This window comes from Dialister micraerophilus DSM 19965 (genome assembly GCF_000194985.1).
GTDB classification, from domain to species: Bacteria; Bacillota; Negativicutes; order Veillonellales; family Dialisteraceae; genus Dialister; species Dialister micraerophilus.
The window spans coordinates 23,904-81,574 of the sequence record NZ_GL878519.1 but is presented as its reverse complement, the minus strand read 5'-3'; the positions used below and the strand labels follow the sequence as shown (position 1 = coordinate 81,574).

Genomic DNA, 57,671 nt, shown 5'->3' with positions numbered 1-57,671 from the left:
TATTATTTCACAAAAGGAAATTCCTATTTCTCAAGAATCAACTGCAGAAAATTTATTTGAAATTCTTGCAAAAGAAGGTTCATATGAACTTGTAAAAGTTTTAAATGATTTAGAAAGAAAACTCAGCGAATCTATAGCTCAAAACGAAAGAGAAGCAACATACGCAGAAAAAATAACAAAATCTTCCGGACATATAAATTGGAATTTACCTGCAAACACAATACATAATCTTATACGTGGAATGTATCCGAATCCCGGTACATATACATTTTTCAGGAAAAAACGAATAAAATTGCATAAATCAAATTATAAAAATGTAGATAATAAAAATATTCCTTCAGGAACAATAATATCTTTAAAAGATGATATTATTCATGTATCTACAGGTAAAGGTGTTTTAGAAATTTATGCTTTGCAACCTGAAAATCATAAATGCATGTCATCACGTGATTTTATTAATGGATATCAAATAAAAATAAATGAAAAATTCGAATATTAAACAAATTAATGAAAGATTATTAGCATATCAGTGTATATATGAGATTTTTTATAGAGATGCATATGCTAATTTAAGCCTACAAAAAATTTTTAAATCACATAAGTTACTTAGTAGGGATAAAGCTTTAATAACTGAATTGGTATATGGAATTTGCAGAAAATGCAATTATCTCCAATATATTGTTGAAAAATTAAGTAATCGTTCAATAAATAAAATTCATAAAAGCGTAAGAATTTTATTATATTTAGGTTTGTATCAATTAATATATTTAGATAAAATTCCTGAATCTGCTGCTGTAAACGAAACCGTAAAATTGACAAAAAAAATTACACATCAAGGTAATGTCAGATTTGTAAATGCAATTTTGAGAAATTTTTTAAGAAAAAAAGCTGAAATTAATGATTTTTCCAAGTTAAGTAAATTTGAAAAATTATCATTGATTTACAATCAGCCGATTTGGTTAATACAAAAATGGAACAAAGATTATGGTATAAATAAAACAAAAGAAATTCTGCAAGCTTTTAATTTACCTGAAAATTTATTTGTTCGTTGTAATGAATTAAAAATTACAACAAATGACCTGATTAAAATATTTGATGAAAACAAAATTGAATATTCCGGTGTTGAAAATTTCCCAAATATTTTTCTTATAAAAAATGGTGTAAATCTTTTTAAAACAGATTTATTAGAAAAGGGGTATATTTTTATACAATCAATATCTTCCATAATTCCTGCTTATGCATTAGATCCGAAACCTTATGAAAAAGTTTTGGATATGTGTGCGGCACCGGGAAGTAAGACAACTCAAATAGCACAATTAATGGATAATAAGGGTTCTATAGATGCTTGGGATTTATATCCTCATAAAATTAAATTAATAGAAGAAAATATAAACAGATTGGGTGTAAAAATAGTAACTCCTAAATTGCAAGATGCAACAAAATTATTACCGACATTAACTGGGCAATATGATAAAGTATTGTTAGATGCACCTTGTTCGGGATTAGGTGTTTTAGGACATAAACCTGAATTAAGATGGCGTAGAACTGAAGAAACTATTGAATCATTAATATCAACACAGAAAGATTTACTGAAATGTGCATCTACATATGTAAAAAAAGGTGGTACCTTAGTCTACAGTACATGTACGTTAAATATAAATGAAAATGAAAAAATTGTTGACTGGTTTTTAAATCAAAAGAAAGAATTTTATTTAGATTCTATAGCTGTTAATGATATTATAAATTCTGAAAACGGGATGTTGACTTTATGGCCCGATACTCTGAAAAGTGACGGATTTTTTATCGCTAAATTCAAAAGGAGATAATTTATGGGTTTGGATATATGGGGAAAGTCATTAAAAGAATTGGAAGAATATATAACATTAAACAATTTTCCTAAATTCAGAGCAAAACAAATACATGATTATCTCTATCATAGATGCATATTTACATTTGATGAAATGAAACAGCTACCGAAAAATATGCGTGAATGGTTAAAAGAAAATGCAAGTATATATATACCTGAAGTAATAAACAGTATACAATCCAATGACGGTAATACAACAAAAATTCTTTTTAAATTAAAAGACGGATCATTGGCAGAAACTGTTTGCATGCACCATAAGTACGGAAATTCAATTTGTGTTTCAACACAAATCGGTTGTGCGATGGGGTGTATATTTTGTGCTTCAACTAGAAATGGATTGGAACGTAATTTAACATTTGGAGAAATGTTATCGCAAGTATATGCATTTAAAAAATTAAAAAACATTTCTGTACATTCAATTGTATTAATGGGAGCGGGAGAACCCTTAACAAATTATGAAAATTGTTTGAAATTTATAAAATTGTGTAATGACTCCTCAATTTTAAATATAAGTTATAGAAATATAACTTTATCTACATGTGGAATAGTACCTCAAATATATAGATTGGAAAAAGAAAATTTACCTATAACACTTGCAATATCCCTTCATGCTCCTAATGACAAAATTCGCAATGAAATTTTACCTTCAAGTAAGCATTTCAAAATAGAAGACGTTATACGTGCTTCAAAACATTATTTTGAAAATACAGGTAGACGAATTACATTTGAATATATACTCATAAAAGGAATAAATGCAGCTCCGAAACATGCTGTAGAATTAGCTAAATTAATTGGAAATTTAAATTGTCACATTAATTTGATTCCTGTCAATGGAACGGAACATATTCAACTATTTGCACCTTCGAAAAAAGAAATATTTGAATTTCAGCAAATTCTTGAAAAAATGGGGAAAAGTGCTACAGTACGCAGACAAATGGGAAATGAAATACAAGCTGCATGCGGACAATTAAAGCGAAGATATTTGGAAAACAGATAAAATTGACTATAAATATATCAAATGGTAATATGAAAACAAGTTGAGTTTCTGCATATCGGAGAAATAAAATCATGATAAGAGTTTATGGTGAATGTAGAAAAGGTTTAGTCAGAAAATTAAACGAAGATTATATATATGTTTCAAATAATCCTTATTTTATACTTGCCGACGGAATGGGCGGATATAAAGGCGGACAAATAGCAAGTAGGATTGCGGTAGAATCCGCGAAAGACTTCTTTAAAGAAACTCCTCAGGTATCTGTTTCTGAAGAGGTAATGAAGAAGTCTATTTTATATGCAAATAAGATAATTTTGGAACAAAAAAAAGATTACCCTAATTTAAATCAAATGGGTAGTACTTTAATAACCGTTGCCTTAAATAAAGATAAAATATATTGGGCTCATGTTGGAGACAGTCGCATATATTATTTTAAAAACGGAATATTAAAACAGATTACTGAAGATCACTCTTTTGTAATGAATCTTTTAAAAAAAGGGAAAATTACCATAGATGAAGCAAAAAAACACCCGAGAAGAAACGAAATTACACGTGCGGTCGGTATAAATGAAGATTTAAACGTCGATACAGGAGAAATCAGGCTTGAAAAAAACTCAGTAATTTTAATTTGCAGTGACGGACTCACCGGAATGCTGGAAGATTACACAATAAATAAAGTTTTATCCGAATACAAATTCAATACTGATGAAAATTTAAAAAACTGTGCAGAAAAATTAATGGAATTGGTATATGACGCAGGTGCAAGTGATAATATATCACTAATTCTTATTAGTTATGAAAATGATTGATTGTGGAGAAAATGATGATTGGTAAAATTCTTGATGAAAGATATAAATTAGAGAAAAAAATCGGTTCCGGTGGAATGGCGGATGTCTATCAAGCAAAAGATATTTTACTTGATAGAATTGTTGCTGTAAAAATTCTTCATAGTAATTTCGCTGAAGATAATGATTTTATAGTAAGATTCCGACATGAAGCACAATCTGCCGGTAAATTATCGCATCCTAACATAGTAGGAATTTATGATGTAGGTTGTGATCAATCTATTCATTATATAGTTATGGAATATGTTGAAGGTGAAACATTAAAACAATATATTAATTTACATAAGCATATTCCTATTGACGTTGCTGTAAGAATTACTATAGAAATAGGCAGTGCATTAGAAGAAGCTCATAAAAACGGAATAATACATTGTGACATAAAACCGCATAATATATTGCTTACTGAATCAGGTAAAGTAAAAGTTACAGATTTCGGTATAGCAAGAGCTGTAAATTCATCTACAATAATGAACAAAGAATCCATTTTAGGATCTGTTCATTATTTATCACCTGAACAAGCTGCCGGTGATAAAGTTACTGAAAAAACAGATATCTATTCATTAGGTATCGTTTTCTATGAAATGCTTACACATCATCTTCCATTTGAAGGAGACACTGCAGTAAGTATTGCATTAAAACATATGCAAAATGATATTCCAAAACCAACTAAATTCAATCCGGCAATATCTCCAATGCTGGAAGAATGTTTATTGACTGCACTTGCAAAAAATCCAGATAAAAGATATGACACAATTTCCGATTTTATTTCGGAATTACGCATAGCACAAGGATTTACAATGTCTATATATAAACGTGCAGATCACGACTTAAACTCTATAACTAAACCTATTTTAAAAACAAATTTAAATAACAGAAATAAAATAAAAAAAGAAAATAAAGTTTTAAAATTTTTGAATCAAATGCCTCAAAAATATATTTGGATAAGTATGATAGCGTTATTTGTCATTTGTTTTGCATGGGCATTTTTCAGTTTCGGAAATTTTTGGAGTACGGAAAATATACCTGTTCCAAACGTAGTAGGTAAACCGGTTGAAGTTGCCGAACATATTTTAAAAAATAAACATTTAAGGGTATCCGTTGATGAAATATCCGATAATGAAGTACCTGCCGGAGAAGTTATCTCACAAACACCTCAGGCCGGTACAAATGTCAAAGAACAACGAATCATACATTTAACTGTAAGTAAAGGCGGATCAGTTATTTTAGTTCCCGATTTAAAAGGATTAACTATAGAACAAGCTAAAGAACGATTGGAAAAATTAGGATTATCATTAGGTGCAATAGAAAACGGAAATGACAGTAAAGAAGAACCGGATACGATTTTATCACAAAATCCGGTAGCAAAAACTAAGGTAGATAAGGGAACAACAGTTAACGTTGTAGTAAATATGAAACAAAAACTTGTCGTTCCCAGTGTTGTTGGAATGACTTTAGGAGATGCAAAAGCATCACTTACAAACTCAAAATTAAATTTAGGAAGCATTACATCACAAGACGGTGCATCAGAATCAGATATGAATTCAATAGTAGTATCACAAGATCCGGCTGTAGGTTTTACAGATAAAAATATAGTAAATCTTGTAATTGGTAGATCAAAATCCACACGAAAGAGCGGAAATGTAAGTGTTTCAATGCCTAAAACAGGTTCTGATCGACACGTTGTAATTTATGCTATTGATGATAATGGAAAACACTCTGTATATGACAATATGGTTCCACCCGGAGAAGTCGTATCCATAAACGTATCAGGTGTAGGAGATGTAAGAATTCAAGTTTATATAAATGATGATTTAGTACAAGAACGGAATTTGTAATGAAAGGTATAATTATAAAAAACGAGAACGGATATTTCTCAATTCTTGGAAAAACCGATAAATTAGAGCTTTGTCGTTCACGCGGCAATTTAAAAATGAAAACAAATTTATTGGTAGGAGATATTGTAGAATATGACTTGGAAATAGGCTCAAATCCGGTCATAACTAAAATATATCCCAGAAAAAATACTCTCCAAAGACCACCTGTGGCAAATATAGATCAATTAGTTTTAGTTGTTGCTATAAAAAATCCTGATATAAATTTAATTCTATTAGATAAAATGATAGCAATAGCTGAAAATAACAACAGTATACCTATCATATGTATAAATAAGTTTGATTTATCACACGATTATGCAAAAAAAATAGAAAATTTATACAAAAAAATAGGATACACTTCAATATTGATATCAAAATTTGTACCGGAAAGCATTGAAAACTTAAAATACAATCTTTCAGATAAAATTAATGCATTCACAGGACCGTCAGGTGCAGGCAAATCAACTATACTCAATCAATTAATAGGTAAAGATTATTTTAAATCTCAAGAAGTAAGTGCATATACCGGTAGAGGAAAAACTACTACGAGACATGTAGAACTTGTAAAATTAAATTCTGAAACTTATATTATAGATACTCCCGGATTTACTTGCTTAGATACAACATCTCTTATAGATGCCAAAATTGATACATTATTTAAAGAATTTAATAATTATATCGGACTCTGTAAATTTTCAGACTGTAAACATTTATCAGAACCTAAATGTGCCGTCTTAGATGCATTGGAAAATAATTTAATTTCTAAATTAAGATATAACTCTTATAAAAAAATATTACTTGAAATAGAAGAAAATAAGAGGAGGCTTTATAAATGAAAATTGCACCATCTTTATTATCAGCAGATTTTGCTAATTTAGAAAAAGAAGTAAGAGAAATAGAAAAAAGCGGTGCTGATTTATTGCATTTAGATATGATGGATGGGCATTTTGTTCCAAATTTAACATTTGGAGTACCTATTATAAATGCTATAAGAAAACATACAAAATTACCATTTGATATACACATGATGGTTTTTAATCCTGAAAAATATTTAAGTGAACTAGAAAAAGTCGGAGTACAAATGATTTCATTTCATCAAGAAGCAAGTATTCACCAAGATCGCATAATTCAGGAAATCAAAGAAAGAAAAATAAAAGCAGGAATAGCTATTAATCCCGCAACATCAATTAATAACATAGAACCGATTTTACCTATTTTGGATTATGTTTTAATAATGAGTGTAAATCCGGGATTCGGTGGCCAAAAATTCATATATTATACACTCGAAAAAGTAAAAAAACTCAAAAAAATAATACAAAATAACGGATATAATACTTTGATTGAAGTTGACGGAGGAATCAAAGCAGAAAATATTCAATTGCTAAAAGATGCCGGGGCTGATATTTGTGTTGCAGGATCGGCAGTGTTCGGTAAGCCTGATAGAAAAAAAGCTATAGACATACTCAAAATATAAAGATCCGTTTAGGGTCTTTTTTATTATAAAAGAGGAAAAACATGGGATATATTAAACACTATATAAACTCTTACAATTTACGTATTATATCAACAGATCTTACGGAAATTACACAAAGTGTACAAAAATTACATAAATTATCTGCATTTTCGGCAACAATTTTATCCAAAGTGTTTTTAAGTACAGTACTATTGGCAAAAGACTTTAAAAATAAAGAATCTATTTCATTACAATGGCAAACAAACAGCCCGTTAGGAATAATATTTGCAGATGCATATAATGTAAATTATTTAAGAGGATATATTAAAACTTCTCAAGAAAATTTAATAAAAGAAAAAAACGAAAAAGAATTCCTTGCGAAATATAAAGGTATTTTATCAATAAATAAATACTCTCTACTTAAACATCCTTTTAAAAGTATTATAAAAACTACAGAAAATTCAATTGATAAAATATTTACAGATTTTACAATTAAATCAGAACAAATAAAATCCGAATTTCATACAAATGTCGACACGGATATAAATGGACAAATAACAAAAGCAAGCGGTTTTTTAATTCAATTATTACCCCAAGGAAATATGAAAAAATTTAAAGAAATAAATGAATTATATAAAAATCAAACGTTAGATGAACTAATAAAAAAAGAAAATTTTGGATTGATATATGAAACAAAAATAAAATATAAATGCACCTGCTCAAGAGAAAAAGTTTTTTCTTCTTTAAAACTTCTTTCACACTCGGAACAAAATGAATTGTTAAAAAGAGGAGCAATTGAAATTACATGTAATGGCTGTGGTAAAAATTATAGTTTTACAAAAAATGATATATTAAATCTCATAAAAACGGAGAATAACAATGAATAAATTAGCGTTTATAGGCGGAAGCGGTATTTATGACCCTAAAATTTTAGAAAAAACAAAACAAAAAAAAATTGAAACTCCTTACGGAATTTCATACTATACTTCTGGTATATATAAAAATAAAGAAATAATTTTCATGGCACGTCATGGAAATAAACATACTGTTCCTCCTCATAAAATTAATTATAGAGCAAATATATATGCATTAAAAATATTAGGTGTAACGACAATTATTTCCACATCTGCAGTAGGTAGTTTGACTTTAAAATATAAGTTGGGAGATTTTATATTGATAAATCAATTTATAGATATGACGAAAATGAGAGAAAATACTTTTTTTGATGGTATTTTACATGGAGTAGCTCATGTAGATATGACAGAACCATATTCTCCTGAAATAAGAAAATTAATATTAAAAGAAGCAAATAAACTTAATATTACAATACATAACGGAGGAACTTATATTTGTACAGAAGGTCCAAGATTTGAAACACCTGCAGAAATAAAAATGTTTAAAAAATTTGGTGGAACCGTTGTCGGCATGACAAATGTACCTGAATGCCAACTTGCAAGAGAAGCAGGTATTGCTTATGTAACCATATGTATGATTACAAATTTTGCTGCAGGAATTTCAAAAAACATAATAACACAAGACGAAGTATTTGAATGTATGAAAAAAAACTCTATAAAATTTCAAAACATCTTGAAAAATATAGCTGATATATATATAGAAAATCCTGAAAAATTTACAAATAAAAATATTCCACGTGCAGAGGTTATTAAAGTATGAATGCAATAAAATGGAACAATAATGAACTTATTATTTTAGACCAGCGTAAATTACCATTAACAACATCTTATATAAAATGTAAATCATATAAAACTGTAATTGATGCAATATATACATTATCAGTACGAGGTGCACCTTTAATAGGTATAGCTGCCGCTTATGGAATGGTATTAGCTGCAATAGAATCACAAAAACTTCCTAAAAGCAGACAAAAAGATTTTATAATAAATGCAGGTAACAAATTGAAAAATACCAGACCTACCGCAGTTAATTTATCCTTAGTTATAAATAAAATACTTAAACTAACAGAAAAAAGCGATTTTAAAAATATTATAAATATCTTATTAAAAGAAGCCACCGATATAGATAAAGAAGATCAAATATTATGCGATAAAATTGCAAATAACGGTATTGAACTATTTAAAAATAAAAAAATTTAAAAATTTTAACACATTGTAATACAGGTTCACTAGCAACCCAGGGTATAGGAACTGCATTGGGGATTATAAAAAAACTCAATCTGAATAAACAAATAAAGTGTATTTATATAGATGAAACACGACCGTTATTACAAGGATCACGTTTAACAGCATATGAATTGAATAATGAAAAAGTACCTTGTAAACTTATAACAGACAGTACAGCTGCATTTATATTAAAAAAAGAAAAAATAGATGCCGTAATAGTTGGAGCCGATAGAATTGCATCTAACGGTGATACCGCAAATAAAATAGGTACATACGGATTGGCTATAGCAGCAAAATTTCATAACATACCTTTTTATATAGCGGCACCTTCGTCTACATTTGATTTTAATCTAAAAAACGGAAATCAAATTATAATTGAAGAGCGCGACTCAAAAGAAATAAAAGAGTATAATAATAAGGAAATATCACCAACAGAAATTGATGTATATAATCCGGCGTTTGATGTAACAGATAATACGCTGATAACCGGTTTTATTACTGAAAAAGAAATATTGTACCCTCCATACGATATATCTTTTTTAAAACTTAAATAAAAATATATAAAGGGAGATAATATGTCAATATTAATAAAAAATGTAGATATATATGTAAATAATAAAATTAAGACTAAACAAAATATTGCAATAAAAAATAATAGAATAAAGAATTTCCCAATTAGTCCTGATGAAACTGAATACGATGAAATAATAAATGGTAATGGTATGTTGGCAATCCCGGGATTTGTAAATACACATACACATGTTGCAATGACTCTATTTAGAAGTTATGCAGATGATATGGCGCTGATGGATTGGTTACAAACAAAAATATGGCCTGCTGAAGATCATTTAGATAATGATATTGTTTATTGGGGAAGTATGCTGGCATTTGCCGAAATGATAAGAGGCGGCACAACTGCATTTTGCGATATGTATATGTTTATGGATTCTTGCGCAAAAGCTGCTGAGAAAGCCGGAATAAGAGGTAATATTGCACGTGGACTATCCGGAATAAGCCCAAATGCAGACCAAGCCTTACAAGAAAATATAGAATTATATAAAAATTGGAATAATGCAGATAATGGACGTTTTAGAGTAATGTTAGGACCACATGCACCGTATACATGCCCTCCGGACTACTTAAAAAAAGTTTGTAAAGTAGCAAAAAAAGAAAATATGCCTATACATATACATTTGGCAGAAACTTTAAATGAAGTAAATGACTGTATAAAACAATATAGTATAACACCGATAGAATTAATGAACAATATAGGTTTATTTGATTATCCTACACTGGCAGCACATTGCGTATATGTAAACGATAATGATATAAACATATTATCTAAAAAAAATGTAAAAGTTGCACATAATCCCGGCAGTAATTTAAAATTAGCATCGGGAATATCACCTATAACTAAAATAATAAAAAAAGGAATAACAGTAGGACTTGGAACTGATGGAGCATCCAGCAATAATAAATTAGATATGTATTCCGAAATGAGATTGGCAGCTTTGATTCATAAAGCAAATACATTGGATCCGTATGCAATTACATCAAAAGAAGCTATCAATCTTGCAACAAAAAATGGTGCAAAATGTTTAGGATATTCAGATTTAGGTGAACTTAAAGAAGGCTATTTAGCAGATATACAATTAATAGATCGAACAGGATTTCATTGGAAGCCTCGTTTAAATGATATTTCACTATTAGTTTATGCCGGAAATTCTTTTGATGTAAATACAGTTATAATTCATGGAAAAACTGTTATGAAAAATAAAGAACTTTTAACTATAGATACAGAAAAGTTAGATTATGAAATTTCACGTGTAATAAAAAAATTATATTCATTTAAACATTAATGTCAAAATATTTGCTTTCTAAGCACAATTAGTTCCGATAATCTTAAATTATCGGAACTAATTGTGCAATAACTTGGTAAAAATATGAATAACAAACATTTCTATTTAAAAAAAATAATAAACAGTACATTACTTTCAAATAAATCCTTATCTACACTTTCAGAAACAAAATCTGAAAATACTATTAATGCTTACGAATCAGATTGGGATGACTTTTGCAATTGGTGTATTTATAATAAATTTTCTGCTTTTCCTGCAACTTCGGAAACTGTTGTTAATTATATAAATGATTTAGCTGATTATGCTAAATCATCAACAATAAAAAGACGTGTAAGTGCAATCTCCGAAAATTACAATGCTGCTATAGCTTCAGGAATAAACGTAAATAATCCCTGTAAAAATTGGATTATAAAGGAAGCTTTAATAGGACTCAATCGAAAAAAAGGTACACGGCAAAAAGGTAAAACTCCTCTTTATTGGGAAGACTTGAAAAAAATAATAGTTACAATGAATTTATCATGCTTAACCGATATAAGAGATAAAGCGATATTACTTTTAGGTTTTATGGGTGCATTCAGAAGAAGTGAATTAACATCTTTAGAATTAAATGATATTACATTTGTTCCTCAAGGTATTATAATTATAGTTAAAGAATCTAAAACCGATCAAGAAAAATCCGGACAAACTATAGGCATACCCTATCTTGAAGATAAAAATATGTGTGCCGTTTCTGCTCTTAAATTATGGATAAAAGAAGCACATATCACTAAAGGACCCTTGTTTCGTCGTTTACTGAAAAATGGAAAAACATCTGATAATGCATTAAGTGATAAAAGTGTAAATTTAATTGTAAAAAAATATGTAAATAAAATAGGATTACAAAAAGAATTATATGGTGCTCACAGTTTACGACATGGTTTTGCAACATTTGCGGCAATGAACGGCATTGAAGAACGAATAATAATGAAACAAACACGTCATCATTCTGTTGAAATGGTACGTCATTATATAAATGAAGCTGATTTATTTATTAACAATCCTATTTCCATTATTTTTAACAAAACATAAAAAGAACACTTGTTTGTTTAGCACTACCGGCAATCAAACAAACAAGTGTTCTTTTTACTATTCAGGAAGTTTTATAATTTTACCAGGAATTATCTTTCCCGGATCTTCTATTTTATTTATTTTCTGTATTTCATATATATACTTTCTTATATCCTTATCAGTTCCCACATTACGTTTTGCTACATCCCATAAAGTTTCGTTTTTTTCAATCATTACTTCTTTGTATTTCTTTTCTTGCAATGTAGATGCATTAACTATAAATCCATAAAAACATATACTTATTAATAAAAAAACTATTATTTTTTTCATGAAATTCACCACTTCCAAGTAGAACATATTTTCTCAGAACAAATATTCTGTAGTTATTATATACCAGAATATTTGTTTGGTCAAGAGCTTTGAAATATTTGTTCGGGAACATGTGTTTGAATTATTTTTTTTACTATAGTATAATTATTAATATACGTAAATTATATAGGAGGTCGTTGTGAATACAAAAACTATGCGCAAACTTACTTCTCGTGAGCAAAGTATACTTGACTTTATTCGAAAAAAAATTGAAGACTCAAATTTTCCTCCTACTGTAAGAGAAATTTGTCAAGCTGTAGGTTTAAAATCTACATCTACAGTACATGGATATTTAACACGCTTGGAAGAACTTGGTGTTATAAAAAGAAACCCCTCAAGTTCACGTGCTATTGAACTGATAGATCATAACGAATCATGGAAATCAAAAAAAATGTTGCCGATGCCGGTTGTGGGTTCAGTACGAGCCGGAGAACCTGTTTTTGCAGATGAACATATTGAAACAGTTTTTCCATTACCCGCTGAAATGATTGGAAGTAACGGAAACTGTTTTATACTTGTTGTTCGTGGAGATAGTATGATTAATGCAGGCATTAATGAAGGTGATTATCTTATTGTTTCTGAACAAAATACCGCAAATGATGGAGATATCGTTGTTGCTTTAGTAGATAATGAAGATGCTACAGTAAAACGTTTTTATAAAAAAACGGATTATGTCTTACTTAAACCTGAAAATGATAATTATGAACCGATTATTTCAAGAAATGTAATTATAAGAGGTAAAGTAATCGGACTTTATAGAAATATATAATAAAAAGCTTTTAATAGTATAAACGAGATATAAATTCAATCTCATTACTATTAAAAGCTTTTTTACATATCCGATTTTACATATCCGACAAAATAATTTTATCTTCTTTTAATATAATTTTTCTATCTTTCAGCAAATTCCCTATAGCACGCTTAAATGCACTTTTACTTATTCCTAAAGTTGATTTAATAATCACAGGATTGCTTTTATCGGTTAATTTCATTTCTCCGTTATTTTTTTTCATAAATTCATAAATGTTTTCCGCATCTAAGCTCATAGCTTTTTCTTTTACCGGTCTTATTGAAATATTTAATCTTCCATCATCTCTTATATATGTTACTCGACCGATTATTTTTTGTCCCATTTTTAAATCATTAGGCATATTTTCCTTATATAAAAATGCAATCCACTTTTCCCTTGTAATTATAAATGCACCGGATTCGGTAATATTATAAACAGTACCTTCAACTTTACCTCCAACTTTAATACCATAACATTTTGAGGCAATTTTTAAAATTTCTTTATCTACATGCATAGTTGTTGCCAATCTGCCTGTTTTATCTAAATATAATTTTACCCAAATTTTCTGTCCTACTTCAATCTTACCTTCAGTTTCTGTAAACGGAAGAAAAATTCCTCTTTCAGTACCCACATCTACAAAAGCACCGAATCTGGTTTTTAAAATAACTTCTACATATCCTATTCCATTAATTTCAATCTGTGGCAAATGCATACTTGCAGTTAATCTATGATGTTTATCATTATAAATAAAAACTTTTATTTTTTCTCCTATTTCAACATCACGAGTTTGTTGACCTTTATGCAATAAAATATCATCCGATGTATTTCCTGTTCCGGCTGATAAAAAAGCACCAAAATCACTTTTTCTTACAACCTCAAGACACGCTATAGAATTTTCCTTAATAGAGTCTTGTTTATTCAAATCATTTATATCATTCATTTTACACCGTCATTATCTTCAAAAACTTCAACAGGCGCATCTTGCCATAATTGATCCAATTGTACTCTTTGTCTCTCTTCATATGAAAAAATATGTAAAATCACATTACTGAAATCCATCAAAATCCAATCACCCTCTTTATACCCTTCTTTATGAAGTGCATGTATTCCGTCATTTTGCAATTTTATTTCTACATTATCTGCCAAAGATTGTCCGTGTTTTTTATTCATACTTGTACAAACAATAAAATAATCAGCAATTGATGTTACATCGGTAACATGAAAAATTTTAATATCCAAGCCCTTTTTTTCAGAAAGTGCTTTACATATAGTTTCTACAATTTGATTCATAAAATCTCCCTCATTTGTTTAAAGTCAATGCAATAGTTTTTTGCAATTCATTTTGATTTACAATCCAAACTTTATTTTTATTAATTAATTGTTCTTCACCGGGAAGAATTACAAAATTTGAATTTTCTTCTTTACTATTAATTAATTTCAATATCAAATCAGATGCTTCTTTCGAAGAAATATTACTTTCTTTAGGTTTCCAAAAATAATATGCTCCTATTTTATTTATAAATGAAAAATTATTACCACATTTTCTTATTAAAGATTTTGCCAATCTTTCTTGGTGCTGAATTCTCTCAATTTCATTTTGTTCATCAATATATCTTATATAAGCCAACATTTCGGAGTTACTTAATTGTTGATAACCTTGTTTAAGTTGAATATCATAATTTCCTTCTGAATTTGTATGCTCCATCTGTTTCTCGACATAAAAATCAAAATTTTTTGAAAATTTCGTACTTTCAATAAAAGAATTATAATCAAAAACAGCATATTTATCTATTTTAATATGCAACAGATTTTCAATCGCAGATTTAACTCCATCTGCCCCATTTTCAACTAATGTTTCTTTTAATAAAACATCTTTATCTTCTTTGGTATTGTTTATTTTTGTGTTTGGAGGAAATGAAATAATTGTAAATCCATCCGAGTTATCTATAAGTGATACAACGGCTATGGCATCAGCATTTTTATTTTCATCTTCACCTATTAACAAATAATAAACCGGCTTTTCTTCAGTTTGTTTTTCCCAAAAAAATAATTTATCTTTTACTTTCCAAACACCGAAAGAAATTCCTGAAATTAATATTATAAAGCATAACAAAAAAATAAATATTTTTTTATATTTAATTTTACTTTTATTTTTTCTTTCTTTTAAACGTCTATTTTTTATATTTATCATCTTGTTCACAAATTAAATAATTTCTCCCAAAAAATGTTAATTCATAAATATATTCATTTTTATCCAGTAAAAATTTTATTGTTGAATTATATGCTGCAATTACTGCTTTATTTAAATCTTGATCGGCTGTTTTTCTTAATTCATCTACTCCGGGAAAATCTCTTGAAGGTTCAATATAATCAGCTAAAAATATAATTTTTTCTAAAACACTCATATCGGGTTTTCCTGTTGTATGATAAAATATTGCATTTTGTATTTCTTCATCAAAAATATTATATTCCTCTTCGATTAAAATACTTCCTGCCGGTCCATGAAGTATCGCTTTGCTCTTTCTTGCCAAATCGTTAAAAACAATGCCTTTAGAATCAATTAACTGATTCATTTTCTCCAATGAAATTTCTTTCGCACTGTCATGTAATAAACCGGCCAAATAAGCTTTTTCTGAATCTGCATTGTATTTTATTGCTAATTTTTTTGCAACTTCAGCCGTCCCTACTGAATGAATATAACGTTTATGAGATAAATTAGTTTTCAATTTTTCTTGTATTTTTTGAATATCTATATTCAACGAAAAAATCCCCTTTTTACTTATATAAATTAAATTTATGTATAATCTCAATTACTTTATCAGGTATAAAATATTTTACTGAACGATTATCTTTTATCATATTTCTTAAAATTGTTGATGAAATATCAACTTTAGGTATTTTTAATCTATGTATTTTGGTTTTTCCCAATTCATCAAAAGACATTATAGATTTTAAAAGCAATTTTTCATCGCCTGAACGTTCTACGCAAATAAAATCACATAACGTCAATAATTCCATATTATGTTTCCAATTAGGCAAATCTGCTATCGCATCGGAACCCGCAATAAAAAATATTCTATATTTTTCTTTCATAATATCTTTTAATTCGTGTATTGTATTAACGGTATATGACGGCCCATTACGATTAATTTCAATAGGTGAAATATCAAACTTATAATTATCTTCAATTGCAATCTTCACCATTTCATATCTCACAAATTTATTTATATTATGCATACTTTTGTTTGGCGTATCGCCTGACGGAATAAAAATCACTTTTTCAAGATTAAATTTTTGACATGCGGCTTCTGCAATAATTAAATGTCCTATATGTATCGGATTAAATGAGCCTCCAAATATACCTATTCGCTTTTCCATAATTAAATAATCATTTCTATAAAAATTACAACTATACTACCGTAAATAAACAGCTGAAAATAATGAAATAATTCAAATTTTCCTTTTTCCGTATTAATATAGTAATAAATTAAACTTTTTATTTTTGTAAAAATACTGATTTTCATTCTCGTATTTGTCCGTTGCCGAATACTTTATATTTATACGTTACTAAATCTTCTAGTCCTACAGGACCTCTTACATGTAGCTTTTGAGTACTTATACCTATTTCAGATCCGAATCCAAATTGAAATCCATCTGTAAATCTAGTTGAAGCATTCATATATATAACGGCAGCATCAATATTATTCATAAACTTTGCTGCATTATCTAAATTTTCAGTAACAATACATTCTGAATGATGAGTTGTATATTTTTGTATATGTTCAATGGCTTCATTCATAGATTTTACAACTTTTACCGATAAAATTAAATCGTTATATTCCGTTTCCCAATCTTTTTCAGTAGCAACGGAAATTGAAGAATATAACTTTTTACAAGTTTCATCTCCCCTTATTTCTACATTATTTTTAATTAATTCAGGAAATACTTTATTAATAAATTTTTCAGCAATGTCTTTATGTATTAAAAGAGTTTCCATTGCATTACAGACCGAAGGTCTCTGAACTTTAGCATTAATAATAATTTTTACCGCTTTTTCCAAATCAGCTTCGCTATCTACATAGGTATGACATACACCGCTACCTGTTTCTATAACCGGTACAATACTGTTTTCCGTAATAAATTTAATTAAATTACTACTTCCACGCGGAATAACTAAATCAATATATTTTTTAGCTTTTAAAATAATCGGTACAAGTTTACGATTTGAATCAGTCAAACTATACACAATATTTTTTGAAAGATTTTGATTTACTAATGCATCATGTAAAATTTCAGTTAAAGCTATATTCGTATAATGAGCTTCTTTACCTCCACGTAGTACACATGCATTTCCGCTTTTTATACAAAGTGCTGCCGAATCTATTGTTACATTCGGACGTGATTCATAAATTATAGAAATAACTCCAAAAGGAACGGTAGTTTTTATAAGTTCTATACCGTTTTTCAAAATACTATGTGCACGAATTTTTTTACACGGATCGGGTAATTTAATCAATGCTTTCACGCTCATAGATATATCTAAAAGTTTTGCATCATCTAATGCCAATCTTTCTATCATAGCATTCGATAATCCATTTATTTTTGCATTTTCTATATCTTTTGCATTTTCTCTTAATATAGTTTCTTTTTTCAATAATAATAATTTCGCTATGTCTTGAAGTATTTTATTTTTCTTTACTTCACTAAGATTTATTAATTGTAAAGACGCTTGCTTAACTGATTGTAAATTTAAAAATAATTCATTTTCAGTCATACGGCTTCTCCTTAATACATAATCAACAAATTATCACGATGTATAACTGTATTATATGGTGCAGGTTCACCAAGTATTTTATCCAATTCTTCCGTATGAAAACCTTTCATTCGTTGTATATCATGACTTGTATAATGAGATATTCCTCTGGCTATTTCCTTTTCTCCAAAATAAACCGATACAGTATCTCCGTCTTCAAAAGTTCCGATTACATCTATAATTCCTACAGGAAGTAAACTTGAACCTTTATTTATAAGTGCATTATAACATCCTTGATCTATAAGTATTTTGCCTTTAATTTCTGAACCTATTATAATTTTCCTACGCTTTAATTGTGGATGAACATTATCTGCTATAAAATACGTTCCAAGTCTTTCACCATTCATCAATTTATAAATTATATTCTTTGTATGACTGTTTGCTATTACCGTATCTATACCGGAATGTGCACAAATTTCAACAGCCTGCATTTTTGTATACATACCTCCGGTTCCCCTTGCGGTACCTGCACTTCCTGCTATTTTAAACAATTCACGTGTAAATTGCGGTACTTCATGAATCAGTTCGGCTTTAGGGTTGTTTTTAGGATCTTCTGAATACATACCTTCTATATCCGAAAGAATAATTAATAAATCCGCCTCACATATACTCGCAACAATTGCAGATAAGGTATCATTATCTCCTATTTTTATTTCATCAACACTTACTGCATCATTTTCATTAATTATCGGTACAATACCAAGTTCAAGAAGAGAACTTAATGTTCCCTTCATATGAAGATATCTTTTACTACTTAAAGAATCTCCTTTTGTCATTAATACTTGACCTATAATTTGTCCATACCTATGAAAATAGTTTTCATACAATCCCATTAATGCACATTGTCCAACTGCAGCAACAGCTTGTTTATAGGGTAAGAAATCAGGTTTTTTCTCAAATCTGAGTATCGGCAAACCTATTCCTATTGCTCCTGAAGATACAAGAATAACTTGATTACCCCTATTTTTTAAATCTACAATTTGAGAAACTAAATGATCAATAAATTGTAAATTTGCTTTACCGTTTTTATAAGTTAAAGAACTTGTTCCAACTTTAATGACAATTTTTTTTTGGTTTTTATTCGCTGCCTTGATAATTCATCATGGTAGTTCATAATGACTTTTTTCCTTTTTTTGATTAAATAAAATACAATTTCTTCCTATAACTTGCACTAATTCGCAGGATAATTTTTCAGATAAAAACTTTGCAGTATTATTTATATCTTCTACAGAATTTTGATTAATTTTTACCTTAATCAACTCTCTTGCTTTAAGTGCATTAAAAATACTTTCAATCACAGATTCTTCAATACCGTTTTTACCTATTTGTACTACCGCCGGAAATTTAGAGGCAATACCCTTTAAATACTGTTTTTGTTTTCCAGTAAGCATTTTATTCTCCTTCTTTATCTTCATTAGTATTTTCTGAAAATGTAAATTCAAATCCATACAAATCTACAGTATCGCCTTCTTTTACGCCTTCTTTTATAAGCAATTTGTCAAGTCCCATAAAATGCCAACTGCGTTCAAAATGACGTAATGATACAGGATTATCAAAATTTGTCATAGAAACTAATTTTTCTAAACGTTTTCCTTTTACTTTATATACATTATCTATACATTCCACTGTAAATTCAATTTTAGGAATTTCATAAACTATTGTTCTGTTTAGAGCTGGTATTTCTTGTTCAGGTATTTCTTGCAACATCTTCCAAACAGCTTCCATCAATTCGGATATACCTTCTCCGGTCAATGTACAAATAGGAAAAATATCATATCCTTCAGCTTTTATTTTTGAACATAAATCATCCAATTTTTTATTATCTTGAATTAAATCTGTTTTATTAGCAGCAACAATTTGTTTCTTTTTTGTTAATACTGAACTGTACATTGCCAATTCTTTATTAATTATGTGAAAATCATCAAAAGGATCTCTACCTTCACTTCCGGCAGCATCCAATACATGAATAAGCAGTTTTGTGCGTTCTATATGTTTAAGAAACTGATCTCCCAATCCGCTTCCGTTACTTGCACCTTCAATTAAACCCGGTATATCCGCCATAACAAAATTACGAGATTCATCCAAACTTACCAAACCTAAAACAGGAGTTAAAGTAGTAAAATGATATGCTGCAACTTCAGGACGCGCGGCTGAAACTTTACGGATTAAACTTGATTTACCAACACTTGGAAATCCTAATAATCCTACATCTGCAAGAACTTTTAACTCAAGTTTAAGTTCCTTTTCTTCTCCCGGTTCACCTTTTTCTGCAAACATAGGTGCACGTACGGCACTTGTTGCGAAGTGGGAATTGCCTCTTCCTCCGCGACCGCCTTTAGCTAAAATTGCTTCTTGCCCTTCGTTAGTCATATCTGCAAGCAATTCATTTGTTTTTACATCATAAACAACAGTTCCTAATGGAACTTCAATTATACAATCTTTACCCATTTTGCCGAACATATCTTTCGGTCCGCCTCTTTCGCCACGTTCGGCAACAAATTTTTTACGACGTCTGAATGCCATCAAAGTATTTATGTTTGAGGTAGCTCTTAAAATTACAGAACCTCCTTTACCTCCATCTCCACCGCTGGGACCTCCACGTGGAACATATTTTTCTCTACGAAATGAAACCATTCCGTCTCCACCGGCTCCTGATACAACAAAAATTCGTGCTCTATCTATAAACATTATTAACTCCTTCATATTTATTATTGTAATTATGTATTATTATCACTTCTTATAATTATATTTTATCACAAATCTTCTATACTTCCGCTATCAATATAAAAAAACTGAAGATATTCATTGAATACCTTCAGAAAAATATTTATTTATATTTTTAAGGCTCATTATTTAAAATTTCAACAGCTCTTTTATAAACCGAATCAGTTTCAAAATTAAAAATTTCTCCCTTTTGTTCAACCTTTTCATCCGGTTCAATTCCTATTTTATCAATTTTCCTACCTTTTGCAGTTTTATATTCTGCTATAGAAACCTTAAGTGCTGTTCCGTCAGAATTGGTTATTATAGATTGTACGGTTCCTTTTCCGAAACTTTTTTCTCCTATTACAATACCTTCTTTTTTATCTTGAACTGCACCTGCAAAAATTTCAGAAGCACTTGCACTATATTTATCAATTAAAACGACAATAGGATAAAAAGTTTTTACACCATCTATTTTATAAATTTTTTCATTTCCATTTTTAGGACAATAACTTACAACAGTCCCTTCATGAAGAAATTGATTTGAAACATCTACAACGGAATCTATTATTCCTCCAGGATTCATGCGTAAATCAATTATAAATTTTTTAGCACCTTTACTTTTTAAATCTGATAGTGCTGATTTAACTTCATCCGATGTTCTTGTTCCAAAAGAATAAATATGTATATATCCTATAGTATCAGTTGCCATATTGCTTTTTACTGTAGGTAAATTTATATCTTTTCGTTCTAATTTAATCTCTTTTTCAATACCGTTTCTTTTTACAGTCAAAAAAACTTCAGTTCCTGCTTTACCTCTTATCTTAGATGCAACTTGTGACAAATCGTTTTTATCTATACTTTTCCGATTTACTTCTAAAATAATATCTCCGTTTAATATACCATTTTGCTTTGCCGAGCTATTCTCAAGAACTCCCATAACAACAATATCTTCATTTTTATTTTTTCCTAAAATTATTCCAACTCCGGAATATTCTCCATTTGTTTCTTGTAATAAAGCTGAATATTCATCTTTATTTAAAAATATTGAATACGGATCATTTAAAGATTTTGTCATACCTTTTAATGCGCCTTCAAATAATTCTTTATCTGAAACATCTCGGTAATAGTATCTTTTTATAATATTATAATTTTTCAGAAATTCAACTAGTTCTTTCGGATTACCTACACTGATAAAAATAATACATAATGAAATTAGTATTCCGCCTAAAATTCCTAAAATAAAATTAAATAAAGAATTATATTTTTTTGAAAATTTAATCATTATAGGTATCCCATAGGATCTACTGCCGATCCTCCTACTTGTACCTCAAAATGACAATGCGGTCCTGTAGAATTACCTGTGGAACCTGCATATGCTATTACAGTACCTTTAGATACACTTTGACCGTCACTAACTGCAAGTGAACTATTGTGCCCGTATAACGTAGTAATATTATTTCCATGATCGATAATTACTGTGTTTCCGTATCCATCTATCCAACCCGCATAAATAACGGTTCCGCTATCTGCAGCATGTATAGGAGTTCCATAATCTACACCTATATCTATTCCGGAGTGATAAATTGTCGTACCGAATATAGGATGTACACGATATCCGAACGGAGATGTAATCGGACCGTTACAAGGCCAACTCAAAGCACCTGTCCCTTGAGTATAACTACCGCCTGATTGTTGCGACTGAGTTTGTCTTTGACGAACTCTTTCATTAATCATCTCTCTAACTTGTTCACTACGTGCCAAAAGATCGTTTTCTAATTGTTGTGCAGCATCTTTATGAGTCTTCGCTTCATTTAATACGTCTTGCTGTTCACTCTTTTTCTTTGCTATCTCATCTGTAGTCTTTTTCGCTTCTTGTGCTAATTTTTCAAGCTCATTATGTTTAAGTTCAAGTTCAAATTTTTTAGCTTCAATTCCTGATTTTTGTTGTTGTATATCTTTTATAAGATTAAAATCTGCACGTATTATTCGTTTTAACAATTCAACACGATTGGCAAAATCACTGAAATTTTTCGATCCTACAATTACTTCCAAATAACTCAATTGTCCGTTCATATAAATTGCACGTACACGCTTATTTAAAATATTTTGACGTTTTACCAATTCATTTTGTGCTTTTTGTATTTCATTTTCAGTTTGTTTTATTTGTTCATTAATTTGATTTTTTTGTTTTTCTATATCTTTAAGCTTTTGTGTTGCACTATCCAATTCAACTTGTATTGCACGTAATTTTGTACTTACTTCCTCAATAATAGATTGCCAAGAAGCTTGAGTCGATCTTGATTCATCAATTTGACTTTGTATTGTTGATAATTCGTTTTCTAAATCATCAGCAAATACACTATACATTGAAGATGAAAATGTAAGTGAACCTATTAATACTGCAATTAATATTTTCTTTCTTTTATTCATATTATACCTTCATATATTTTCTTAAAGAAATAGCACTGCCCAATACACCTATAATTATTCCAAATAAAATAATTATACCTGCAACATAAAACATAAAAGGAAAAACATTAATTGTCGGAACAAACACAAGTCCGGCGTTAAAAATAGCATTTACTACATACTGATACCCTTGCCATAAAATAATTGATGCTATAACTGAACCTATAAATCCTATTACTATTCCTTCGAAAATAAAAGGCCATCTTATAAATCCGTTAGTTGCACCTACATATTTCATTATTTGTATTTCTCTACGTCTTGCAAATACTGTCAGTCTTATAGTATTTGAAATAATAAATAATTCGGCTGCCGCCAAAAATCCCATTAAAATAATTCCGCTAATACGAATAATCTGCGCAATTTTATATAATTGCTCAATAATATCCTGTCCATACTGTACTCCGTCTACTCCAGGATATTTTTTTACAATGTCTACAGATTTTTTAAGTGCTTCAGGATTTGAAAAAGATATTCTATATGATGCAGGCAGGGGGTTTCCATTTATTGAGTCAAGTAATCCTGACTGTTCTCCCATACGTTCTCTAAATTCTGCCATTGCTTGATCTTTATTTGTAAATTTTATTTCTTTCAATTCAGGTAGAGCTTTTAACTTTTTACCAATATCCATAACTTGTGAGGTGGTAAGACCATCTTTCATATATACACTCATTTCAACCTGATCTTCCAAATAAGATGCCATATGATTAATATTTAAAACTACACACAAAAAAGTTCCTAATATAAACATGGATAAAGTTACGGTTAAAATCGACGCCATCGTCATAAATCTATTTCGAAACAACGACTTTGTTGTTTCTGCTAAAAAGTAAGCTAAAGAACTAAACATGAATGTCATAGCCACCTTTCTTTACATCATTTACAATTAATCCATCTTCAATACTCACAACTCTTTTATGCATGGAATTAACTAATTCTTTATTGTGTGTAACCATAATTATAGTGGTACCCATATGGTTTATATGATTAAAAAGTTCCATGATTTCTTCAGATATAACAGGATCTAGATTTCCTGTAGGTTCATCTGCTATCAGAAGCAACGGCTGATTTACCAATGCTCTTGCTATAGCTATACGCTGTTGTTCTCCGCCGGATAATTTAGAAGGATAATCATTAGCTTTATTTTTCAATCCTACTAGACTCAAAACTTTCGCTACACGTTCTTTTATTTCTTTACTTTTTGTTCCTGTTACACGGAGAACAAATGCAATATTTTCAAAAACGGTTTTTCTTGTAAAAGTCTGAAATCTTGAAAAACTATACCTAATTTTCTGCGATAATACGGTACTTCACTTCTGTTAAGATTTGTAATATCCACACCATCTACAATAACTTTTCCGCTTGCAGGTGTAAGTTCATGTGTCAACATTTTAACAAAAGTTGATTTTCCAGCACCGCTAGGTCCTACAATAAATACAAATTCACCTTTATCTATTTTTATATTAATATTCCTTAGTGCAGTATGCTTGCTATCATATTGCATAGATACATTATCAAAAGTAATCATAAGTGCCTCATTTTTTTTGAATTAACAATTTTATTTTTTCAACTATATTTGAAGATGTTAATCCATATTTTTCCAGTAAATCATTTGCTTTACCTGATTCACCGAATGTATCATTAATACCTATCATATCCATTATAGTGGGTTTTTCAAGAGATAGTACTTCGGAAACCGCACTACCCAATCCACCGATGACTGAATGTTCTTCACAAGTCAATATTGCTCCGGTTTCGACTGCAGCTTTTAAAATAGCATCTTTATCAATAGGTTTTATTGAACTCATGTTTATAACCCTTACCGAAATATTTTCTTTTTCAAGAATTTCAGCAGCTTGAACAGCTTTTTCAACCATTATACCGCAAGCTATAACCGTAATATCTTTACCTTCATGTAAAACGGTACTTTTCCCCGGAACAAACACTGTGTTTGACGGCATAATTTCACCAACTTTTGAGCGTCCCATTCTTATATAAACAGGTCCTTTATGTTCAACTGCCCAAGATACAATTGCCTTTGTTTCACAAGCATCTGCAGGTACAGTTACATACATATTTGGAAGTACACGCATTAATGCTATATCTTCAAGCATTTGATGTGTTGCACCGTCTTCACCTACAGTAAGACCTGAATGAGTTACTGCAACTTTAACATTTAAATTGGGATAACAAACAGAATTACGAATTTGCTCATAAGCTCGTCCGGCTCCAAAAACTGCAAATGTAGATGCAAACGGAATTTTTCCTGTAGTTGCCAATCCTGCAGCAACACCAATCATATTCTGTTCAGCAATTCCGGTATTAAAAAATCGATTGGGAAATTCTTTTGCAAAAACTATTGTCTTAGTTGATGATGATAAATCAGCATCTAAAACTATAATATCTTTATTTCGATGCCCTAATTCTTTTAAAATTTCACCATATGCATCTCTAGTAGCCTTTGCCATCATTTCCCCTCCAATATTTTAATAAATCTTTCACATTGTTCTTCTGACGGAGCCTTTCCATGCCAACTTGCCAATCCTTCGATTTCCGGTATTCCTTTACCTTTTACGGTTTTCATAATAATCATAGTTGGTTTATTTTTAATTTTTTTTGCTTCCACAATAGCAGAATGCAATTCAACAAAACTATGTCCGTTAACACAAATTGTATTCCAACCGAAAGATTCAAATTTTTCTTTAATCGGCAAAGATGACATTACATCTGTAATTTTTCCATCTATTTGTAATCCGTTATTATCTACAAATCCAATTAAATTATCTAATTTATAATGGCTTGCATACATTGCGGCTTCCCAAATTTGTCCTTCTTCAAGCTCACCGTCACCTAATATAGAAAATACTTTCCATGAGCCATTATCAATTTTACCTGATAATGCTATTCCGCATGCAGCACTAAATCCTTGTCCCAACGATCCGGTTGTCATATCAATGCCCGGTGTATGTTTCATATCAGGGTGACCTTGCAACATGCAGTTTACCTGCCTTAAATGATTTAATTCTTCTTTGTCAAAAAAACCTTTTTCTGCCAAAGCGGCATATACCGCCGGAGCTGCATGTCCCTTAGATAACACAAGTCTGTCACGATATTTATTATGGATGTCATTTGGAAAAATATTCATCTCTTTGAAATACAAAAGTGTTACTAAATCTGCAATAGAAAGAGATCCTCCGGTGTGTCCGGATTTTGCTTTAGTTATCATTTTTAAAATGCTTATTCGTATTTCTTTTGCTTTTTCCTCTAAATATAAAATTTCCTCAGAGGTTAGTGTGTTCATTAGGAAGTCCCCTTTCACTTGTAACAAGTTTTAATAAATTAACAGTTAAATTCGCTTTTTGATTAAGAGAATTTAGGATTTCGATATTATAATCATTTTTGTTTCTTAGTTTTTTTATAATTTTACTATAAATTTCTTCGGCATTAAAATTACTAAGTTTAATTATAGAATTTTCTTTAATTGATTTTAAAAAATTATCTATCTTAGGATCATACGAAATCCCTATCACAGGAACTTTCATAATCGTTGCAAAAATCAGTGCATGTAACCTTACACCTATTAATAAATCCATATTACCTATAATAGACATTAATTCTTCAGACGTATAATTCCTATCTAAATGAAAAATATTTTTGCAATCAAGATTATCTATTTTATGCCCTATATTAAAATCTTCAGGATATTGCATAGGTATAAATATAATTTGATAATCTTTTAGTTTTTTTAATAAAATATTGAATTGTTTTATCCAATTATCCGAGTTATTCCAATTTCTCACACATATACCGATTTTTTTTGCTTTTAAATCAACTTTTTTAGCAGATAAAATAGCGCTCCCCTTATCTAAAAGTACGGGTTCAAGAGATAACACGGCATCTGCAGTAAGAAACAATTTCTTTTTAATTCCTAAATTTTTTAAAAATTTATACGATTCAGGATCACGCACAGTAATACCGTCTACATGTAATAAACACCATTTCAAAAAAAATTTAGTAAATCTATTCTTTACAGGACCTATTCCTTGAGCATATAAAAAAACTTTACACTTACATAAAATTCCAATCAAAATAATTGAAAGATAATACAGTATACTCTTTGAACTTGTTACATCTTGAAGTAAACTTCCGCCTCCACTTATTAATAATTGTGATTTCATTAATTCTTTAAAAATGCTTACCATTTTAAATCTGAAAATTGATTTAACATTAAAAGAATCAGTTGTATTTTTCGGATTTCCGGATATAACGGTAATTCCGGCTTCAGGATATTCTTTTTTTAAAGAACGAAGTATTGAAAAAAGCATAGCTTCATCCCCGGCATTATTAAACCCGTAATAACCGGAAATAACAATATTACTTATTTGCATATTTTTCTCCGAAAAATTTTGTAATTTGAATTAAAAAAATTAATAAAATTGAAATGATAAAAATAGACAAAGACCCGAATAATAATCCATTCAATCCACGTATAAGGCTCAATATATAGGGACTCCTCATATGTGCAAATGTTTCAACTATAGACCCCTGTCCTATAGTAACTGCAACTATGAACAAGTAATGTAAAACTTGTGGCCATTTTCTATAAACAGCTGCTAATGCCAATAACACTGCAGGATGTCCGAACATAAACTCTTTTTGTCGAGGCCTTGCATATAATAAATTTTCCAACAGTCTTCTAAATTGAATTTCTATATTAGATACTGGTGCGCCGTTATTTCCGCTTCTACCTATAAACATATATGCTGCAAGTGCAAGTAGCATTAAAACTCCTAATATTCCTAGTTTTATGGGTACATTACAGAATTTTTTCAAAAATTCTGTAAATTCATCTGTATTCGTAATTGTTTTACCGAAAAACGGAAATTTTTGTATATAAATTATTGAAATTAATATAATTGGTAAAATAAATGTTAATTTTACACCTCTGAATATTTGCATTTCTACCAAAAAACGAACATCACCTAATAATCCGCTTACAAATAAAGCACCCAAAAGAGATAATATCCCTGATATCCAAAGTATAATCAAACTTTCAGTAAATAATTTAAACCAATTTTTTTCTTTTTTCTCTTTTATATTTAAGCAATATTGAATAAACAAAGTTACTATTACTACAGGCACCGAACAAGCTGAGCCTAGTGCGGCAATTTGCAAGGGAATTACACTACCTTTTATAACATACAATGCTTCGAATATTATAAAAATAAGCAATTCAAGAATAAACCAAAATTTACGAATTTTAGGTAATACAAAAATAGATGTAATAACACATAATGAAATAGCCCCTAAAAGTGCTATACTACGCAAAACAATATTTGGAAAATAAAAATCAAAAACAGATGCTTTACCTATATTGAATCCATGTTCTAAAAGTCTATCTCTTACTCCGCTGATATAATATGCATTAGTTTCGGATAAAGTTTTTTCTTTATTTGGAAACTTATAAGACGGAAACAAATTCATTCTTATATTTCGTTCTATATCACTGATATAAAATCTTGATTCCGCTTCATCAGGTGTAATTTTTATAAGTTCATCCTTCGGCATTGCATAAACACGAATAATATTATAATTCGTATCTTTAGCCATATTAAGTATTCCGTCTTGACGTTCAAATCCCAATTGATTTTGAGCCTCTATTAAAGCAACCGGAATATTTCTTTTCTTCAATTCATTTGTAAAATAAGATAATTGATCTTTATATCCAAATGCTTGCTTTCCTTGAAACAATACAGCACTGATATTTTGAGAATAATCAATAGTTTCAATAAGTTGTTCCGCTATTTCTTTACTCATATGAGGAACATTAAGAGGACGTATTACAGCCATAAATCCGGCTTTTTTTACCGAATCCAAATCAGTTTTAAATATTCCTAACGGCAAATGAATGAATTGACTGTAATTTGCCTTTACGTCAATTGTTATTTTATTATTCAAATTTATAATTTTAATATTTTCAGAAGGTATTCTGAGTTTAAGTGATTTTTTTAAATCTTCAAATACACTTTGGCTATCTTCAGAAGTACCTTGTTGAAGATAAATATGATTGGATTCAATTACATTATCATTATCTGGATTTATTAATTGACTCCCTTTATAAACAAAAATTTTACCGTTGTTTTGTAAATTTTCTACTGTTTCTTCATAAACTGCCAATGATGTGATTCCGCTATTTTTATATAATCTAAACAAATCATCAGTAGATGTATTTTCTACTGATGCTCGTTCAATAATATTTTTATAGTCATAAACCATCTCGACAGTTTTTGCATTATTTTCAACGGTATATCGTTGAAATGATATTAAAGCTGCAGCCAAAATTCCTATTATCACAAAAAAACTTAAAATTTTAAATGCAGATTTTTCTACAAAATTCATTATTCTTTCACCTTTATGAATTATTTATTAATTTTACTCTTTAAAAATCCCTCTATAAATGGATTCAAATCGCCGTCCATCACTGCCTGTACATTTCCTGTTTCCACTCCGGTCCTGTTATCCTTGACAAGAGTATATGGTTGAAATACATATGAACGAATTTGACTTCCCCATTCAATAGCTTGTTGCTCTCCTTGTATATTCCTTTTTAATTGTTCATGTTTTTTCATTTCCAATTCAAACAACTTGGCTCTTAAAATACGTAAACATTGCTCTTTATTTTGAGTTTGAGAGCGTTCATTTTGACATGCAGCTACTATACCTGTAGGTAAATGAGTCATTCGAACGGCAGAACTTGTTTTATTAACGTGCTGTCCACCGGCACCGCTGGCTCTATAATAATCCACACGAACATCGTTCATATTCAAATCTACTTCTATATCATCGCTGATTTCAGGCATTACATCAACCGCAGAAAATGAAGTATGACGACGCTTAGCGGCATCAAAAGGAGAAATTCTTACCAATCTATGAACTCCTTTTTCAGATTTCAAAAGACCGTATGCAAATTCACCTTTTATAATATATTCTGCACTTTTAATACCTGCTTCATCACCGGGAAGCATATTAAGTTCTTCAATTCCGTACCCTTCAGATTCTGCCCACTTTATATACATACGTATAAGCATTTCTGTCCAATCTTGAGCTTCAGTTCCTCCGGCACCTGCATGAAAGGTAATAATGGCATTATTCGTATCATATTCTTCATTTAAAAGAAGTTCTATTTCTTTTTTATTTAAAATAGCTGAAAGTTCTTCAATCTCTTGTTTTAAATCACCTTCCATGCCTTGATCATCTTCTTCAATCGCCATGTCTAATAACTCTTGTAAGGATTCTGCTCGTTCAAACAGTTTTGTATACGTTTCATATGCATCCTTTGCTTGCGTGGCTTTTTGCGATATTGCTCTGGCTTTTTCGGAGTCATCCCAAAAAGACGGGTCACTCATCTGAATATCATAACTTCTAATTGTCTCTTTTAATCTAGGCAAGTCAAAGTGAATCCCTGATTTCTTTTTCGTGATTAAGAAGTTCGGTAAGGTTTTTTTTCAAATCTTCCAACATATTTATCATCTCTCTTTCGAGTTTTATTTTTATTAATTTTCATCAACATAATGTTCTGTGGCATCTTTTAAATGATCTTCCGTTTTAGGCACATTAGTTGTGTTATTTTGATCATTTTCCACACGAACTTGAATATGATAGAGATACATTATTATCATCTCAACCATCGCATGTTGCATTTCTTCAAACATATCAAAAGCTTCCACTTTATATTCGATAATTGGATTTCTCTGACCATATGAACGCAATCCGATACCTTCTTTAAGCATATCCATATCGTCAAGATGTTCCATCCATTTTGAATCGATAACCTTAAGCATTACAGCTTTTTCAAGTTCTCTCATCAAAGGAGCACCTATAGAATTTTCTCTATTTTCATATGTTTTATGTGCAAATTCAATCAACGTTTTTTCTACATCTTCACGTGATAAATTTTCTGCTTGTTCAACAGTAATTTCTCCAGGGATTAAAAAGTATTTTTCACAATATTTTATTAATTCTTCAAAATCCCATTCTTCAGGATAAACTTTAGGATCAACGTAAATATTCATAGCATCTGATATTAATCCATCAATCATTGCTAATATTTGTTCTTTGAGATTTTCCCCTATAAGAACCTTGTGACGTTGTTCATAAATTACTTTACGTTGTTGATTCATAACATCATCATATTCCAACACATATTTACGTATATCAAAATTACGGTTTTCTACACGTTTTTGTGCTTTTCTGATTGCATTGGAAACCATTTTACTTTTAATTTCTTCATCGTCTTCCAATCCCATCTTGTCCATAAAATTCTTTATGTTATCTCCGCCAAAAATTCTCATTAAGTCATCTTCCAAAGACAAGAAAAATTGACTGCTTCCGGGATCACCTTGACGTCCGGCACGACCACGCAACTGATTATCTATACGTCTGCTCTCATGTCTTTCCGTACCTATTATAGCCAATCCACCTAATTCAGGTACGCCTTCTCCCAATGTAATATCTGTCCCTCTACCTGCCATATTTGTTGCAATAGTTACTTGTCCTTTTTGACCGGCTTGAGCTACAATCATTGCTTCTTTTTCATGATATTTTGCATTCAAAACATTATGAACAACTCCGGCATTTTTCAACATATGACTTAATTGTTCAGACTGTTCTATTGATGTAGTACCTATAAGCATTGGTTGACCTGTTGCATGTCTTCTTTGTATTTCTCTTACAACAGCTTTATATTTACCTTTTTGAGTTTTATAAACAACATCCGGCAAATCTTTTCTTTGAATCGGTTTATTTGTGGGGATCTGAAGAACCGGTAAACCGTAAATTTTTATAAATTCTTGTTCTTCTGTTTTTGCAGTACCGGTCATACCCGCCAATTTACTATACATTCTAAAGTAATTTTGGAATGTTATTGTTGCCAAAGTTTGACTCTCTCTTGCAACCTGTAAACCTTCTTTCGCTTCTATAGCTTGATGTAATCCGTCAGAATAACGTCTTCCATACATAAGACGACCTGTAAATTCATCGACTATTATAACTTCATTATCTTTAACTACATAATCACGATCTTTAATCATCATAGTTTGTGCACGTAATGCTTGTACAAACAAATGATTCAATTCAATATTTTCAGGATCATACAAATTTTCAACATTTAATAATTTTTCCATTTTTGCAACACCTTTTTCTGTAGGTGCAACAGTTTTTTGTTTTTCATCAATTGTATAATCTTCTTCAGCTTTAAGTTTCGGTACCAATTTAGCTAAAACATAATAATTATCCGTTGATTTTTGTCCCGGTCCTGAAATAATAAGCGGAGTACGAGCTTCATCTATTAAAATACTGTCTACTTCATCTATTAAACAAAAATGCAAAGGTCTCTGAACCATTTGATTCAAACTGACAACCATATTATCTCTTAAATAATCAAAACCAAATTCATTATTTGTTCCATATGTAATATCGGAGTTATAAGCAATCTTACGTTGATTAAAATCCAAATCATGAATAATAAGTCCGACTGATAATCCTAAAAACTTATAAACCTGCCCCATCCATTCACTGTCACGTTTAGCTAGGTAATCGTTTACAGTAATTACATGAACACCTTTACCTGCAAGTGCATTAAGATATACAGGTGCAGTCGCTACTAAAGTTTTTCCTTCACCTGTACTCATTTCAGCAATATTTCCACGATGTAAAACTATACCGCCGATAAGCTGAGTGTCAAAATGACGCATACCTAAAACACGTCTTGAAGCTTCTCTTACAACGGCAAAAGCTTCCGGTAAAATATCATCCAAAGTTTCGCCTTTTTGTAATCTGTTTTTAAACTCAACCGTTTTCGACGACAAAGAAGAATCACTTAATTTCATTAATGATTCTTCCAATGGGTTTATTTCTCTCTCTACAATTTTACGAATTTTTTTTATTTCTTTTTCATTTGATCCATTAAATAATCTGTCAAAAAATTTATCAAACATCGAATTCTCCTCGTTGAATCAATCTTATATTTTTGTTGATAATATATCTGTTTTATTTTATCAAAAGCTATTCTTATAGTCAAAAAGGTTCATGTTAAATAGAATTAAAACAAGTTTTTATTAAACAGCTCAAAATTAACATTTTTATATAGCTCCGCTTGATACAACAAACCCCATAACCGATTTTGCACCGGCTTTTTTTAATGCTTTTGCTGCATACAACATTGTTGCTCCACTGGTATATATATCATCCAACAACAAAATATTTTTATCCTTTATATTAAATCTTTTATTTACTATAAATACATTTTTCATGTTTTCTTTTCTATCTTTCTTACGTAGTTTTGATTGAACTTTTGTATTTCTTTTTTTTATCAATAAATTTGACTTATAGAAAAAATTTTTGCGTTTGAAAACATCTTTAAAAATTAAATCCACTTGATTATAACCCCTTTCTTCTAATCTTTGTTTTGAAAGAGGAATAGGAACGACTAATTTATATTTTTTAAATCTATCCCAATAATTGAATGACTCTACCATATATTCAATAGATTTTTTTCTGCTTTTTTGGTTATTATATTTCAGTTGTATCAAAGCTCTTCGTATACCTTTATCATAATTCGACAACGTATAACAGCCATCAAGATATTCGTTAAAAGAACTATTAATTAAATGAATGTTTAAATTTTTCCTTAAACAAATATCACACCAAAAATCCCCTTCTTTTAATGCTTTACCACACTCTGGACATGTGAAAGGAAACAACAAAGAAATTAATGAACTTAAAAAATTCATAATTCTACATCTCCTTTGCATAATGGTAAAAACAAACTATATCTTATATTTGATTTATATGTTTCAATTGCTTTTTTCATTGCAAATTTTGTTGTTATTAAAATAGTTTTATTTGTAGCTCTTGTAATACCGGTATACAATAAATTTCTTTGTAGCATATTGTATTGTGACGGTAATAATATCATAATTACAGTATTATATTCGCTACCTTGACTTTTATGAACAGTTATAGCATAAGCAAGTTTAAGTTGACTAATTTCATCTGAATCATAAACAATTTCTTTTTCAAAAAATTTAACAAATATTTTATTTTCACTTATTGCCCAAACTGTACCTATATCACCATTATATACATCTTTTTCATAGTTATTTTTACTTTGCATAACTTTATCTCCGACTTTAAAAATTTTTTTATCGGAATTAAAAGTTTCTACAATTGATTGTCTGATTAATTTATTTAATGAATCAACTCCACAAATTCCTTTATATACCGGAGATAAAACTTGCATTGTTAACAAATTATCTGAATTTATATAATTAAGTTTTTTACAATATTCACTTATTTTATTAAATGCTTCATTTTCGTTATTTACAAAAACAATTTCAAAATCTTCATCTTTATTATCAATACACAGTTTCCCCTTTTTAATTAAATTAGCATTTTTTATGATTCCGCTGCCTTCTTTTTGTCTGAAAACATGTTCCAATTTAATAACTGGAACTTTACCCCACATAATTAAATCTTTTAAAGGCATTCCCGGTCCTACCGGCGGTAATTGTTCCACATCTCCAACAAGAATTAATCTACATGACGGTTTTAGTGCACATAATAAATGATAAAACATTGATATATCCACCATTGAGGCTTCATCGATAATAACTAAATCTGAATTCAAAGTATTCATTTCATTTTTATTAAAAAAAATTCTATTATTATCTCTAAGTTCAGCTTCCAGTGCTTTATGTATAGTTTCAGCATTTTTACCACTCAAAATAGACATTCGTTTGGCTGCTCTTCCTGTAGGCGCCATAAGTTTAATTCTAAGTCCTTCTTGTTCCGCCGCTTTTATAAATGCACGAATCAATGTGGTTTTACCGGTTCCAGGTCCACCGGTTACTATTAAAAATCCGGAATTTGATAATTCTTTAATTGCTTGTTTTTGCAATAAATCTAAATTAATTTTATTTTCTTTTTCAAATTGTTCTATAGATAAAGTCAAGTTATTTAATTTAGGTAATTTTAAAAGTTCTTTTACATGATGAACAGTTTCAGTTTCAGATTCATAAAGTCTTATATTATATAAATATTTTTCTCCATTAAATGTAATTGATGGTATTTCTCCGGATTCTATAGAACTTTCAATCTTGTTTTTTACCGTATTTAGATCTACGCCCAATAAACAAGAAGTTTCGCTATACGCAACAGATTCAGGTAAACAAGTATGTCCTTGTATGCCCGCCCTGAATAAAATTTCAAATAGTCCGTTGATTATACGTTCTTCCCCGTTTTTATCAAAACCTTTTTCTAAAGCTATTTTATCTATTTTTTCAAAACTTAATCCTGTAATCTCATGTATCATACGATAAGGATCGTGTTCTATGACTTCTATAACATTATCCCCGTAAACCTTATGCATTTGTGTGGCAATTTTATGTGATATACCTATAGATTGAAGGTAAATAATAATTTCTTGCAAACTTTTTACTTCTTCATATGAATTACGAATTTTTTCTAAAGTTTTATTTCCTATGCCGTGTATTGTCAATAACATATCTATATTGTCATTAAATATTTCCAGAGTTTTTTTACCGAAATGATTAACAATTCGTCGTGCAACGGTAGGACCAATCCCCTTAATTAGCCCTGAAGATAAAAAATTATAAATTTCTTCACTTTTTTGAGGCTTTATCCTCTCCAAACTTTCTGCTTTAAATTGCATACCAAAACGAGGATGCCGATTCCAGCATCCTCTGATTTTAACATGTTCACCAATATAAGGTTTACCTGTTTTTCCGGCAACGGTTATTACATCATTGTTGATATCATTTTCAATTTTAAATACCGAAAATGTTTCATCATTTGACGAAAATATTACCACCTTTACTATTCCTTTAATATAATCATCCATAAATTTTTCTCCGGTATAAATTCAATTTAATAATAATCTTAATGCAATAACTGTTTTTATTAAATTTATCATTTTACAAATTTTTACTACGTAAATCGTCAAGTATAGATTCAACCTTTGCTTTGCAATCTTTGTAATCAATTTCAATTACTTCTCCGGTTCTACGTATTTTTATTTCCACTTTTCCGTTTTCTTCCCATTTCTTACCAATTGTTACGCGAATCGGATATCCGATTAAATCAGCATCTTTAAATTTTATTCCTGCTCTTTCATTTCTATCATCAAATACAATTTCATTATTTTCTTTTGACATATTTCTATATAATTCTTCTGCGACTTTCATTATTTCGGAATTTTTGTTATTTGCAGGAATTATAACAACTTCATATGGCGCTATTGATACCGCCCAAATAATACCGTCTTTATCATGATTTTGTTCAATTGAAGCTGCCATTGTTCTTGTTACACCTATACCATAACATCCCATTACCATTGGTTTGGATTTTCCGTTTTTATCTAAATATGTGCAATTTAAACTTTCACTGTATTTAGTTCCCAATTTGAATACTTGACCAACTTCAATTCCCTTTTTAAATTCAATTTCTTTCCCCGTCCATGGAGACACATCATTTTTATCAATTAATCTTATAGTTTCTATACGAACTGAATCAAAGTCACGTTTCGGATTTACATGTATATAATGTTTGTCTTTAATATTTGCACCGCAACATGCATCTTTCATTTCCATAACAGTCTTATCTACTATAATATCAAAATCTTTGTTTTTCTTTAATCCTATCGGACTTATGTATCCGGCAACCAGTCCTGCTTTTTTCAAATCCTTTTCTGTTGCCATACTTACATTTATGGCATTATAAATGTTTTGTAATCTAACTTCATTTACTTCGTGATCACCGCGTACTAATGCAAGCACAATTTTATCATCTAATTTATAAATAACGGCCTTTATTGATTGTGTAACAGGAAGTCCTAAAAATTTACATACATCTTCTATTGTTTCTTGACCTGGCGTTGCAACTATTTCCTTTTCCAAATCGTTTTTTAAATTACAAGATATAGTATCAGGTATTACGGCTTCTACATTTGCTGCAAATTCACCGTCAACTTCGTAAACAATATCTGCTTCTCCGGCTTCTGCAAGAACTTCAAATTCATGAGATGAACTTCCACCTATTGCACCTGAATCTGCAATTACCGTACGGAAATTCAAACCGCATTTTGTAAATATATTTGTATATGCATCATACATATCATGATATTGTTTATCTAAACCTTCTTCATCAACGTCAAAAGTATATGCATCTTTCATAATAAATTCACGACTTCTCATAAGTCCGAAACGAGGTCTTTTTTCATCACGATATTTATTTTGAATCTGATATAAACTTACAGGCAATTGTTTATAAGAAAAAGTATCTATATGAACCAAGGTAGTTACTAATTCTTCATGTGTAGGAGCAAGGCAATAATCTCTTTCGTGGCGATCTTTGAGTCTAAACATTTCTTCCCCATATACATCCCAACGTCCTGTTTGCTGCCATATTTCAGCAGGTTGTGCTATTGACATCAATATTTCTTGTGATTCTATTTTAGCCATTTCTTCATGAATAATATTTTCAATCTTCTTTATACTTCTCCATGCTAATGGCAAATATGAATAAAACCCGCTTGAAATTTTACGAATCATACCGGCTTTCAACATATATTTATGACTTATTACTACAGCTTCAGACGGTATTTCTCTTAATGTTGGTGCATATAATTTTGATGCTTTCATTTATATATCTCCTTCTTTTTCAAATTTTTCAATTTCTTCCATTAATGCATCTATCAATTGCTCTTCAGGTACACTTCTTATAACTTTTCCTTTTTTAAAAAGTAATCCACACCCTTTTCCTCCTGCTATACCGAAATCGGCTTCACGCGCTTCTCCCGGGCCATTAACAGGACAACCCATAACGGCTACTTTTATAGGTTTTTTAAATTGCTGCAATTTTTCCTCAACTATTTGTGCCATTTTAATTAAATTTACTTGTGTTCGTCCACAAGTTGGGCAGGAAATCATAACCGGCCCATATAATTGTTTACCTATAGAACTTAAAATTTCTTTTGCAGCTTTAACTTCTTTCAGAGGATCATCAGTTAATGATACTCTAATTGTATCACCAATTCCGTCTAAAAGTAATGTTCCTATACCTATAGCAGATTTTATAGTACCTCTATACAAAGTACCCGCTTCTGTTACACCTAAATGCAGTGGATATATAGTTTTTTCGGAAAGCATTCTATTAGCCTTAACCATCATAGGCACATCAGTAGCTTTTACAGAGATAACTATATCAAAGAAATTTTCTTCTTCTAAAATTTTAACATGTTCTAATGCACCGGCTACCATACCTTCCGCTGTAGGATGTCCACCATGTTCCTTTAAAATATGCATAGGCAATGATCCTGCATTTATACCTATACGTATAGGTATTTGCTTTTCCTTCGCCATACTTACCACTTTTATTACATTCTCACGTTTACCTATATTCCCGGGATTTATACGCAATGCATCTATCCCTGATTCCATAGCGGTAAGTGCCAATCTGTAATCAAAATGTATATCTGCAACCAGAGGAACTTTTGTTACTTTTTTTAAATCGGCTAATGCTTCCGCAGCTTGTTTGTTCGGCACTGCCATTCTAACTATATCTGCACCGGCTTCCCCAAGTGCATTAATTTGTGCCGCAGCATATGAAACATCAACAGGATTGAATGTACTCATAGACTGAATAGCGATAGGAGCTCCTCCTCCTACAAGTACTTTTCCGACCCTTACCTGTCTTGTAATTTTCATCTATTTTTCACCATATTGTTTTATTATAAATAAATTAACAATTATTCCTAAAATAATATAAGCAAAATAAATTAATAAAGCTTTATATATAGATAACATTATCATAATATTGTTATCTATAAATTTATCTTGCTTATTTCCTTTTTGGCATTTATTCTGGCATTCTTATCAGAAATTAAAACATCTTCAAAAGAATTCATTATTTTTGTATCCCATTTATTTAAAACAGATTCAACAACATCAAATATTTGTAAAAAGTTAATCTTTCCGTCAATAAATGCTTTTATAGCTTCTTCATTGGCAGCATTATATGCAGTTGTCATATTTCCACCGGATTTTCCGGCATAATAAGCCATTTTTAATGATTTAAACAATTCAACATCCGGTTTTTCAAGAATTATATTTCCATATTTTGTCCAATCAACATATTGTCTTGAAGGTGAATTTTTTCTATCCGGATATGTTAATGCAAATTGAATAGGAATTCTCATGTCAGGATTACCGATTTGTGCAATAACAGAACCATCATTAAATTCTACCATTGAATGTATTAAGCTTTGAGGTTGAATCAATATATCTATATTTTCATAGTCCACGTTAAAAAGCCAATGAGCTTCTATTAACTCCAAACCTTTGTTAAACATTGTTGCTGAATCTAAAGTAACCTTTAACCCCATATTCCATGTAGGATGTTTCAAAGCATCATTTACAGTTACAAATTTTAATTCCTCTTTTGTTTTACCTCTAAAAGGTCCTCCGGAAGCTGTAAGTAATATTTTATGAATACTGCTTTTATCTTGTCCCATTAAACATTGAAAAATAGCACTATGCTCACTATCTACCGGTTTAATAACAATTTTTTTGTTTTTTGCAGCATTCATAACAATGCTACCGCCTGCAACCAAAGTTTCTTTATTTGCTAAAGCTATTTCTTTACCACTATCAATGGCATTCAACGTGGGTTTTAATCCTGAAATTCCAACTACAGAAATTAAAACCAAATCAATACTGCTTGCTTTCACTATTTCAGAAATTGAATCTTTGCCTATGATAACTTCAGCATTACCTTTATACATGGTCAAAAATTTATTTCCTGCAAATTCATCGGTTATAGCTATAATAGACGGATTAAATTCTTTTGCTTGTTTTAAAAGTAATTCAACGTTTCTGTTTGCAGATATTGCTTCCACAGAAAAATCATCGGGATACATTCTTACAACTTCTAAAGTTTGTCTGCCTATTGATCCCGTACTTCCTAAAATCGCTATTCTTTTCACTAATTTCACTATCCTATTGTATTAAATATAAAACTATCAACATCGCAGGTGATACAAATAAAATACTGTCAAAACGATCCAACATACCTCCATGTCCGGGAAGTAACTTACCGGAATCCTTAACATCACATGCACGTTTCAAATAAGATTCAAATAAATCACCTATCGGTGCAACTACAGATATTATTGCTCCGCAAAGCACACCTTTCCACAATACAAGTCCGAAATATATCGAAAAAATACTGCAAAGTACAATAGTACCTACTATTCCACCAAATAAACCCTCTAACGTTTTACTTGGACTTATATGAGGTGCCATTTTGTGCTTTCCAAATCGTTTTCCAACAAGATAAGCAAAAGAATCACTTGCCCATGTTCCGATTAAAGCAAATAAAATTGTGAAAACTCCATTATTTATACTAAATAACCCTATATCGAAAAATTCATTATTCTGTCGCAAAAAGAGAAGAGAACCGAAACCTATACCCAAATATAATACACCGAAAACGGTATACATTAAATCGTTAATTGATTTTTTTGAAATTTTAAGAATTGAAAAGCATAAAATTAAAAACGACCCGAATAATCCCGCTACAAAAAATTTCAAAATTCCGGTATAGGCGGATAAAATAATTAAAGCTAAAAAAATACACGAGATTTTAAATCGTATTTTTATCCCTAAACGTTCCAACATACATCCATATTCAGTTAATGCTATTCCTGCAATTGCCAATACTGCAAAAGTTAATATCCAATTTCCTAAAATTATTAATCCTAATACAAGTATAATACCGATAATTGCAGTAATAATACGAGTCTTCATTTATTCACCATCAATCCGCCAAATCTTCTGTTTCTATTAACAAACCATTTAATTGCATTTTCAAGTTCTCTTTCATCAAAATCAGGCCATAAAACAGAAGTAAAATACAATTCACTATAAGAAATTTGCCATAAAAGAAAATTCGATATCCGTTGTTCTCCACCGGTACGTATAAGCAAATCGACATCATCCGCATCTGATGCATATAATGCATCTTTTATATTCTCTTCATCGATTTCACTAGGATTCAAAATACCTGCTTTTACATCAGATGCAATTTTTCTAAAAGCATGTATAAGTTCTTGCCGTCCCCCATAATTTATAGCAATATTCAAAATTAATCCATCATTGTTTTTAGTATCATTTTCACAAGATTTAATTTCTTCTTGTAATGACTTTGACAGTTTTGAAACATCTCCCACAACATGAACCTGAACATTATCTTCTGTTAATTCACGTAATTGCTCTATAAGATATTCTTTAAAAAGTGTCATTAAAAATTTAACTTCCAACTTAGGACGTTTCCAGTTTTCTGTAGAAAATGCATATAATGTTAATTTTTTAATACCCGAAGAAGCTGCAGAACGAACAATTTTTTTTACATTTGCTGCACCGAATTTATGCCCATATGTACGCTCTCTACCATGCTTTTTCCCCCATCTGCCGTTACCATCCAATATAATCGCAACATGTTGAGGCATTATTTTTTTGTCATACATAATTTACTCCTCACCATATAAATGCAGAAAGGCCTCATGGGCCTCTTTGCTATATACCATTCGTGGCATAATTACAGATTTTTTTCCTAAACGCACTAAATAAAAATTATTTTCATCTAATGCATAATGATTACCTTTAGTTTTTATTATTTGTGCAAACGGATATTGTAACTTAAATTTATGTTCTGTTGATTTATCCCAAAACAAACCCGGATATAAGTTATCATTTATCATACGGACATAATCTCTTTAATTTTCTTTTCAGTTACAGCATCAATTTCTTTAATTTTAATATCTGTAAGATCTTGAACTTCATCTTCCGCTTCAGAAATAATATCTTTAGATATATCGCCTTTTTTCTCTTCTTTCTTCAAAAAAGTATTGCCGTCTCTTCGAATATTTCTTATTGCAACTTTAGCCTCTTCCGCTTTTTTATTCGCAATTTTAACTAAATCTTTACGACGTTCTTCTGTAAGTTGAGGTATAGCCATTCTAATTAAATTACCGTCATTCATGGGTACCAATCCTAAGTCGGATTGAAGAATAGCTTTTTCAATTTCTTTCAAAACACTTTTATCCCATGGTTGTACTACCAACATACGCGCTTCAGGAACACTTATGCTTCCAACTTGAGAAATTGGAGTTTGTGTACCATAATAATCTACAAAAATACGATCTAAAAGGCTTGGACTTGCTTGCCCTGTTCTTATAGAAGAAAATTCAGTTTTTAATGCCTGAATCGATTTATCCATTCTTTCTCTAAGTTCATTTATTTTTTCTGTATACATATTTATTTCCCTTCAATAATAGTACCTAAGTTTTCACCTAGACACGCTTTAACAATGTTACCGGGTTTATCTATATTGAATACAACTATCGGAATATTATTATTCATGCATAAAGCTATAGCGGTATTATCCATAACTGCTAATTCCTTTTGCAAAACTTCTCCATAAGTTAAATGCGTAAAGAATTTAGCATCAGGGTTTATTTTAGGATCCGAATCATACACACCGTTTACTTGTTTTTTTGCCATTAACATTACATCTACTTCCACCTCAGCGGATCTGAGCGCTGCTGTAGTATCTGTAGTAAAATAAGGATTTCCTGTTCCTCCGGCAAAAATAACAACTCGTGATTTTTCAAGATGCCTTATAGCTCGACGTCTGATATACGGTTCTGCAACTTGCATCATTTCGATTGATGTCTGTACACGTGTAGTTACTCCAAGTTTTTCCAGTGAATCTTGAAGTGCCACAGCATTTATTACAGTTGCAAGCATTCCCATGTAATCAGCTGATACACGATCCATACCACCTTGACTACCTTTTAAACCTCTCCAAATATTTCCGCCACCTACAACTATACATACTTGTATATTCTTTTCACAAACCTCTTTTATTTCTCTTGCTAATCTTGACACAACTTCAGGATCTATTCCAAATCCGTTTTTATTAGCCATAGCTTCTCCGCTTAATTTAAGCATTACACGTTTATACTTCCGTTCCACTTATTCCCTCCGCTATATAATTATACTATATATTTACAAAATAAGAGAACACAAATGTGTTCTCTTATTTTATTATTTGTTAATTTGACTCATAACTTCATCAGCAAAATTTTCCTGTTTCTTTTCAATACCTTCACCTAATTGATAACGGGTAAAACGTCTGATTGAAATTTTTTCTCCCATTGAAGCAACCGCTTCTGTAATAACTCTTTCAATAGTTTTATCACCATCTTTAATAAACGGTTGTTCTTCCAAACAAATTTCTTTATACATTTTTTCTAAACGACCTTCGGTCATTCTATCAACAATCTTTTCAGGTTTACCTTCATTTAAAGCTTCCTGACGGAATATCGCTCTTTCGTGTTCGATTACATCTGCAGGAACTTCATCACGACGCACGTACTGAGGATTTGTAGCAGCAACCTGCATTGCAATATCCTTTACCAATGCATGGAAAGCATCTGTCTTTGCGACAAAATCAGTTTCACAGTTTACTTCAATCAATACGCCTATACGACCATTTCCATGAATATAGGATCCTACAATACCTTCAGCTGCAATACGTCCTGCTTTTTTCGCAGCTTTTGCCAATCCTCTTTCACGGAGAATATCTACTGCTTTTTCAATATCACCGTCTGCTTCAACGAGTGCTTTTTTACAATCCATCATTCCTGCGCCGGAGCGTGTACGAAGCTCTTTTACCAAACTAGCCGTAATCATTATATAACCTCCATAAAAACAAAGACTTATTCAGCGGATTCTTCTATTACTTCCTGTTCATCAGCAACATCTTCTGCCACTTCTTGTTCACCTTGTTCTTCCTGCTGTCCTTGACGTCCTTCCAATACTGCATCAGCCATCTTTGATGCTAAAAGTTTTACAGCACGAATTGCATCATCGTTTGCCGGAATCGGGAAATCAATTACATCCGGATCACAATTGGTATCCACTGTAGCAATTACAGGTATATTAAGCTTGCGTGCTTCTTTAACTGCAATTTCTTCCTTCTTTGAATCTATAACAACTATACATCCCGGAAGTTTCTTCATATCCTTAATTCCGCCAAGATTCTTTTCAAGCTTATCCAATTCACGCTTCATAAGAATAACTTCTTTCTTAGGATATTGTTCAACGGTTCCGTCTTCAAACATCTTTTCCAATTCTTTAAGTCTTGCAACACGATTCTGAATTGTGCGGAAATTTGTCAACATACCGCCCAACCAACGCTGATTTACATAAAACATATTGCATCTTAAAGCTTCATCTTTAATTGCATTTTGAGCTTGTTTTTTTGTTCCTACAAACAAAATTGTTTGTCCATTTGCAGCAACTTCACGAATAAAATTGTATGCTTCTTCAACTTTTTTTACAGTTTTTTGTAAATCGATAATGTAAATACCGTTACGTTCTGTAAAAATAAATCTGGACATTTTCGGATTCCAACGACGTGTTTGGTGACCGAAATGAACACCTGCTTCTAATAATTGTTTCATTGATACTACTGACATTTTAAAATCCTCCTGTTTTAACCTCTGTGCACTTCTACTTTTATAACCACCATAAGGCACAAATATAAAATCCATGCACATGTGTATTCATACTTTTTAATTCTACCAAAAACATTCGATGTTATCAAGCACAAAAATATATTATTTTTAATTTAAATATAAATAATATGTAAATATAAAATTCACTTTATTATTGAATCCATGTTATTATATTAAAGTAAAATAACACAGAGGTAATAATAAATGAACTTATCAATAAAAACTAAAACCAGATTATTGCACATAGACTTCCTAAGAATATTGTGCATATTTTTAGTAATGTTTACACATACATCAACTTCCGGATTTTCTTTGTATTTAAATAAAATAAATTCAAATTGGTTCCCGCTATACATAATTATTCCGTTTTGGATAAAAACTGCAGTACCCATATTTTTTATGATTTCAGGTGCTCTTTTACTAAAAAAAGAAGAACCGCTATCTGTTATTTTTAAAAAACGTATTTGGCGTTTTGCTCAAGTTCTTATAATATTTTCTTTTATAAACTATTTATATAATTATAGAAATTTTAATATAAGCCTTTTTAGTTCACTTTTATACTCACAAACACTTGCAACCGCTTACTATTTTCTATATATATATATGTCATTTTTACTTATGCTTCCAATATGGAGAGCTTTAGTAAAAAACTTAACTAATAAAATTTTTATTTATCTTATATCTCTTAATTTATTTTTTGTAGGATTTATTCCTGTTTTTTCATTTTTAATTTTCAAAGGAACAGCTGAAATAAATTGGTTTATAAATCCTTTACTCGCTGTAAGTGAACCGTCTTTTTATTTTATTATTGGATATTGGATTGAAAATGTTCTACCTGATCATTGGCTGACAAAAAAGAATTTACTTTATCTTTTTATCGCAGCTATGTGTGGAACAATAATATCTGCTCTGATGACATATTATCATGGTATTGTTGCAAATGGATTAACAGAAGCAATTTCAGAACGCTTTTATGATTCTTTTCTATTTTTAAACACCGCATTTATATATTGTTTTTTTAAATGGTTTTTTATACATCATAAAATTCCTCAATTTTATAAAAAAGCAATATTTTCCTTAAGCACTTTGGCATTTGGAATAATGCTCTTCGACGATATTGCACGACGACTAACCGGTATTATATTCGAAAAATATTTAATAAAATTTTTACCTAACTGGCCTCTTACTGCAGCATTTATATGGATTATATCAGGATTTTGTCTTGGAGCGGTTATAACATATTTTATAAAAAAAATTCCGTATTTTAAAAAATTAATATAAAAATACCCTCCTTACTGACTATCCAGTAAAGAGGGTATTTTATTTACTATCTTTTCATTTCTATCAATCCGTATTTTCCGTCATTTCTTTTATAAACTACCGCTATATCTGAAGTTTCAGAGTTAAAGAACATAAAGAAATCATGCCCTACCAAATTCATTTGTAGAATTGCTTCCTCCGGCGACATCGGATTTATGTTAAACTTTTTTGTTTTTACAATTTCAAATTCTTCTTCACCGAAAGTTTCTTTTTCTTCTCTGAATTTCTTACTGAAAACATTTTCTTCTCTATAGCGTCTTGCCAATCTGGTTTTATATTTATGTATTTGTCTTTCAACTTTATCAAAAACTAAATCAATTGATTTATACATATCATCAGATTTTTCTACACCACGTAAAATCACGCCTTCAACAAAAACTGTAACTTCACATGTGTTAGTTTTATTGGAAATACGCATCAATACATTCATTTTTATAGGTTTATCAAAATATCTTTGAATTTTACCTGTATGTTTTTCAACGTAACTATGTAATGCTTTTGTGACTTCAAGATTCTTTCCTCTTATTTTTAATTCCATGATAGTCCTCCTTATTACACTACAAAGAATGTATCTACTATATATATTATATAATAAACTATTAAACAATTCAAAATAAAAAAGACCCGGATAAATTACAAATACAAAATTTGAACTTTAAATCCAAGTCTTTTTTCAGTAATTCCTGATTCAAAAACCTACGCTGTATCGCTCAGTAAGTGATCAAAGAATGACTACATTAGCAGCCTGCGGTCCTCTAGCACCTTCGATAATATCGAATTCAACCTTCTGACCTTCAGTCAGCGTCTTGAAGCCTTCAGTCTGAATAGCAGAAAAATGTACGAAAACATCGCCGCCTTCTTCTCTTTCAATAAAACCATAGCCTTTTTCTGCGCTGAACCACTTAACTGTACCTTTCATGGAAATTCCTCCTACAAATAACTAATAGCCCTATTTGGGCATAGCTTTATGCTAGCATAATTTTTTTATAACGTCAACTAAATTTATTATATATATTTCCCGATAATTTAAATCTATGCATTATTCTAAAGCTGAACTTATTTTATTTATTAAGATTTCTCCCAATTCAATTTTAGACATCTTTGGATAAGAATCTATTTTTCCGTCTTTATAAATTACGGAAACAATATTAGTTTTAGATTCAAATCCGGCTCCTGATTGAGTTACATCATTTGCAATAAGCATATCTAAATTTTTATTTTTCAATTTTTTTAATCCGTTTTCTATAAGATTATTTGTTTCCGCTGCAAATCCTACTAAAAACTGTGTTTTCTTATTTTTCCCCAACTCCATTAAAATATCGGGGTTTTTAACAAGATTTATACACAAATTCTCAATGTTTTCTTTTTTTACTTTTTTTGTAAACTTTTTCTCAGGCCGATAATCCGCAACTGCCGCTGCCATAATAAATACATCCGCTTCATCATATAACGTTAATGAAGCACTCCGCATTTCATTTGCAGTTTTAACTTTTTTTATTTTCAGATTCTCATAAATTTCTTCAAAATTTTCGGTAGAAATAAGTATAACTTCAGCATCTTCTTTCGCTGCAGCTTTTGCTATAGAATAGCCCATAAGTCCTGAAGAATAGTTTCCTATATATCTTACAGGATCGAATTCTTCTTTAGTACCACCTGCAGTCACAACCACCTTCTTGCCTGAAAGTAATTTTTTCCCGCTAAGTATTTTATCTATGTTCTCAATAATTTTTTCCGTCTTGGGAAAACGTCCCTTACCTATCACATTACAAGCCAAGTGACCAATATCAGGTTCAAGCATGTAATAACCGTAACTTTTTAATTTTGCTATATTCTCCTGAACTATTTGATTTTCAAACATATTGCTATTCATTGAAGGTACAAATAAAACAGGCTTCTTAGTCGCAATCAATGTAGTAGAAAGCATATCATCGGCAATTCCATTGGAACATTTTCCTAAAATATTCGCTGTAGCAGGTGCAATAACAAAAATATCTGCCCACATTGCCAAAGATATATGCTCAACATCCCATTCTTTTATTTCTCCGAACATATCGGTAAAAACTTGATTTCCACTTAATTCACCGAACACTACAGGTTTAACAAATTCTTGTGCATGAGATGTCATAATACATTTAACATTTGCACCTTTTTGGCGCAACTTACTTACTAAATCGGCAGTTTTATAAGATGCTATACCTCCACATATACCTACAATTATATTTTTATTCTTAAAATTCATATTTAAATATTTCCGATTTTCTTTGGTTCAACTTTATTTTCATAAATTTCTTCAAGTGCTATAGTAACTGCTTTTTTATTTTTTTCTCTTATTAACTGAGCCTCATTATCTGTCAACTCTCTTGCACGCATAGCCACCAAAGTAACTAATGTATATTTAGTATCAACAATTTTAACTAATTCATCAATTGAAGGAAATGACATCATTTTAAAGATACCTCCTTAGTAATATATTGTTTAAAAATAGTCTCTACTCTGCATTCATTTCTCGAAAGCTTACATTTTTCAGCGTCCAATATCGCTTGAGTTTTATAAACAGCATCTTTCAATACTTCATTAACAACTATGTAATCATACTTGTGAGCTAGCGATAACTCTTTAGTTATCTGAGACAAGCGCTTTCGAATTGACTCTTCACTATCTGTTCCTCGTTTATGTATTCTTTCAGATAAAATTTCCAATGACGGAGGCACTATATATATAAAAACCCCCTTCGGATATCTTTCTTTAACTTGCATAGCACCTTGAATATCTATTTCTAAAAGTATAGACTTTCCTTGTTTGAGTAAATCAAAAGTATTTTGTTTCAAAGTTCCATAATAATTATCATAAACTCTTGCATATTCAAGAAAAGCATCTTCTTTTATTAATTTTTCAAACTCTTCAACACTTCTGAAATAGTAATTTATTCCATCTTTTTCATTTTTTCTCGGACTTCTTGTGGTCATCGAAACAGAATAAAACAAATCAGGATTCATTTTACGAATTTCATCACAAATAGTTCCCTTACCTGCTCCTGACGGTCCGGAAACTACAAGAAGTATTCCCTCATCTTTTTTATTATTCATAAAATTAATCCTCATCCGCCAAATCTGCAGAAATAACCTCTTTATTTATTGCTCTATGAGAAATCGTTTCCGGTTGAACTGCAGATAAAATAATTTGGTTGCTGTCCATAACCAAAACAGCTCTCGTTTTACGTCCATATGTTGCATCTATGAGAGAGCCTTTATCTCTGGCTTCCTGTATCATACGCTTTACGGGTGCGGACTCAGGACTTATTATTGCTATTATCCTAGATGTAGATGCCATATTTCCAAATCCTATATTTATTAATGAAAAATCCATAAAAATCTCCTTATTCTATATTTTGGATTTGCTCTCTTATTTTCTCCAATTCCGTTTTGATTATTATAACACAATTCGTTACATCAATTTGATCCGTCTTAGATGCAATAGTATTAATCTCTCTATTTATTTCTTGAATTAAAAAATCCAATTGTCTTCCTAAAGGCCCTTTATTATCTAAAGATTCTAAAAGTTGAATAATATGACTTTCAAACCTAGTAACTTCCTCAGTGTAATCAGTTTTATCCGAATATATTACTACTTCTTGCAATATACGGTTTTCGTCTGCTTTAAAAGAATTTTCTTCTATAAATTCATTTATTTTCGTTCGCAACTTTTCCCTATATTGATCATTTAATGAATATTGACGTTCCTTTATGTAAGATAATTTCTTCTTTATAAATTCAACTCTTTTTAATAAATCATTTTTCAAATTACAACCTTCAACTTTACGCATCTCCAAAAGTAAAGGTATTGCTTGACTCAGTGCATCTTTTACCATAATTTGCAATTTTTCTTCATCAGTTTTATCGAAAGTTACCTCAATCCACGGTTCCGGAACTTTCAACAATTCTGAAATATTTACAAATTCATTCGATTTAAGCTTATTCCTTTTTATATCGTTAAAAATTTCTATGTAAGAATTCAACAAAGCTTCATTAACAGACAATTTTATATTTTTTGAATTGTCAGAAATGAATTTTATTCTGACTGAAACTTTCCCTCTATATAAAACTTTTTTCAATTCTCTTTTTATTAATTCTTCTAAAAGAGGAGATATACCGTCGGATTTAAAATTAAACTCCAAGTAACGACTATTTACAGTCTTAATTTCAATTAACAATTCTCCTAAATCGGAATTTACCTGCCCTTTACCGTATCCCGTCATGCTGTTCATAATCAACCTCTATATTTCCATCAAAAACTTTTTCAGCCGGACCCGTCATAAACACATGATTAGTCTTATCTTTATCCCAAAAAATATTTAATTTACCGCCATCTAAAATAACATCAGCTTTATTGTTTACTAAATTATTTAATGTTGCAGCAACTACAGCGGCACAACTACCTGTTCCACAAGCCAAAGTAATACCGGCACCTCTTTCCCAAACCTTCATTCTTAAAATTGAATCTGAGATTTTCTGTACAAATTCAACATTAGTTTTTTTGGGAAACTGTTTATGATTTTCAATAATACTTCCATCAGCTTCAATATTAATACTGTCAATTTTATCAGTAAAAATAACACAATGAGGATTTCCCATAGACACGCAATTAATTCTATATGCCGTATTTTCATGAGAAATATTTAACAATTCATCAATTACTACCTTTTTAGAAAATCCTTTTACAGGAATATCATCAGAATTCAAATTCGGAATTCCCATATCTACACAAACATTCCCGTTTTTTAAAATTTCAGGAAATAAAATTCCGGCTCCTGTTTCAACTGAAAATGAAGATTTATTTATCAATTTTTGATTAACTACGAACTTGGCAAAACAACGAATTCCATTACCGCACATCTCGGCTTCACTTCCATCGCTATTAAAAATACGCATTTTAAAATCAGCATCTAACGAAGGAAGAACATAAATAATACCATCCGCTCCTATACCGAAATTTCTGTTACATAATTTTTTTACAAATTCAGAAGAAAAAATAAATTTATTCTTAAATGAATTGAAAATAATAAAATCATTACCGCAAGCTTGCCATTTTGAAAAATACATTAAAATCACCATATTTCGTGCAAATATTTAAATTAACAATACAAATATTATAAACGATTTTTGTAAAAACTGTCGAGTATATATTGTATTAAATAACTTTCACATATTTCAAATTTGTCTGCTATACTATAAAACAAATGATAAAAATGAAAGAGGAATCTATATGCAACTGGACAGTTCAATTATATACATTCTTACAAAAGAACTAAAAAAAGAACTTATATATGGCCAAGTACGAAAAATTCATCAAATAAATAACCGTACAATGGTTTTGGAAATTTTTAAACCTTCTTCATCTCCCGCAAAATTAATAATTTCAAGTTATAATCCACCGCTTATATATATTAACGATGAAAATAAAAACTTAAATTATACGCCTGCACAAAACTTTTGCATGTCACTTAGAAAACACTTGGAAGGAAGTAAAATTACAGATATAAAACAAATTAACTTGGACAGAGTCATACAAATTAATTTTTCAAGAATTGAAACTGCCGGAGAAATCAAGGTAAAAAACTTATATATTGAACTTATCCCCTCTGCACCGAATATAATCTTAACTGAAAACAATTTAATTTTAGATGCGTGCTTAAAAGGAAACAAAAAAGATCGCATTATTTCGCCTAAAGAAAAATATATTCTCCCCGGAAGTCAAAACAGAATGGATTTTACTCAATTTTCAAAATCCGAATTACTTGACATATTAACTTACAACAAAAACACATCTAATGCCTTAAAAGAACTTATTTTTACTCTTTTTAACGGATTCAGTGAGTTATTATTGCAAGAAATATTTAAAAATCATAGTTTTATGCTTACTAAAGAATCAAGTACGTTAAATATCAAAGATATAGAATTCATAGTCGATGTAATATGTAATTTTAAAAATACTATAAAACAAGTATCTGCAATCAATTTATATAATACATCCAATCAATACTTACTTTCACCTTTAGAGTTAAATAATAGTGATAAAACACCTTTAAAATTATCTGTAAATGATGCTATATTATATTACTTACAAAATCATAAAAATAATAGCAACAATATTTCTTTGTCTTTACAAAAAGAAATCCATTCACTGATAAAAAAAGAAAAAAGAAAATTATTAAAAATAGAAGATGAGCTGAAAGAAACATCCAAGATGAATACTTACAAATTATGGGGAAATTTACTGGCAATTCATGCATATAAGAAAACACCATATGAAGATTTTATAATTTTAGACAATATTTTTGACGCAAAACAAAACAAAATCAAAATCCCAATTAACAAAGAAAAATCTTTGTCATCAAATAGCCAATTATATTTTAAAAAATACAATAAAATGAAAACACGTATACAAATAGGAAAAGAAAAAGTTGAAAACTGCAAAGAAAATATTGATGCTTTAAATCACATATATTATTATTCAACACTCATAACTTCAAATGAAGAATTATATGCTTTAAGTAAGGAACTTGAAACATTAGGTATAAAAGCTAAGAAAAACATAGAAAAAAAATTATTTAAAAATAAAACTTTGAATCACAATTTTTTACAATTTTGTATTGATGGATTTAAAATTTTTATTGGAAAAAACAGTAAAGAAAACGAAATTTTAACATTTAAAAAATCATCAAGCGAAGACATTTGGCTACATGTTAAACAAATACCCGGTTCTCATGTAATTATTAAAACCGAAAAGCAAATTGTACCGATTGAAACATTGGAAAAAGTGGCCTCTGTTGCAGCATTTTACAGCAGCGGAAAAGATTCCGGAAAAATTACGGTAGATTACACATTCATAAAAAATGTAAAAAGAATACCAAATACAAAAGCAGGTAGAGTATCTTATACAAACGAAAAATCAATTTTAGTTATCCCCCACTCCCCGGACTTCTTCATCGGTAAAAAAACTTGATTTTTTAAAGTTTTTATTACATGTTACTTGATTTATTAAACTCTAAACTCCTACATATTTACCACAAAAAAATTCAATGCTAGAATGCATTTAGAATTTACTATGTAGGAGTTTTATTTTATGAAAATCAATAAAAATTTACATCATCATATAAAAGATAATAATTTAAAAATTGAAATTTACCACGTACTTGAAAATGAAGCTGAAATTTCTAAAGATGAAAGAAGAGCTTTCGGCCATATAATAGACAAAAATCTTCATGTCCTGACAGGACATCAACAAAACTGCCATTGTGATCATTGTATTGAGGAAGATTGCGAATATTGCGGCAAAGAAATCGAAAGCTGCAAATGTGATTTCTTAGGTAAAGAATATAAGCGCGGATTATATCATATAGAAAACCTTGATTGCGTACAATGTGCAGCATTGATGGAAGGTAAAATAAGAAAAATCCCTTCTGTATTTTTTGCATCTGTAAGTTTTAATAAAAAGGAATTACGACTTATATCTAAAAATAATCCTGATTTATTAATTCCCGAGATAACAAAAATATCAAGAACATTTAATGAAAATATTAATATTCTCCCACCTAAACAAAACACTAAACTTAATACTGAATTATATGTAATACCTACACTGAATTGTCCTTCATGTGCAGTAAAATTAGAAAAAAATATAAATCAACAGCAAGGTGTATTTTCTGCTACTGTAACATTTTCCACAAAACAATTAAAAATTACAGCAGAAAACCCTGATAAATTATTACCGGAAATTATAAATGTTTGCAATAAAATAGAACCCGGCACAAAAATAGTAAAAAAAATTAATTACAATAAAAATGAGCAAAATAAATCAAAATCCGACAAATATTCAAAATTTATAAATTCAACAGGTTTTTTCTTATACGTTATCGGATTATCAGGATTTTATGATTTAATTAAATTTTCGGATTTACTTACAAGTTCATTATTAATAATTTCTTACTTTTTATTAGGGCATGATATTTTGATGAAAGCAATAAAAAATATCATTAATAAAAATGTTTTCAACGAGTACCTCTTAATGTCCATTGCAACACTAGGTGCATTAGCAATTTCAGAATATCCGGAGGCAACGGGTGTTATACTTTTTTATAAAATCGGAGAATATCTTGAACATTTTGCGATTGAAAAAAGTAGAAAACAAATAACCGAAACTATAGATTTACGCCCTGAAACAGTTCATAAACTAAAAAATGGAATTATTGAAACAATAACCCCTGAAGATGTTGATATCGGTGACATAATAAGAATTTTACCGGGAGAAAGAGTCCCTCTTGACGGAATTATTTCAAAAGGTAAAACACAAATAGATACATCGCTATTAACCGGAGAATCCATTCCAAGAAGCGTTACTATAGGTGACTCTATTTACTCCGGAACAATAAACTTATCCTCCACCATTGAACTTCAAGTTGAAAAAACATTATCCGAATCTATGGTTTCACGTATTTTGGATTCTATCGAAAATGCATTGGCCGGCAAACCTTCAATCGATAAATTTATAACTAAATTTTCAAGAATTTACACTCCAATAGTAGTATTTGCTGCAATTTTTTTAATTATATTTTTACCTTTTTTCACAACAAATTCCTACAAAGATGCGCTTTATATAGCTTTAACATTCTTAGTTATAAGCTGCCCATGTGCATTAGTTATTTCCGTACCGTTATCATTTTTTTCAGGACTTGGAGTAGCATCCAAACACGGAATTCTTTTTAAAAGTGGAAATATTATTGAAATACTAAATAAAACAAATGTTATACTTTTGGATAAAACCGGAACATTAACGGAAGGAAGTTTTAAAATAAGAGAAATTGAAACATACCAAAATATAAACGAAGATAAACTTTTGGCACTTGTTGCGGGTGCAGAGGCTCACTCAACACACCCTATTGCAAAATCAATAATTCAAGCTGCTGAAGATAAAAAATTATATATTCCAAAATTTTCTGCTATAAATGAAATATCAGGAAAAGGTATAATTACAAAATTAGGTAATAAAGATATAATTATAGGAAATAAGAAACTTTTAAATGAAAACGGTATAACAATAGATAATAATAATTATTCAAATGATTTTGAAACTATAATATATGTTGCAATAAACAAGAAGCTTTTAGGTAAAATTAAAATTTCTGATGCATTGAAAAAAGATTCATTTAATGGATTACAAAAATTAACTAAAAAAAATATAGATATAATTATGCTTACCGGTGATAATAATGCTGTCGCTAAAAATATTGCAAAAAAATTAAATATTAAAAAATTTTATTCCGAATTATTACCTTTAGACAAAATAAAAATCTTAAAAAAATACACTACAAACAATTCAAAAACATTATTCGTAGGTGATGGAATAAATGATGCGCCTGTACTGGCAACCGCTGATATAGGTGCTGCAATGGGCAGCGGTTCCGATGCTGCAATTGAAGCCTCAGATATAGTATTTTTAAATAATAATGTTTCCGCAATTTCAACCTCAATATCAATAGCTGAAAAAACAATAACTACTACCAAAATAAATATTTTCATAGCAATTTTTATAAAAATTGCAGTCATGATTTTGGGTTTGATTGGTATGGCTGATATGTGGATTGCAGTATTTGCAGATACAGGTGTAACTTTGTTATGTATACTTCTTTCAATGAATCTTTTTTTACGTAAATTCGAATAATAAAAAAGTGAGATTTTCAAAATCTCACTTTTTATTATTTTTAAATTTACTTCTTAAATTTACATAAATATTGTAATATAAAATTAAATTTATTTCGATTAATTAACCTCAATATTTATAAACAGAAATCTAACTATTTCATGATATAATACTTAATAACTAAACAATTTTATCAGGAGGTTTATTTTGAAATTATCTAAAATTATTTTCGGATTTTTTCTGACATTTACAATTAGCATAGGTTTTAGCTCATATGCTGAAAAAATATTACTTATACCACAAGATGATCGGCCTGTAAGTCTTGCGTATACAGTTTCTACTGCAGAAAAAGCAGGATATACTATAATAACTCCACCTACATCTTATTTATCAGGAAGAAATCGCAAGGGCTCTCCGGATAAAATATGGAATTGGTTAAAAAACAATATTTCATCAGCAGATGCATGTGTATTATCTACAGATACACTAATTTATGGCGGATTGGTAGACTCTCGTAAGCATAATGATTCGATGCAAGAATTATATTTACGTGCCGACCGTATCAATGAACTACATAATGAATATCCTAATATCCCTATTTATGCATTCGGAACAATAATGAGAACCCCATACGCATCAGATAATGATGTAGAACCGTATTACTACGGAAATTACGGTAATAAAATTTATAATTTATCAATTTTACAGGATAAAGTCGACAGTGGTACTGCAACAAAAACTGAAATCTCCAATCTTTTATCATTAAAACTATCAATTCCTAGTGAATATATACAAGATTGGTTTAAAAGAAGACAAAAAAATGATTCCATAAACAGAATTATGATTAATAACTCAAAAAAAGGTATATTTGCTTATTACTGTTTAGGATATGATGATAACAGTAAAAATTCTCAAACCACACTCGAAGCACGTTATTTAAAAAATGAATTTGCTAATTTATCTCCTAAAGTCTACGGTTCTTTCCCCGGAGCAGATCAATTGGCATTACTTTTAATAGCTAAATATCATGTTGATTTACATAAACTTAACCCCACATTCGCCGTAATCTATCCATTAGGTCGCGGAGAAGAAACTATACCTAGATATGAAAATCAATCTATAGGAAAAACTGTATCGGATCATATTATTGCAATAGGCGGGAATATTGTTTCAAATAAAAAACCTGACTTTGTTTTAGCAGTAAATACACCGCTTGAATCGACTGTAGAATCAAGTGAAACAATAAACTTCGGTATGAACAAATCAAGTACAGATGATTTTGTAGATAAAATTAAGTTTATAAGATCAAAAAATATTCCGGTTTCAATCGCAGATGTATATTTTTCAAACGGTTCGGATAACACTTTAATGAACAGTCTTATGAAAAATAATTTATTATATGATATTAGTGCCTATAACGGATGGAATACTGCAAGTAATACTGTAGGGTATTCTATTGCACAAGCTGTACTTTCTCAATATATGTCAAAAAAAGAACATGACAATATGCTCACTGAGCAATATATTGATAACTGGGCTTATCAAGCAAATGTCCGAAAAAAAATATCTTTAATTTTAAAAAATTCTAAAAATAAAAATTTCATTACTGATGATATCGAAAAAGAAATGTCCAATGAATTGCAAGATTTTGCAAATAAAAAACTTAAATTAAATAACAAAATAATAAAAACAAAATTTCCATGGAAAAGATTATTTGAAATTGAAGTTAAAGTTTCAAATTAAATAAAAAATTACACCTATTGATTTAAATCA

General features: G+C 29.9%; 58 protein-coding genes and 1 pseudogene (1 of these 59 only partly in view). 18 read left to right on the top strand and 41 right to left on the bottom strand.

Going from position 1 to position 57,671, the window contains the following annotated elements:
- The 13 genes from fmt to HMPREF9083_RS00355 form a co-directional block, all read left to right on the top strand.
- Positions 1–499: the 3' portion of a methionyl-tRNA formyltransferase gene (fmt, locus tag HMPREF9083_RS00410; protein WP_007554520.1), read on the top strand. Its footprint begins 449 nt before the window's first position; only the last 499 of its 948 coding nucleotides appear in the window; its start codon lies beyond the left edge, outside the window; its stop codon occupies positions 497–499.
- On the top strand, positions 480–1,826 hold the full coding sequence (gene rsmB / locus HMPREF9083_RS00405; protein ID WP_007555411.1) for a 16S rRNA (cytosine(967)-C(5))-methyltransferase RsmB: 1,347 nt from the start codon (positions 480–482) through the stop codon (positions 1,824–1,826). The genes fmt and rsmB overlap by 20 nt, the downstream gene beginning before the upstream one ends.
- 3 nt (positions 1,827–1,829) lie before the next feature.
- Positions 1,830–2,864, top strand: coding sequence for a dual-specificity RNA methyltransferase RlmN (gene rlmN / locus HMPREF9083_RS00400; protein ID WP_007555409.1), 1,035 nt, complete (start codon positions 1,830–1,832; stop codon positions 2,862–2,864).
- A gap of 71 nt (positions 2,865–2,935) precedes the next feature.
- Positions 2,936–3,670 (top strand): Stp1/IreP family PP2C-type Ser/Thr phosphatase, encoded by a 735-nt coding sequence (locus HMPREF9083_RS00395; RefSeq protein WP_007555408.1) that lies wholly within the window; start codon positions 2,936–2,938, stop codon positions 3,668–3,670.
- A gap of 14 nt (positions 3,671–3,684) precedes the next feature.
- On the top strand, positions 3,685–5,541 hold the full coding sequence (pknB, locus tag HMPREF9083_RS00390; protein ID WP_035062506.1) for a Stk1 family PASTA domain-containing Ser/Thr kinase: 1,857 nt from the start codon (positions 3,685–3,687) through the stop codon (positions 5,539–5,541).
- Positions 5,541–6,416: a ribosome small subunit-dependent GTPase A gene (rsgA, locus tag HMPREF9083_RS00385; RefSeq protein ID WP_007554557.1), complete on the top strand. Its 876-nt coding sequence runs from the start codon at positions 5,541–5,543 to the stop codon at positions 6,414–6,416. The genes pknB and rsgA overlap by 1 nt, the downstream gene beginning before the upstream one ends.
- Complete coding sequence (gene rpe, locus HMPREF9083_RS00380; RefSeq protein ID WP_007555405.1) at positions 6,413–7,054, top strand: ribulose-phosphate 3-epimerase; 642 nt, start codon at positions 6,413–6,415, stop codon at positions 7,052–7,054. Before rsgA ends, rpe begins: the two co-directional genes overlap by 4 nt.
- Before the next feature lie 41 nt (positions 7,055–7,095).
- Complete coding sequence (locus HMPREF9083_RS00375; RefSeq protein WP_007555404.1) at positions 7,096–7,920, top strand: Hsp33 family molecular chaperone HslO; 825 nt, start codon at positions 7,096–7,098, stop codon at positions 7,918–7,920.
- On the top strand, positions 7,913–8,707 hold the full coding sequence (mtnP, locus tag HMPREF9083_RS00370; RefSeq protein WP_007555403.1) for an S-methyl-5'-thioadenosine phosphorylase: 795 nt from the start codon (positions 7,913–7,915) through the stop codon (positions 8,705–8,707). The genes HMPREF9083_RS00375 and mtnP overlap by 8 nt, the downstream gene beginning before the upstream one ends.
- Positions 8,704–9,147 carry a translation initiation factor eIF-2B alpha/beta/delta subunit family protein gene (locus HMPREF9083_RS06765; RefSeq protein WP_007555402.1) on the top strand — a complete coding sequence of 148 codons (444 nt, stop codon included), beginning with the start codon at positions 8,704–8,706 and terminating at the stop codon, positions 9,145–9,147. Before mtnP ends, HMPREF9083_RS06765 begins: the two co-directional genes overlap by 4 nt.
- A 2-nt stretch (positions 9,148–9,149) precedes the next feature.
- Entirely contained in the window at positions 9,150–9,728 is a 579-nt protein-coding gene (gene mtnA / locus HMPREF9083_RS06760; protein WP_338084855.1) for an S-methyl-5-thioribose-1-phosphate isomerase, read from the top strand.
- 21 nt (positions 9,729–9,749) lie between these two features.
- Positions 9,750–11,033 carry an amidohydrolase gene (locus HMPREF9083_RS00360; RefSeq protein WP_007555400.1) on the top strand — a complete coding sequence of 428 codons (1,284 nt, stop codon included), beginning with the start codon at positions 9,750–9,752 and terminating at the stop codon, positions 11,031–11,033.
- A gap of 84 nt (positions 11,034–11,117) precedes the next feature.
- Positions 11,118–12,101 carry a site-specific integrase gene (locus tag HMPREF9083_RS00355; RefSeq protein ID WP_007555399.1) on the top strand — a complete coding sequence of 328 codons (984 nt, stop codon included), beginning with the start codon at positions 11,118–11,120 and terminating at the stop codon, positions 12,099–12,101.
- A 57-nt stretch (positions 12,102–12,158) separates the two neighbouring features.
- Here the strand turns inward: HMPREF9083_RS00355 and HMPREF9083_RS00350 are convergent, their stop codons facing one another.
- Complete coding sequence (locus HMPREF9083_RS00350) at positions 12,159–12,410, bottom strand: LysM peptidoglycan-binding domain-containing protein (protein ID WP_035062505.1); 252 nt, start codon at positions 12,408–12,410, stop codon at positions 12,159–12,161.
- Positions 12,411–12,588: 178 nt separating this feature from the next.
- On the opposite strand from HMPREF9083_RS00350, the gene lexA reads away from it, so the two are divergent.
- Positions 12,589–13,218, top strand: a complete 630-nt coding sequence (gene lexA / locus HMPREF9083_RS00345) for a transcriptional repressor LexA (RefSeq protein ID WP_007555397.1) — start codon at positions 12,589–12,591, stop codon at positions 13,216–13,218.
- 76 nt (positions 13,219–13,294) lie between these two features.
- Here the strand turns inward: lexA and HMPREF9083_RS00340 are convergent, their stop codons facing one another.
- The 32 genes and pseudogenes from HMPREF9083_RS00340 to rpsB all read right to left on the bottom strand — a co-directional run bounded on the left by HMPREF9083_RS00340 (position 13,295) and on the right by rpsB (position 44,843).
- Positions 13,295–14,179: a CvfB family protein gene (locus tag HMPREF9083_RS00340; RefSeq protein ID WP_007555396.1), complete on the bottom strand. Its 885-nt coding sequence runs from the start codon at positions 14,177–14,179 to the stop codon at positions 13,295–13,297.
- Positions 14,176–14,529 (bottom strand): ribosome silencing factor, encoded by a 354-nt coding sequence (gene rsfS, locus HMPREF9083_RS00335; RefSeq protein WP_007554546.1) that lies wholly within the window; start codon positions 14,527–14,529, stop codon positions 14,176–14,178. The genes HMPREF9083_RS00340 and rsfS overlap by 4 nt, the downstream gene beginning before the upstream one ends.
- 10 nt (positions 14,530–14,539) lie before the next feature.
- On the bottom strand, positions 14,540–15,430 hold the full coding sequence (locus HMPREF9083_RS00330; protein WP_007555394.1) for an LCP family protein: 891 nt from the start codon (positions 15,428–15,430) through the stop codon (positions 14,540–14,542).
- Positions 15,411–15,998 carry a bis(5'-nucleosyl)-tetraphosphatase (symmetrical) YqeK gene (gene yqeK, locus HMPREF9083_RS00325; RefSeq protein ID WP_081456886.1) on the bottom strand — a complete coding sequence of 196 codons (588 nt, stop codon included), beginning with the start codon at positions 15,996–15,998 and terminating at the stop codon, positions 15,411–15,413. Before yqeK ends, HMPREF9083_RS00330 begins: the two co-directional genes overlap by 20 nt.
- A gap of 16 nt (positions 15,999–16,014) precedes the next feature.
- On the bottom strand, positions 16,015–16,617 hold the full coding sequence (gene nadD, locus HMPREF9083_RS00320) for a nicotinate-nucleotide adenylyltransferase (RefSeq protein WP_007555391.1): 603 nt from the start codon (positions 16,615–16,617) through the stop codon (positions 16,015–16,017).
- A gap of 142 nt (positions 16,618–16,759) precedes the next feature.
- Positions 16,760–18,013, bottom strand: coding sequence for a glutamate-5-semialdehyde dehydrogenase (locus HMPREF9083_RS00315; RefSeq protein WP_007555390.1), 1,254 nt, complete (start codon positions 18,011–18,013; stop codon positions 16,760–16,762).
- Positions 18,014–18,024: 11 nt separating this feature from the next.
- Entirely contained in the window at positions 18,025–19,110 is a 1,086-nt protein-coding gene (proB, locus tag HMPREF9083_RS00310; protein ID WP_256998190.1) for a glutamate 5-kinase, read from the bottom strand.
- A gap of 42 nt (positions 19,111–19,152) precedes the next feature.
- Positions 19,153–19,443, bottom strand: coding sequence for a ribosome assembly RNA-binding protein YhbY (gene yhbY / locus HMPREF9083_RS00305; RefSeq protein ID WP_035062500.1), 291 nt, complete (start codon positions 19,441–19,443; stop codon positions 19,153–19,155).
- A 1-nt stretch (position 19,444) separates the two neighbouring features.
- Positions 19,445–20,740, bottom strand: coding sequence for a GTPase ObgE (gene obgE / locus HMPREF9083_RS00300; RefSeq protein WP_035062498.1), 1,296 nt, complete (start codon positions 20,738–20,740; stop codon positions 19,445–19,447).
- Between the two features lie 151 nt (positions 20,741–20,891).
- The gene (locus HMPREF9083_RS00295; RefSeq protein WP_007555386.1) at positions 20,892–22,040 is read right to left on the bottom strand and encodes a S41 family peptidase; all 1,149 of its coding nucleotides are present in this window, start codon (positions 22,038–22,040) and stop codon (positions 20,892–20,894) included.
- A complete protein-coding gene (locus HMPREF9083_RS00290; RefSeq protein WP_007555385.1) occupies positions 22,040–23,188 on the bottom strand; it encodes a murein hydrolase activator EnvC family protein in 1,149 nt (382 codons plus the stop codon). Before HMPREF9083_RS00290 ends, HMPREF9083_RS00295 begins: the two co-directional genes overlap by 1 nt.
- Position 23,189: 1 nt before the next feature.
- Entirely contained in the window at positions 23,190–24,074 is an 885-nt protein-coding gene (ftsX, locus tag HMPREF9083_RS00285) for a permease-like cell division protein FtsX (RefSeq protein WP_007554582.1), read from the bottom strand.
- Positions 24,067–24,318, bottom strand: coding sequence for a cell division protein (locus HMPREF9083_RS06810; protein WP_477174904.1), 252 nt, complete (start codon positions 24,316–24,318; stop codon positions 24,067–24,069). The genes ftsX and HMPREF9083_RS06810 overlap by 8 nt, the downstream gene beginning before the upstream one ends.
- Positions 24,319–24,728: pseudogene (locus HMPREF9083_RS06805) on the bottom strand (cell division ATP-binding protein FtsE); the annotation flags it as partial.
- A 31-nt stretch (positions 24,729–24,759) separates the two neighbouring features.
- The gene (locus HMPREF9083_RS00275; protein ID WP_174249859.1) at positions 24,760–25,692 is read right to left on the bottom strand and encodes a transketolase family protein; all 933 of its coding nucleotides are present in this window, start codon (positions 25,690–25,692) and stop codon (positions 24,760–24,762) included.
- Positions 25,692–26,525 carry a transketolase gene (locus HMPREF9083_RS00270; protein ID WP_007555381.1) on the bottom strand — a complete coding sequence of 278 codons (834 nt, stop codon included), beginning with the start codon at positions 26,523–26,525 and terminating at the stop codon, positions 25,692–25,694. The genes HMPREF9083_RS00275 and HMPREF9083_RS00270 overlap by 1 nt, the downstream gene beginning before the upstream one ends.
- Positions 26,506–27,612, bottom strand: a complete 1,107-nt coding sequence (gene csaB, locus HMPREF9083_RS00265) for a polysaccharide pyruvyl transferase CsaB (protein WP_007554538.1) — start codon at positions 27,610–27,612, stop codon at positions 26,506–26,508. The genes HMPREF9083_RS00270 and csaB overlap by 20 nt, the downstream gene beginning before the upstream one ends.
- On the bottom strand, positions 27,599–29,623 hold the full coding sequence (locus tag HMPREF9083_RS00260) for a DUF5693 family protein (RefSeq protein ID WP_007555380.1): 2,025 nt from the start codon (positions 29,621–29,623) through the stop codon (positions 27,599–27,601). The genes csaB and HMPREF9083_RS00260 overlap by 14 nt, the downstream gene beginning before the upstream one ends.
- 20 nt (positions 29,624–29,643) lie before the next feature.
- A protein-coding gene (prfB, locus tag HMPREF9083_RS00255) for a peptide chain release factor 2 (RefSeq protein WP_276522988.1) occupies positions 29,644–30,745 on the bottom strand; the annotation gives its coding sequence in 2 pieces (ribosomal slippage) (positions 29,644–30,675 and positions 30,677–30,745; 1,101 coding nt in all).
- A 32-nt stretch (positions 30,746–30,777) separates the two neighbouring features.
- Complete coding sequence (gene secA, locus HMPREF9083_RS00250) at positions 30,778–33,219, bottom strand: preprotein translocase subunit SecA (RefSeq protein ID WP_007555378.1); 2,442 nt, start codon at positions 33,217–33,219, stop codon at positions 30,778–30,780.
- A gap of 144 nt (positions 33,220–33,363) precedes the next feature.
- Positions 33,364–34,014, bottom strand: coding sequence for a ComF family protein (locus HMPREF9083_RS00245; RefSeq protein ID WP_007555377.1), 651 nt, complete (start codon positions 34,012–34,014; stop codon positions 33,364–33,366).
- Complete coding sequence (gene recD2, locus HMPREF9083_RS00240; RefSeq protein ID WP_007555376.1) at positions 34,011–36,143, bottom strand: SF1B family DNA helicase RecD2; 2,133 nt, start codon at positions 36,141–36,143, stop codon at positions 34,011–34,013. The genes HMPREF9083_RS00245 and recD2 overlap by 4 nt, the downstream gene beginning before the upstream one ends.
- Before the next feature lie 73 nt (positions 36,144–36,216).
- The gene (locus HMPREF9083_RS00235) at positions 36,217–37,941 is read right to left on the bottom strand and encodes a proline--tRNA ligase (RefSeq protein WP_007555375.1); all 1,725 of its coding nucleotides are present in this window, start codon (positions 37,939–37,941) and stop codon (positions 36,217–36,219) included.
- On the bottom strand, positions 37,942–39,006 hold the full coding sequence (gene ispG / locus HMPREF9083_RS00230) for a flavodoxin-dependent (E)-4-hydroxy-3-methylbut-2-enyl-diphosphate synthase (RefSeq protein ID WP_007554562.1): 1,065 nt from the start codon (positions 39,004–39,006) through the stop codon (positions 37,942–37,944). It abuts the gene before it with no gap.
- 116 nt (positions 39,007–39,122) lie between these two features.
- Positions 39,123–40,283, bottom strand: a complete 1,161-nt coding sequence (locus tag HMPREF9083_RS00225; RefSeq protein WP_035062495.1) for a 1-deoxy-D-xylulose-5-phosphate reductoisomerase — start codon at positions 40,281–40,283, stop codon at positions 39,123–39,125.
- Positions 40,284–40,296: 13 nt separating this feature from the next.
- Positions 40,297–41,106: a phosphatidate cytidylyltransferase gene (locus HMPREF9083_RS00220; protein WP_007555373.1), complete on the bottom strand. Its 810-nt coding sequence runs from the start codon at positions 41,104–41,106 to the stop codon at positions 40,297–40,299.
- Positions 41,103–41,825 (bottom strand): isoprenyl transferase, encoded by a 723-nt coding sequence (locus tag HMPREF9083_RS00215; protein ID WP_007555372.1) that lies wholly within the window; start codon positions 41,823–41,825, stop codon positions 41,103–41,105. The genes HMPREF9083_RS00220 and HMPREF9083_RS00215 overlap by 4 nt, the downstream gene beginning before the upstream one ends.
- Before the next feature lie 3 nt (positions 41,826–41,828).
- A complete protein-coding gene (locus HMPREF9083_RS00210) occupies positions 41,829–42,059 on the bottom strand; it encodes a hypothetical protein (RefSeq protein ID WP_007555370.1) in 231 nt (76 codons plus the stop codon).
- Positions 42,056–42,613 carry a ribosome recycling factor gene (frr, locus tag HMPREF9083_RS00205; protein WP_007554513.1) on the bottom strand — a complete coding sequence of 186 codons (558 nt, stop codon included), beginning with the start codon at positions 42,611–42,613 and terminating at the stop codon, positions 42,056–42,058. Before frr ends, HMPREF9083_RS00210 begins: the two co-directional genes overlap by 4 nt.
- 2 nt (positions 42,614–42,615) lie before the next feature.
- Positions 42,616–43,311, bottom strand: coding sequence for a UMP kinase (pyrH, locus tag HMPREF9083_RS00200; protein ID WP_420864486.1), 696 nt, complete (start codon positions 43,309–43,311; stop codon positions 42,616–42,618).
- A gap of 96 nt (positions 43,312–43,407) precedes the next feature.
- Positions 43,408–44,058 (bottom strand): translation elongation factor Ts, encoded by a 651-nt coding sequence (gene tsf, locus HMPREF9083_RS00195; RefSeq protein WP_218914764.1) that lies wholly within the window; start codon positions 44,056–44,058, stop codon positions 43,408–43,410.
- Positions 44,059–44,081: 23 nt separating this feature from the next.
- The gene (rpsB, locus tag HMPREF9083_RS00190) at positions 44,082–44,843 is read right to left on the bottom strand and encodes a 30S ribosomal protein S2 (RefSeq protein WP_007554554.1); all 762 of its coding nucleotides are present in this window, start codon (positions 44,841–44,843) and stop codon (positions 44,082–44,084) included.
- 243 nt (positions 44,844–45,086) lie between these two features.
- Here rpsB and HMPREF9083_RS00185 point away from each other — a divergent pair, with 243 nt between their 5' ends.
- Positions 45,087–46,163, top strand: coding sequence for an acyltransferase (locus HMPREF9083_RS00185; protein WP_035062493.1), 1,077 nt, complete (start codon positions 45,087–45,089; stop codon positions 46,161–46,163).
- A 46-nt stretch (positions 46,164–46,209) separates the two neighbouring features.
- Here the strand turns inward: HMPREF9083_RS00185 and hpf are convergent, their stop codons facing one another.
- The 8 genes from hpf to dapF all read right to left on the bottom strand — a co-directional run bounded on the left by hpf (position 46,210) and on the right by dapF (position 51,301).
- Positions 46,210–46,740 carry a ribosome hibernation-promoting factor, HPF/YfiA family gene (hpf, locus tag HMPREF9083_RS00180; RefSeq protein WP_007555365.1) on the bottom strand — a complete coding sequence of 177 codons (531 nt, stop codon included), beginning with the start codon at positions 46,738–46,740 and terminating at the stop codon, positions 46,210–46,212.
- Between the two features lie 183 nt (positions 46,741–46,923).
- Positions 46,924–47,121, bottom strand: coding sequence for a cold shock domain-containing protein (locus HMPREF9083_RS00175; protein WP_007554589.1), 198 nt, complete (start codon positions 47,119–47,121; stop codon positions 46,924–46,926).
- Between the two features lie 120 nt (positions 47,122–47,241).
- The gene (coaBC, locus tag HMPREF9083_RS00170) at positions 47,242–48,441 is read right to left on the bottom strand and encodes a bifunctional phosphopantothenoylcysteine decarboxylase/phosphopantothenate--cysteine ligase CoaBC (RefSeq protein WP_007555364.1); all 1,200 of its coding nucleotides are present in this window, start codon (positions 48,439–48,441) and stop codon (positions 47,242–47,244) included.
- Between the two features lie 2 nt (positions 48,442–48,443).
- Positions 48,444–48,647: a DNA-directed RNA polymerase subunit omega gene (gene rpoZ, locus HMPREF9083_RS00165; protein WP_007554516.1), complete on the bottom strand. Its 204-nt coding sequence runs from the start codon at positions 48,645–48,647 to the stop codon at positions 48,444–48,446.
- Positions 48,644–49,288: a guanylate kinase gene (gmk, locus tag HMPREF9083_RS00160; RefSeq protein WP_007554551.1), complete on the bottom strand. Its 645-nt coding sequence runs from the start codon at positions 49,286–49,288 to the stop codon at positions 48,644–48,646. Before gmk ends, rpoZ begins: the two co-directional genes overlap by 4 nt.
- 4 nt (positions 49,289–49,292) lie before the next feature.
- Complete coding sequence (gene remA / locus HMPREF9083_RS00155) at positions 49,293–49,568, bottom strand: extracellular matrix/biofilm regulator RemA (RefSeq protein WP_007555361.1); 276 nt, start codon at positions 49,566–49,568, stop codon at positions 49,293–49,295.
- Positions 49,569–49,578: 10 nt separating this feature from the next.
- The gene (locus HMPREF9083_RS00150; RefSeq protein WP_007555360.1) at positions 49,579–50,466 is read right to left on the bottom strand and encodes a YicC/YloC family endoribonuclease; all 888 of its coding nucleotides are present in this window, start codon (positions 50,464–50,466) and stop codon (positions 49,579–49,581) included.
- A complete protein-coding gene (dapF, locus tag HMPREF9083_RS00145) occupies positions 50,441–51,301 on the bottom strand; it encodes a diaminopimelate epimerase (protein WP_035062490.1) in 861 nt (286 codons plus the stop codon). Before dapF ends, HMPREF9083_RS00150 begins: the two co-directional genes overlap by 26 nt.
- A gap of 163 nt (positions 51,302–51,464) precedes the next feature.
- Between dapF and HMPREF9083_RS00140 the strand changes: the two genes are divergently transcribed.
- From HMPREF9083_RS00140 to HMPREF9083_RS00130, 3 genes are all read left to right on the top strand, one after another.
- On the top strand, positions 51,465–53,204 hold the full coding sequence (locus HMPREF9083_RS00140) for an Rqc2 family fibronectin-binding protein (RefSeq protein ID WP_007555357.1): 1,740 nt from the start codon (positions 51,465–51,467) through the stop codon (positions 53,202–53,204).
- A gap of 120 nt (positions 53,205–53,324) precedes the next feature.
- Positions 53,325–55,919 (top strand): heavy metal translocating P-type ATPase, encoded by a 2,595-nt coding sequence (locus HMPREF9083_RS00135; protein ID WP_007555356.1) that lies wholly within the window; start codon positions 53,325–53,327, stop codon positions 55,917–55,919.
- A 186-nt stretch (positions 55,920–56,105) separates the two neighbouring features.
- Positions 56,106–57,641 carry a DUF4127 family protein gene (locus HMPREF9083_RS00130; RefSeq protein ID WP_007555355.1) on the top strand — a complete coding sequence of 512 codons (1,536 nt, stop codon included), beginning with the start codon at positions 56,106–56,108 and terminating at the stop codon, positions 57,639–57,641.
- Positions 57,642–57,671 lie beyond the last annotated feature (30 nt).

Excerpts from the sequence above, each read along its gene's own strand:
- gmk (WP_007554551.1), bottom strand. The coding sequence starts at position 49,288 with ATGAATAATAAAAAAGATGAGGGAATACTTCTTGTAGTTTCCGGACCG.
- rsmB (WP_007555411.1), top strand. The coding sequence starts at position 480 with ATGAAAAATTCGAATATTAAACAAATTAATGAAAGATTATTAGCATAT.
- HMPREF9083_RS00210 (WP_007555370.1), bottom strand. The coding sequence starts at position 42,059 with ATGATAAATGATAACTTATATCCGGGTTTGTTTTGGGATAAATCAACA.
- HMPREF9083_RS00275 (WP_174249859.1), bottom strand. The coding sequence starts at position 25,692 with ATGGCAAAGGCTACTAGAGATGCATATGGTGAAATTTTAAAAGAATTA.
- HMPREF9083_RS00340 (WP_007555396.1), bottom strand. The coding sequence starts at position 14,179 with ATGAATGATATAAATGATTTGAATAAACAAGACTCTATTAAGGAAAAT.
- HMPREF9083_RS00330 (WP_007555394.1), bottom strand. The coding sequence starts at position 15,430 with ATGATAAATATAAAAAATAGACGTTTAAAAGAAAGAAAAAATAAAAGT.
- ftsX (WP_007554582.1), bottom strand. The coding sequence starts at position 24,074 with ATGTTTAGTTCTTTAGCTTACTTTTTAGCAGAAACAACAAAGTCGTTG.
- recD2 (WP_007555376.1), bottom strand. The coding sequence starts at position 36,143 with ATGGATGATTATATTAAAGGAATAGTAAAGGTGGTAATATTTTCGTCA.
- HMPREF9083_RS00235 (WP_007555375.1), bottom strand. The coding sequence starts at position 37,941 with ATGAAAGCATCAAAATTATATGCACCAACATTAAGAGAAATACCGTCT.
- secA (WP_007555378.1), bottom strand. The coding sequence starts at position 33,219 with ATGTTTGATAAATTTTTTGACAGATTATTTAATGGATCAAATGAAAAA.
- mtnP (WP_007555403.1), top strand. The coding sequence starts at position 7,913 with ATGAATAAATTAGCGTTTATAGGCGGAAGCGGTATTTATGACCCTAAA.
- HMPREF9083_RS00355 (WP_007555399.1), top strand. The coding sequence starts at position 11,118 with ATGAATAACAAACATTTCTATTTAAAAAAAATAATAAACAGTACATTA.
- dapF (WP_035062490.1), bottom strand. The coding sequence starts at position 51,301 with ATGTATTTTTCAAAATGGCAAGCTTGCGGTAATGATTTTATTATTTTC.
- HMPREF9083_RS00295 (WP_007555386.1), bottom strand. The coding sequence starts at position 22,040 with ATGATTAAATTTTCAAAAAAATATAATTCTTTATTTAATTTTATTTTA.
- rpoZ (WP_007554516.1), bottom strand. The coding sequence starts at position 48,647 with ATGATGTCATTTCCTTCAATTGATGAATTAGTTAAAATTGTTGATACT.
- HMPREF9083_RS00315 (WP_007555390.1), bottom strand. The coding sequence starts at position 18,013 with ATGACTGAAAATGAATTATTTTTAAATTTACAATCAGTTAAGCAAGCG.
- pknB (WP_035062506.1), top strand. The coding sequence starts at position 3,685 with ATGATTGGTAAAATTCTTGATGAAAGATATAAATTAGAGAAAAAAATC.
- HMPREF9083_RS00215 (WP_007555372.1), bottom strand. The coding sequence starts at position 41,825 with ATGTATGACAAAAAAATAATGCCTCAACATGTTGCGATTATATTGGAT.
- rpsB (WP_007554554.1), bottom strand. The coding sequence starts at position 44,843 with ATGTCAGTAGTATCAATGAAACAATTATTAGAAGCAGGTGTTCATTTC.
- hpf (WP_007555365.1), bottom strand. The coding sequence starts at position 46,740 with ATGGAATTAAAAATAAGAGGAAAGAATCTTGAAGTCACAAAAGCATTA.
- coaBC (WP_007555364.1), bottom strand. The coding sequence starts at position 48,441 with ATGAATTTTAAGAATAAAAATATAATTGTAGGTATATGTGGAGGTATA.
- HMPREF9083_RS00135 (WP_007555356.1), top strand. The coding sequence starts at position 53,325 with ATGAAAATCAATAAAAATTTACATCATCATATAAAAGATAATAATTTA.
- HMPREF9083_RS00360 (WP_007555400.1), top strand. The coding sequence starts at position 9,750 with ATGTCAATATTAATAAAAAATGTAGATATATATGTAAATAATAAAATT.
- frr (WP_007554513.1), bottom strand. The coding sequence starts at position 42,613 with ATGTATACAGAAAAAATAAATGAACTTAGAGAAAGAATGGATAAATCG.
- csaB (WP_007554538.1), bottom strand. The coding sequence starts at position 27,612 with ATGCAAATAAGTAATATTGTTATTTCCGGTTATTACGGGTTTAATAAT.
- HMPREF9083_RS06765 (WP_007555402.1), top strand. The coding sequence starts at position 8,704 with ATGAATGCAATAAAATGGAACAATAATGAACTTATTATTTTAGACCAG.
- rpe (WP_007555405.1), top strand. The coding sequence starts at position 6,413 with ATGAAAATTGCACCATCTTTATTATCAGCAGATTTTGCTAATTTAGAA.
- rsgA (WP_007554557.1), top strand. The coding sequence starts at position 5,541 with ATGAAAGGTATAATTATAAAAAACGAGAACGGATATTTCTCAATTCTT.
- HMPREF9083_RS00260 (WP_007555380.1), bottom strand. The coding sequence starts at position 29,623 with ATGAATTTTGTAGAAAAATCTGCATTTAAAATTTTAAGTTTTTTTGTG.
- ispG (WP_007554562.1), bottom strand. The coding sequence starts at position 39,006 with ATGAAAATTACAAGACAGGTAAGGGTCGGAAAAGTACTTGTAGGAGGA.
- HMPREF9083_RS00175 (WP_007554589.1), bottom strand. The coding sequence starts at position 47,121 with ATGAAAGGTACAGTTAAGTGGTTCAGCGCAGAAAAAGGCTATGGTTTT.
- HMPREF9083_RS00270 (WP_007555381.1), bottom strand. The coding sequence starts at position 26,525 with ATGAACACACTAACCTCTGAGGAAATTTTATATTTAGAGGAAAAAGCA.
- HMPREF9083_RS00245 (WP_007555377.1), bottom strand. The coding sequence starts at position 34,014 with ATGAATTTTTTAAGTTCATTAATTTCTTTGTTGTTTCCTTTCACATGT.
- pyrH (WP_420864486.1), bottom strand. The coding sequence starts at position 43,311 with ATGCTTAAATTAAGCGGAGAAGCTATGGCTAATAAAAACGGATTTGGA.
- HMPREF9083_RS00350 (WP_035062505.1), bottom strand. The coding sequence starts at position 12,410 with ATGAAAAAAATAATAGTTTTTTTATTAATAAGTATATGTTTTTATGGA.
- rsfS (WP_007554546.1), bottom strand. The coding sequence starts at position 14,529 with ATGAATCAAATTGTAGAAACTATATGTAAAGCACTTTCTGAAAAAAAG.
- HMPREF9083_RS00395 (WP_007555408.1), top strand. The coding sequence starts at position 2,936 with ATGATAAGAGTTTATGGTGAATGTAGAAAAGGTTTAGTCAGAAAATTA.
- HMPREF9083_RS00150 (WP_007555360.1), bottom strand. The coding sequence starts at position 50,466 with ATGAACAGCATGACGGGATACGGTAAAGGGCAGGTAAATTCCGATTTA.
- HMPREF9083_RS00140 (WP_007555357.1), top strand. The coding sequence starts at position 51,465 with ATGCAACTGGACAGTTCAATTATATACATTCTTACAAAAGAACTAAAA.
- HMPREF9083_RS00185 (WP_035062493.1), top strand. The coding sequence starts at position 45,087 with ATGAACTTATCAATAAAAACTAAAACCAGATTATTGCACATAGACTTC.
- rlmN (WP_007555409.1), top strand. The coding sequence starts at position 1,830 with ATGGGTTTGGATATATGGGGAAAGTCATTAAAAGAATTGGAAGAATAT.
- yhbY (WP_035062500.1), bottom strand. The coding sequence starts at position 19,443 with ATGCTTACTGGAAAACAAAAACAGTATTTAAAGGGTATTGCCTCTAAA.
- remA (WP_007555361.1), bottom strand. The coding sequence starts at position 49,568 with ATGGATTTTTCATTAATAAATATAGGATTTGGAAATATGGCATCTACA.
- HMPREF9083_RS00375 (WP_007555404.1), top strand. The coding sequence starts at position 7,096 with ATGGGATATATTAAACACTATATAAACTCTTACAATTTACGTATTATA.
- nadD (WP_007555391.1), bottom strand. The coding sequence starts at position 16,617 with ATGGAAAAGCGAATAGGTATATTTGGAGGCTCATTTAATCCGATACAT.
- HMPREF9083_RS00290 (WP_007555385.1), bottom strand. The coding sequence starts at position 23,188 with ATGAATAAAAGAAAGAAAATATTAATTGCAGTATTAATAGGTTCACTT.
- obgE (WP_035062498.1), bottom strand. The coding sequence starts at position 20,740 with ATGTTTATAGATAGAGCACGAATTTTTGTTGTATCAGGAGCCGGTGGA.
- HMPREF9083_RS00220 (WP_007555373.1), bottom strand. The coding sequence starts at position 41,106 with ATGAAGACTCGTATTATTACTGCAATTATCGGTATTATACTTGTATTA.